At 72.6% G+C, this 57,222-nt stretch carries 45 protein-coding genes, 7 tRNA genes and 4 pseudogenes (2 of these 56 only partly in view); 26 read left to right on the forward strand and 30 right to left on the reverse strand.

What is annotated here, in order from left to right:
- Window positions 1-30: the 5' portion of an FAD-dependent oxidoreductase gene (locus RLT57_RS12555; protein WP_311297479.1), read on the reverse strand. 1,086 nt of this gene lie to the left of the window's left edge; only the first 30 of its 1,116 coding nucleotides appear in the window; it begins with the start codon at window positions 28-30; its stop codon lies beyond the left edge, outside the window.
- Window positions 31-267: 237 nt separating this feature from the next.
- Here RLT57_RS12555 and RLT57_RS12560 point away from each other — a divergent pair, with 237 nt between their 5' ends.
- Complete coding sequence (locus RLT57_RS12560) at window positions 268-705, forward strand: TIGR03618 family F420-dependent PPOX class oxidoreductase (protein ID WP_311297480.1); 438 nt, start codon at window positions 268-270, stop codon at window positions 703-705.
- A gap of 13 nt (window positions 706-718) precedes the next feature.
- Here RLT57_RS12560 and RLT57_RS12565 read toward each other — a convergent pair whose 3' ends face one another.
- Window positions 719-1,717, reverse strand: a complete 999-nt coding sequence (locus RLT57_RS12565; protein WP_311297481.1) for a L,D-transpeptidase — start codon at window positions 1,715-1,717, stop codon at window positions 719-721.
- 250 nt (window positions 1,718-1,967) lie between these two features.
- The gene (locus tag RLT57_RS12570) at window positions 1,968-2,891 is read right to left on the reverse strand and encodes a tetratricopeptide repeat protein (RefSeq protein WP_311297482.1); all 924 of its coding nucleotides are present in this window, start codon (window positions 2,889-2,891) and stop codon (window positions 1,968-1,970) included.
- Here RLT57_RS12570 and RLT57_RS12575 point away from each other — a divergent pair.
- Window positions 2,851-3,060 (forward strand): annotated as a pseudogene (locus tag RLT57_RS12575) (TIGR03767 family metallophosphoesterase); the annotation flags it as partial. The gene RLT57_RS12570 and the pseudogene RLT57_RS12575 overlap by 41 nt on opposite strands.
- A 28-nt stretch (window positions 3,061-3,088) precedes the next feature.
- Here the strand turns inward: RLT57_RS12575 and RLT57_RS12580 are convergent.
- Together RLT57_RS12580 and RLT57_RS12585 are read right to left on the reverse strand one after the other, a co-directional pair.
- Window positions 3,089-3,931, reverse strand: coding sequence for a PhzF family phenazine biosynthesis protein (locus RLT57_RS12580; RefSeq protein ID WP_311297483.1), 843 nt, complete (start codon window positions 3,929-3,931; stop codon window positions 3,089-3,091).
- Window positions 3,932-4,002: 71 nt separating this feature from the next.
- On the reverse strand, window positions 4,003-4,125 hold the full coding sequence (locus RLT57_RS12585; protein ID WP_311297484.1) for a hypothetical protein: 123 nt from the start codon (window positions 4,123-4,125) through the stop codon (window positions 4,003-4,005).
- Window positions 4,126-4,466: 341 nt separating this feature from the next.
- On the opposite strand from RLT57_RS12585, the gene RLT57_RS12590 reads away from it, so the two are divergent.
- The 5 genes from RLT57_RS12590 (at window position 4,467) to RLT57_RS12610 (ending at window position 9,723) form a co-directional block, all read left to right on the forward strand.
- Complete coding sequence (locus RLT57_RS12590) at window positions 4,467-5,030, forward strand: amidohydrolase family protein (RefSeq protein ID WP_399128550.1); 564 nt, start codon at window positions 4,467-4,469, stop codon at window positions 5,028-5,030.
- 236 nt (window positions 5,031-5,266) lie between these two features.
- A tRNA-Asp gene (locus RLT57_RS12595) sits at window positions 5,267-5,341 on the forward strand.
- Between the two features lie 4 nt (window positions 5,342-5,345).
- Window positions 5,346-5,419: transfer RNA gene (locus RLT57_RS12600), tRNA-Phe, on the forward strand.
- A gap of 205 nt (window positions 5,420-5,624) precedes the next feature.
- Entirely contained in the window at window positions 5,625-9,599 is a 3,975-nt protein-coding gene (gene hrpA / locus RLT57_RS12605) for an ATP-dependent RNA helicase HrpA (RefSeq protein ID WP_311297485.1), read from the forward strand.
- A 49-nt stretch (window positions 9,600-9,648) separates the two neighbouring features.
- Window positions 9,649-9,723, forward strand: a tRNA-Asp gene (locus RLT57_RS12610).
- A gap of 847 nt (window positions 9,724-10,570) precedes the next feature.
- On the opposite strand, the gene bldC is transcribed toward RLT57_RS12610, so the two are convergent.
- Both bldC and RLT57_RS12620 read right to left on the reverse strand, forming a co-directional pair.
- Entirely contained in the window at window positions 10,571-10,777 is a 207-nt protein-coding gene (gene bldC, locus RLT57_RS12615; protein WP_033321412.1) for a developmental transcriptional regulator BldC, read from the reverse strand.
- Between the two features lie 494 nt (window positions 10,778-11,271).
- Window positions 11,272-12,117, reverse strand: a complete 846-nt coding sequence (locus tag RLT57_RS12620) for a hypothetical protein (RefSeq protein ID WP_311297487.1) — start codon at window positions 12,115-12,117, stop codon at window positions 11,272-11,274.
- A 232-nt stretch (window positions 12,118-12,349) separates the two neighbouring features.
- Between RLT57_RS12620 and RLT57_RS12625 the strand changes: the two genes are divergently transcribed.
- Both RLT57_RS12625 and RLT57_RS12630 read left to right on the forward strand, forming a co-directional pair.
- Window positions 12,350-13,504 (forward strand): Leu/Phe/Val dehydrogenase, encoded by a 1,155-nt coding sequence (locus RLT57_RS12625; protein ID WP_311297488.1) that lies wholly within the window; start codon window positions 12,350-12,352, stop codon window positions 13,502-13,504.
- A 267-nt stretch (window positions 13,505-13,771) separates the two neighbouring features.
- Window positions 13,772-14,029, forward strand: coding sequence for a DUF3073 domain-containing protein (locus RLT57_RS12630; protein WP_311297489.1), 258 nt, complete (start codon window positions 13,772-13,774; stop codon window positions 14,027-14,029).
- A gap of 77 nt (window positions 14,030-14,106) precedes the next feature.
- On the opposite strand, the gene purM is transcribed toward RLT57_RS12630, so the two are convergent.
- The 4 genes from purM to RLT57_RS12650 all read right to left on the reverse strand — a co-directional run bounded on the left by purM (window position 14,107) and on the right by RLT57_RS12650 (window position 18,124).
- A complete protein-coding gene (gene purM, locus RLT57_RS12635) occupies window positions 14,107-15,174 on the reverse strand; it encodes a phosphoribosylformylglycinamidine cyclo-ligase (RefSeq protein ID WP_311297490.1) in 1,068 nt (355 codons plus the stop codon).
- Window positions 15,175-15,221: 47 nt separating this feature from the next.
- The gene (gene purF, locus RLT57_RS12640) at window positions 15,222-16,739 is read right to left on the reverse strand and encodes an amidophosphoribosyltransferase (protein ID WP_311297491.1); all 1,518 of its coding nucleotides are present in this window, start codon (window positions 16,737-16,739) and stop codon (window positions 15,222-15,224) included.
- 272 nt (window positions 16,740-17,011) lie between these two features.
- Window positions 17,012-17,815: a maleylpyruvate isomerase family mycothiol-dependent enzyme gene (locus tag RLT57_RS12645; protein WP_311297492.1), complete on the reverse strand. Its 804-nt coding sequence runs from the start codon at window positions 17,813-17,815 to the stop codon at window positions 17,012-17,014.
- 105 nt (window positions 17,816-17,920) lie between these two features.
- A complete protein-coding gene (locus RLT57_RS12650) occupies window positions 17,921-18,124 on the reverse strand; it encodes a DUF4177 domain-containing protein (protein ID WP_311297493.1) in 204 nt (67 codons plus the stop codon).
- A gap of 326 nt (window positions 18,125-18,450) precedes the next feature.
- On the opposite strand from RLT57_RS12650, the gene RLT57_RS12655 reads away from it, so the two are divergent.
- Window positions 18,451-19,404, forward strand: coding sequence for an NADP-dependent oxidoreductase (locus RLT57_RS12655; RefSeq protein ID WP_311297494.1), 954 nt, complete (start codon window positions 18,451-18,453; stop codon window positions 19,402-19,404).
- Window positions 19,405-19,573: 169 nt separating this feature from the next.
- On the opposite strand, the gene purL is transcribed toward RLT57_RS12655, so the two are convergent.
- The 3 genes from purL to purS are packed head-to-tail and all read right to left on the reverse strand — an operon-like array spanning window position 19,574 to window position 22,763.
- The gene (purL, locus tag RLT57_RS12660; protein ID WP_311297495.1) at window positions 19,574-21,823 is read right to left on the reverse strand and encodes a phosphoribosylformylglycinamidine synthase subunit PurL; all 2,250 of its coding nucleotides are present in this window, start codon (window positions 21,821-21,823) and stop codon (window positions 19,574-19,576) included.
- Window positions 21,820-22,521, reverse strand: a complete 702-nt coding sequence (purQ, locus tag RLT57_RS12665; RefSeq protein ID WP_311297496.1) for a phosphoribosylformylglycinamidine synthase subunit PurQ — start codon at window positions 22,519-22,521, stop codon at window positions 21,820-21,822. Before purQ ends, purL begins: the two co-directional genes overlap by 4 nt.
- Window positions 22,518-22,763: a phosphoribosylformylglycinamidine synthase subunit PurS gene (gene purS, locus RLT57_RS12670; RefSeq protein WP_311297497.1), complete on the reverse strand. Its 246-nt coding sequence runs from the start codon at window positions 22,761-22,763 to the stop codon at window positions 22,518-22,520. The genes purQ and purS overlap by 4 nt, the downstream gene beginning before the upstream one ends.
- 412 nt (window positions 22,764-23,175) lie before the next feature.
- Here purS and RLT57_RS12675 point away from each other — a divergent pair, with 412 nt between their 5' ends.
- From RLT57_RS12675 to RLT57_RS12690, 4 genes are all read left to right on the forward strand, one after another.
- Entirely contained in the window at window positions 23,176-23,493 is a 318-nt protein-coding gene (locus RLT57_RS12675; RefSeq protein ID WP_311297498.1) for a histone-like nucleoid-structuring protein Lsr2, read from the forward strand.
- A 154-nt stretch (window positions 23,494-23,647) separates the two neighbouring features.
- Window positions 23,648-23,719 (forward strand) — tRNA-Gly (locus RLT57_RS12680).
- A gap of 59 nt (window positions 23,720-23,778) precedes the next feature.
- Window positions 23,779-23,854, forward strand: a tRNA-Gly gene (locus RLT57_RS12685).
- Between the two features lie 292 nt (window positions 23,855-24,146).
- Window positions 24,147-24,222: transfer RNA gene (locus tag RLT57_RS12690), tRNA-Gly, on the forward strand.
- Between the two features lie 67 nt (window positions 24,223-24,289).
- On the opposite strand, the gene RLT57_RS12695 is transcribed toward RLT57_RS12690, so the two are convergent.
- From RLT57_RS12695 to purD, 4 genes are all read right to left on the reverse strand, one after another.
- Window positions 24,290-25,192 (reverse strand): phosphoribosylaminoimidazolesuccinocarboxamide synthase, encoded by a 903-nt coding sequence (locus RLT57_RS12695; RefSeq protein ID WP_311297499.1) that lies wholly within the window; start codon window positions 25,190-25,192, stop codon window positions 24,290-24,292.
- 248 nt (window positions 25,193-25,440) lie between these two features.
- Window positions 25,441-26,934: a N,N-dimethylformamidase beta subunit family domain-containing protein gene (locus RLT57_RS12700; RefSeq protein ID WP_311297500.1), complete on the reverse strand. Its 1,494-nt coding sequence runs from the start codon at window positions 26,932-26,934 to the stop codon at window positions 25,441-25,443.
- 731 nt (window positions 26,935-27,665) lie between these two features.
- The gene (locus tag RLT57_RS12705; RefSeq protein WP_311297501.1) at window positions 27,666-29,291 is read right to left on the reverse strand and encodes a hypothetical protein; all 1,626 of its coding nucleotides are present in this window, start codon (window positions 29,289-29,291) and stop codon (window positions 27,666-27,668) included.
- 1,154 nt (window positions 29,292-30,445) lie between these two features.
- Window positions 30,446-31,747: a phosphoribosylamine--glycine ligase gene (gene purD, locus RLT57_RS12710; protein WP_311297502.1), complete on the reverse strand. Its 1,302-nt coding sequence runs from the start codon at window positions 31,745-31,747 to the stop codon at window positions 30,446-30,448.
- A 221-nt stretch (window positions 31,748-31,968) separates the two neighbouring features.
- Between purD and RLT57_RS12715 the strand changes: the two genes are divergently transcribed.
- Window positions 31,969-32,715 carry an SLATT domain-containing protein gene (locus tag RLT57_RS12715; RefSeq protein WP_311297503.1) on the forward strand — a complete coding sequence of 249 codons (747 nt, stop codon included), beginning with the start codon at window positions 31,969-31,971 and terminating at the stop codon, window positions 32,713-32,715.
- Between the two features lie 1,005 nt (window positions 32,716-33,720).
- Here RLT57_RS12715 and RLT57_RS12720 read toward each other — a convergent pair.
- Window positions 33,721-34,374 carry a hypothetical protein gene (locus RLT57_RS12720; RefSeq protein WP_311297504.1) on the reverse strand — a complete coding sequence of 218 codons (654 nt, stop codon included), beginning with the start codon at window positions 34,372-34,374 and terminating at the stop codon, window positions 33,721-33,723.
- Between the two features lie 53 nt (window positions 34,375-34,427).
- Window positions 34,428-35,114: a GntR family transcriptional regulator gene (locus tag RLT57_RS12725; RefSeq protein ID WP_311297505.1), complete on the reverse strand. Its 687-nt coding sequence runs from the start codon at window positions 35,112-35,114 to the stop codon at window positions 34,428-34,430.
- A gap of 190 nt (window positions 35,115-35,304) precedes the next feature.
- On the opposite strand from RLT57_RS12725, the pseudogene RLT57_RS12730 reads away from it, so the two are divergent.
- Window positions 35,305-35,908 (forward strand): annotated as a pseudogene (locus tag RLT57_RS12730) (protein kinase domain-containing protein); the annotation flags it as partial.
- A 71-nt stretch (window positions 35,909-35,979) separates the two neighbouring features.
- Here the strand turns inward: RLT57_RS12730 and RLT57_RS12735 are convergent.
- On the reverse strand, window positions 35,980-37,263 hold the full coding sequence (locus RLT57_RS12735) for an adenylosuccinate synthase (RefSeq protein WP_311297506.1): 1,284 nt from the start codon (window positions 37,261-37,263) through the stop codon (window positions 35,980-35,982).
- Window positions 37,264-37,457: 194 nt separating this feature from the next.
- On the opposite strand from RLT57_RS12735, the gene RLT57_RS12740 reads away from it, so the two are divergent.
- Window positions 37,458-38,252, forward strand: a complete 795-nt coding sequence (locus RLT57_RS12740) for a diacylglycerol kinase family protein (protein ID WP_311297507.1) — start codon at window positions 37,458-37,460, stop codon at window positions 38,250-38,252.
- 99 nt (window positions 38,253-38,351) lie between these two features.
- On the opposite strand, the gene RLT57_RS12745 is transcribed toward RLT57_RS12740, so the two are convergent.
- The 5 genes from RLT57_RS12745 to RLT57_RS12765 all read right to left on the reverse strand — a co-directional run bounded on the left by RLT57_RS12745 (window position 38,352) and on the right by RLT57_RS12765 (window position 42,209).
- Complete coding sequence (locus RLT57_RS12745) at window positions 38,352-39,590, reverse strand: cytochrome P450 (RefSeq protein WP_311297508.1); 1,239 nt, start codon at window positions 39,588-39,590, stop codon at window positions 38,352-38,354.
- Between the two features lie 179 nt (window positions 39,591-39,769).
- Window positions 39,770-40,606 carry an MBL fold metallo-hydrolase gene (locus RLT57_RS12750; protein ID WP_311297509.1) on the reverse strand — a complete coding sequence of 279 codons (837 nt, stop codon included), beginning with the start codon at window positions 40,604-40,606 and terminating at the stop codon, window positions 39,770-39,772.
- Window positions 40,603-41,499, reverse strand: coding sequence for an NUDIX hydrolase (locus RLT57_RS12755; RefSeq protein WP_311297510.1), 897 nt, complete (start codon window positions 41,497-41,499; stop codon window positions 40,603-40,605). Before RLT57_RS12755 ends, RLT57_RS12750 begins: the two co-directional genes overlap by 4 nt.
- Before the next feature lie 81 nt (window positions 41,500-41,580).
- The gene (locus tag RLT57_RS12760; protein WP_311297511.1) at window positions 41,581-42,048 is read right to left on the reverse strand and encodes a RidA family protein; all 468 of its coding nucleotides are present in this window, start codon (window positions 42,046-42,048) and stop codon (window positions 41,581-41,583) included.
- The gene (locus RLT57_RS12765; RefSeq protein WP_311297512.1) at window positions 42,045-42,209 is read right to left on the reverse strand and encodes a DUF4177 domain-containing protein; all 165 of its coding nucleotides are present in this window, start codon (window positions 42,207-42,209) and stop codon (window positions 42,045-42,047) included. Before RLT57_RS12765 ends, RLT57_RS12760 begins: the two co-directional genes overlap by 4 nt.
- Window positions 42,210-42,336: 127 nt before the next feature.
- Between RLT57_RS12765 and RLT57_RS12770 the strand changes: the two genes are divergently transcribed.
- Together RLT57_RS12770 and RLT57_RS12775 are read left to right on the forward strand one after the other, a co-directional pair.
- Window positions 42,337-43,485: an ArsA-related P-loop ATPase gene (locus tag RLT57_RS12770; RefSeq protein ID WP_311297513.1), complete on the forward strand. Its 1,149-nt coding sequence runs from the start codon at window positions 42,337-42,339 to the stop codon at window positions 43,483-43,485.
- A 2-nt stretch (window positions 43,486-43,487) separates the two neighbouring features.
- Window positions 43,488-44,837, forward strand: a complete 1,350-nt coding sequence (locus RLT57_RS12775) for an ArsA family ATPase (protein WP_311297514.1) — start codon at window positions 43,488-43,490, stop codon at window positions 44,835-44,837.
- A gap of 27 nt (window positions 44,838-44,864) precedes the next feature.
- On the opposite strand, the gene RLT57_RS12780 is transcribed toward RLT57_RS12775, so the two are convergent.
- Window positions 44,865-45,191 carry a WhiB family transcriptional regulator gene (locus RLT57_RS12780; protein ID WP_311297515.1) on the reverse strand — a complete coding sequence of 109 codons (327 nt, stop codon included), beginning with the start codon at window positions 45,189-45,191 and terminating at the stop codon, window positions 44,865-44,867.
- A gap of 382 nt (window positions 45,192-45,573) precedes the next feature.
- Between RLT57_RS12780 and RLT57_RS12785 the strand changes: the two genes are divergently transcribed.
- A complete protein-coding gene (locus RLT57_RS12785; RefSeq protein ID WP_311297516.1) occupies window positions 45,574-47,949 on the forward strand; it encodes a transglycosylase domain-containing protein in 2,376 nt (791 codons plus the stop codon).
- 281 nt (window positions 47,950-48,230) lie between these two features.
- On the opposite strand, the gene RLT57_RS12790 is transcribed toward RLT57_RS12785, so the two are convergent.
- Window positions 48,231-48,692: a GatB/YqeY domain-containing protein gene (locus RLT57_RS12790; RefSeq protein WP_311297517.1), complete on the reverse strand. Its 462-nt coding sequence runs from the start codon at window positions 48,690-48,692 to the stop codon at window positions 48,231-48,233.
- Window positions 48,693-48,977: 285 nt separating this feature from the next.
- Here RLT57_RS12790 and RLT57_RS12795 point away from each other — a divergent pair, with 285 nt between their 5' ends.
- Entirely contained in the window at window positions 48,978-49,901 is a 924-nt protein-coding gene (locus tag RLT57_RS12795) for a metallophosphoesterase (protein ID WP_311297518.1), read from the forward strand.
- A 106-nt stretch (window positions 49,902-50,007) separates the two neighbouring features.
- Window positions 50,008-50,081, forward strand: a tRNA-Pro gene (locus RLT57_RS12800).
- Window positions 50,082-50,115: 34 nt separating this feature from the next.
- Here RLT57_RS12800 and RLT57_RS12805 read toward each other — a convergent pair.
- Both RLT57_RS12805 and RLT57_RS33325 read right to left on the reverse strand, forming a co-directional pair.
- Window positions 50,116-51,713: pseudogene (locus tag RLT57_RS12805) on the reverse strand (LacI family DNA-binding transcriptional regulator).
- Between the two features lie 241 nt (window positions 51,714-51,954).
- Window positions 51,955-52,065 (reverse strand): annotated as a pseudogene (locus RLT57_RS33325) (DNA-binding protein); the annotation flags it as partial.
- A gap of 634 nt (window positions 52,066-52,699) precedes the next feature.
- On the opposite strand from RLT57_RS33325, the gene RLT57_RS12815 reads away from it, so the two are divergent.
- From RLT57_RS12815 to RLT57_RS12830, 4 genes are all read left to right on the forward strand, one after another.
- Complete coding sequence (locus RLT57_RS12815) at window positions 52,700-53,617, forward strand: hypothetical protein (protein ID WP_311297519.1); 918 nt, start codon at window positions 52,700-52,702, stop codon at window positions 53,615-53,617.
- 137 nt (window positions 53,618-53,754) lie between these two features.
- Entirely contained in the window at window positions 53,755-54,621 is an 867-nt protein-coding gene (locus RLT57_RS12820) for a DUF2637 domain-containing protein (RefSeq protein WP_311297520.1), read from the forward strand.
- A gap of 326 nt (window positions 54,622-54,947) precedes the next feature.
- Window positions 54,948-55,841, forward strand: a complete 894-nt coding sequence (locus RLT57_RS12825; RefSeq protein ID WP_311297521.1) for a hypothetical protein — start codon at window positions 54,948-54,950, stop codon at window positions 55,839-55,841.
- A gap of 5 nt (window positions 55,842-55,846) precedes the next feature.
- Window positions 55,847-57,222: the 5' portion of a relaxase/mobilization nuclease domain-containing protein gene (locus RLT57_RS12830; protein WP_311297522.1), read on the forward strand. The gene runs 319 nt beyond the window's last position; the window shows 1,376 of its 1,695 coding nt (coding positions 1-1,376); the start codon lies at window positions 55,847-55,849; its stop codon lies beyond the right edge, outside the window.

Consider the following 57,222-nt stretch of genomic DNA (forward strand, 5'->3'; position numbering starts at 1 on the left):
CCCACCGATGACCACGACGGTACGACCCATGGCTGTCCCCGATTCCGTGTCCTGGCGATGTAGTTCGCCCTGCGAACAATATTAGTTCGGATGACGAACTACAACCCGGCGGGTGTCCGCCGGTCGCCTCTCCGGCGCGGGCCGGCCGCCCGCCGCGGCGGTCCCGGACCGGCGCGCCCGGCGACCCGGCCGCGGGCCGTACCGCCGCCCGGCCCGCGCACCGGCTACCGTGGCGGCCGAGCGTGCCGCCGTCCCACAGGAGCGAAGATGACGACCTTGCAGGAAGCCGTAGCCATCGGGCGGGAACAGCACTATCTGGCCGTGGTCTCCACCCTGCGCGCCGACCACACCATCCAGAACTCCCTGGTCAACGCCGGGATGCTGCCCCACCCGCAGACCGGTGAACCGGTGCTCGCCCTGGTCACGTACGGCAGGGTGAAGCTCGCCAACCTGCGCGCCAGGCCGCGGCTCACCGCGACCTTCCGCAGCGGGTGGGAGTGGGCCTCCGTCGAGGGCCCCGCCGAACTCGCCGGCCCCGACGACCCCCGGCCCTGGCTCGAACCGGCCGCGCTGCCCACCCTGTTGCGGGAGATCTACACCGCGGCGGGCGGACAGCACGAGGACTGGGACGAGTACGACCGGGTGATGGCCGAGCAGCGGCGTACGGCCGTGCTGATCGCTCCCGCCCGGATCTACAGCAACTGACCGCGCCCCGCGGTCAAACGGCGGCCGTCGTGATCTGCCCGGCGCCGCTGTCCTGGAGCCACTGCGGCCAGGACAGGTTGTAGTCGGCGTAGCCGTTGCTGCCGGCCGCCTTGCCGCGCGGGGAGCCGGTGATGGTGACGGGGTCGCCCTGCTTCACGAAGTCGTAGAACCACTTGGCGTCGGCCATCGACAAGTGCACGCAGCCGTGCGAGCCGTAGCTGTGGCCGGGGTACGGGTCGCCGGTCGAGTAGTGGATGTACGTGCCCGAGGTGGTCAGGTGCACGTCCCACGGCAGGGTCAGGTCGTAGTAGTCGGGCGAGCCCTTGTCGCAGCTGATGCCGACACTGCACGAGGTCATCCGGACCTTGGCGGCCTTGTCGATGACGGCCATCGTGCCGTCCCAGGAAGGCCATGTCGGGCTGCCCGCGTCGATCGGGAAGGTCTTGATGACCGTCCCGTTGTGCGAGACCTTCAGGGTGTGCGTCTTGGCGTTCACCATGGTCTCGTTGTCGTCGCCGATGGTGAACGAGTGGTGGTAACTGTGCGTGCCGTAGCGGCCGTTGCCGTTCGGCACACCGGTCATGTCGGCGTCGACCGACACCTTCGTGCCGGGCTTCCAGTACGTCTGCGGCCGGAAGTCGACCCGGGTGCTGCTGAACCAGTGCCAGGCTCCGACGGTCGGCTGCGACGTGCTCACCTTCAAATGGTTCTCGATGCCGGCCCGCGCCGAGGCAGCCACCGGGTCGGTGAACACCACCGAGATCGGCATCGCCACCCCCACCGTCGCCCCGGTCAGCGGCGTGATCGTGTCCAGCAGCATGGCCGGCCGCTTGGGCTTCGGCTTCGTCGGCTTCGGACTGGGTGTCGCACCCACCGTCACCGAGGAACTCTTCCCGTCGGCCACCCGCGCCGACGGATCCGCCTTCTTGTCGTTCCCCCCGCACGCGGTGGTGCCGGCCAGCACCGCACCGGCCAACAGTGCGATGCCTATGCTGGTCCTGACCCGACTCATGCGCGTGCTCCACTCCTGTGCCTTCACCGGACGCCTCCGCATGTACAACGTCTACCCCGACCTCGCCGGTTGCACGTTCTCCGTAAAGCGGAAGCCAAGGCTGCCGCCCCGCACCGCCACCCTCCGTCATCCCCCCAGCTGACAGCCCCGCCCCCACCCCGGACGGTGACCCCTATCACGCACCGGAATTGGTCGGTTACGGCCCTCCGCCCCTTCGCGGCCCCTGCCGGAGCCGGGCGCCAGCCGCGCTCTACGCCCCGCCGGGGGCCGACGGCGGGCGCCGGCGTCCGGTGCGCAACTCGGTCAGCAGCGCTCGGCCCGACAGCGTAAAGGGGTGGTCCGGGCCCAGGCCCTGCTCTCGTCGGGCGACGACAGCGGCCGTCAGGTCGGTCGCGGTCCCACCGTCACCGAGCGCGGCCCGGGTCTGCGCGTACAGCTGCCGTGCCGCGAGAACCGTCGGGTGGTCGGGGCCGAAGCTCCGCTCGTACTCCTCGGCGACCTCGCGGATCTCCTCGTCGGCCGAAGCGAAACGGCCCAGCACGAAGAGCGCGCGGGCGTGGTTGTGCCGGGCGCTGACGGTGACCGGGTGCCGGAGGCCGAGGTACCGCGCGCAGTCCGCCGGCAGCGCCAGCAACGTGGCCTCCTCGGCGGCGATTTCGGCGCCGGTCAGCAGGGTGAGGAGGCCGGCCCGGGAGCGCGGTGTCAGCGGGTGCGCAGGTTTCAGCACCGCTCCCCTGCCGGCCACCGTGACCCGCAGGAGCACGAGGGCTTCCTCCCGCCTGCCGAGGTTGTTCAAAACGGGTTGCAGGCCCTGCGCACTGTCGAGCGTATCCGGATCATCGGCGCCGAAGAGCCGGACCTGTGTGGCGCGGGTACGGCGGAGCAGTTCCCGGGCTTCGGCGTACCCGCCCATCCGGAAGAGCGCCCGGCCGGCCGCCGGATCCGCGGCCGGGCGGGAACCGCGGCCCGGCGGAAAGCCGACTCCGCGCACCGCCCGCACGAGGCACTGACCGTACGCGGCGCCGCCTCGCTGGTGGACCGGGTCAACGCGCTGTCCGGTGGCCCCTACACGGGAGCGCCGTTCCCGCTGGTGACGGCGACCGGCGACAACACCGACAACCACGAGCAGATCGATCACCGACAACGCCGACGGCACCCTGTCCCTCTTCACCACCCCGATCGAGTCCGCGGCCCCCTACACCACCGGCTTCGGCGACACCTCGGACGCCGGACTGGCAGCGCGGTACCGGGAGTTGTCCTACAACGACCCCTACGCCACGCCCGCCGCCAAGCTCGGCGGCAGCGCGGACCACAACAGCGAACTGCTGCTGGCCAAGCCCGGCGTCCGAGCCGCCGACAGCCGGCCGGACGTCATCCGCCGAGCGCGACCGCCGTGCCCAGGACCGCGATCCCGCTGTCCGGGTACGGCGGCACGGTGACCGTGATGACGCTCGGCCGGCCCAGGTCGTCGCCCTGGTGCACGGTCAGCGTCACCGGCGGGACGACCAGGCCCAACTCCCGCAGGTAGCCGCCGAAGGCCGCCGCCGCCGCGCCCGTCGCGGGATCCTCCACGACCCCGCCGGGCGGAAACGGGTTGCGGGCGTGGAAGACCGTCGCCGACTCGCGCCACACCAGGTCGACCGTCGTCCAGTCCAGCCGCGCCATCAACGCGCCGAGTACGTCCATGTCGTAGTCCAGCCGGGCCAGCCGGTCCCGGCTCCCGGCGGCGATCACCGGATGCCACGCCCCCGCGTACGCCGCCCGCGGCGGCAGTGCCGGATCCAGGTCCGCCGCCGACCACCGCAGCGCGCCCAGCAGTTCGGCCAGCTCCGCGGCTCCGATCGGTGCCGACTTCGGCGGTACGCTCACCAGCTCCGCGGCAAGCCGCCCGTCCGGCCCGACCGACGTCCCGACCCGGACCAGCCCGGCCCGGGTGTGGAAGGCCAACTCCCCCGGGCCGAAGCGCTCCGCGTACGCCACCGCCGTCGCGATCGTCGCGTGCCCGCAGAACGGGACCTCCGCCAGCGGGCTGAAGTACCGCACGTCCAGCCCGCCGTCCGTCCTCGGCACCACGAACGCCGTCTCGGAGTAGCCCGCCTCGGCGGCCACCGCGAGCATCGCCGGCTCGTCCGCCCCGGCCGCGTCGAGTACCACGCCGGCCGGGTTCCCCCCGGCCGGGTCGGCGCTGAAGGCCACATACCGCAGAACGTCCATGTCCCAACATTAGCCGTGAAAGCAAGGGCCCCCACACGGCGTTTCGCCGGGCGGGGGCCCTCGGGCAGCGGTCAGCGCCGGGTGCCGGCCGCCCGGACGGGGGCGCCGGAGGGGGCGACGACGGTGACGTTGCCGTCCTGCTCGACGGCCAGGTGGGCGCCGGGGGTGTGACCCTGGTCGCCACCCCGGAGCACCGGCCCTCCCGGCGGCTGACGGTGGAGGTGCCCGGCGGGCTGGTCGCGATGTTCCCGGTAAACGACGACGGCACCCTGGCCTGCGACATCCGGCTCCGGCACGCGGAGACGTTCCGGCCGCGACGGCCGCCGGTGCCGCCGTCCGCCCCGGTGCCGGGACCGGCCCGCCCGCCGCGCCCGCACCCGCACCCGCACCCGCACCCGCACCCGCACCCGCCGGCTTACCGGACGACGCGGGGACCCGCATACCGCTCGTCCCAACGGCAAGCCCCTCCCCGGCCCCCGGGCACAGCCCGAGACCGCACGCGCACGCGGGTCCGGCCGGTGGGACGCCGTCGTTGGTGTTGCGCGATGTGCGGCTGGGGGCCGGCGGGCCCGAGCTGGTCCGGCTGATGGCCCGCGCCGCCGCGCACGGCATCCACCCGGCCGTGCACGCGATCGGCGACCGCGCAGACACCATCGCGCTGGACGCCTTCGACCGGGTCGGCGGTCCCGGCCGGATCGAACACGCCCAACTGGTGGCCCGCCGCGACCTGCGCCGGTTCGCGCGGCCCGGCCTCGTCCTCGGCGTGCAGCCGGCGCACGCGGTGGACGACCGCGACGTCGCCGACCGGCACTGGGCCGGCCGTACCGGGCGGGCCTACGCGTACGCCGAACTGCTGCGGGCCGGAGCCGCCCTGGAGATCGGCTCCGACGCGCCGGTCTCCCCGCTGGACCCGTGGGTCGGGGTCGCCGCGGCCGTGCACCGCACCGGCGCCGACGGACGTCCCAGCTGGCATCCCGAGCAGGCCGTCACGCTGCCGGAGGCGCTCGCCGCCGCGGGCGCGGGGGCGCCGGCTGCCCCGGGTCGGCGACCCGGCGGACCTGATCCTCACCGACCACGACCCGGCAGCCGTCACCCCTGACCTGCTGCGTACCCTCCCGATGGCCGGCACCCTGCTGGCCGGCCGGTGGACCCACCGGGCGCTGTGAGGGCCGTCGGGGAGCCGGTACGCACTCTGATACGCTGATCCAGCGACGTCCGGATGCCTGAGCGTGACCAAGCGGTCACACCGCGGCAGCGGAATACCGGTACGGAGCACGCGAGATCCTGTGCAAGAATTGCCTCGCGCCAAGGCGCGGAGCATGACGCACAAAGCAAGGTCCTGTGGAGCAGTTTGGAGTGCTCGCCACCCTGTCAAGGTGGAGGCCGCGGGTTCAAATCCCGTCAGGACCGCTGCGGCTGGGTAGCTCAGTTGGTACGAGCGACCGCCTGAAAAGCGGTAGGTCGCCGGTTCGACCCCGGCCCCAGCCACCGCACGACGCAGGGCCCGTCCTCGGATGGGCCCTGCGTCGTTTCCGTGCGGTGCCGCCCTGCCTGCGGCCCGCGCCCCGTCGCCCGCCCGTCGCGTCCCACCCGTTCCACCGGCCCCGCACGGCCCGCGAAGTTCCGGCCGCGCGCCGGACCCGGCGGAAATGGTTCGCCGCCGCGCGCCGCCGGATGCGATGCTGGACCGCGTATGTCTACCCAACCCTCCTCCGCCGAGCTGGCCCGACGGCTGCCCGCGCTGACCCTGCGCGACGAGCAGCGCCTCGGCCGCCGTCTCGACGGCGCCCGCCGCATCCGCAAACCCGAGGCACGGGACGCGGTGCTCGCCGAGATCGCCGCCGAGATCGACCGGGGCGAGCTGCGGCTGGCCGCGCGCCGGTCCGCCGTACCCGAGGTGACGTACCCCGAGCAGCTGCCGGTCAGCCAGAAGAAGGACGAGATCGCGGCGGCGATACGCGACCACCAGGTGGTGATCGTCGCGGGCGAGACCGGCTCGGGCAAGACCACCCAGATCCCGAAGATCTGCCTGGAACTGGGCCGGGGCGTGCGCGGCCTGATCGGGCACACCCAGCCGCGCCGGATCGCCGCCCGCACCGTCGCCGAGCGCGTCGCGGAGGAGCTGCGCACCCCGCTGGGCGGCGCCGTCGGCTGGAAGGTCCGCTTCACCGACCAGGTCGGCGACGCCACCCTGGTCAAGCTGATGACCGACGGCATCATGCTCGCCGAGATCCAGACCGACCGCGAGCTGCGCGCGTACGACACGATCATCATCGACGAGGCCCACGAGCGCAGCCTCAACATCGACTTCATCCTGGGCTACCTCGCCCAGCTGCTGCCGCGCCGGCCCGACCTGAAGGTCGTCATCACCTCGGCGACCATCGACCCGCAGCGCTTCTCCCGGCACTTCGGCGACGCGCCGGTCATCGAGGTCAGCGGGCGTACGTACCCGGTCGAGGTGCGCTACCGGCCGCTGCTGGAGGAGGGCGGCGAGGACGCCGACCGGGACCAGATCGGCGCCATCTGCGACGCCGTGGACGAGCTGCAGGCCGAAGGCCCCGGCGACATCCTGGTCTTCCTCTCCGGCGAGCGCGAGATCCGCGACACCGCCGACGCCCTCGACAAGCACCTGACCCGCGGCGGCGGCGCGGTCCGGTCCGGCACCGAGATCCTGCCGCTGTACGCGCGGCTGTCGTCGGCCGAGCAGCACCGCGTCTTCCAGCAGCACTCCGGACGCCGGGTGGTGCTGGCCACCAACGTCGCCGAGACCTCGCTGACCGTCCCCGGCATCCGCTACGTCATCGACCCCGGCACCGCCCGGATCTCCCGCTACAGCCACCGCACCAAGGTGCAGCGGCTGCCCATCGAGCCGGTCAGCCAGGCCAGCGCCAACCAGCGCAAGGGCCGCTGCGGGCGTACCTCCGACGGCATCTGCATCCGGCTCTACGACGAGGAGGACTTCCTCGGCCGGCCGGAGTTCACCGACCCGGAGATCCTGCGCACCAACCTCGCCTCGGTGATCCTGCACATGACGGCGGCCGGCCTCGGCGACATCGCGAAGTTCCCCTTCATCGACCCGCCGGACAGCCGCAACATCAAGGACGGCGTCCAGCTGCTGGAGGAACTCGGCGCGCTCGACCCGCAGCAGAAGGACCCCCGCAAACGGCTGACCGAGATCGGCCGCAAGCTCGCCCAGCTCCCGGTGGACCCCCGGCTGGCCCGGATGGTGCTGGAGGCCGACCGCAACGGCTGCGTCCACGAGGTGATGGTGATCGCGTCCGCGCTGTCCATCCAGGACCCGCGCGAGCGCCCTGCCGACAAACAGGCGCAGGCCGACCAGCAGCACGCCCGCTTCCGCGAGGAGACCAGCGACTTCCTCGCCTTCCTCAATCTGTGGGGCCATATCCGCGAGCAGCAGAAGAGCCTGTCCTCCGCCGCCTTCCGCCGCGTGTGCCGCGGCGAGTACCTGAACTTTCTGCGGATCCGCGAATGGCAGGACATCTACAGCCAGTTGCGCGCCGTCGCCCGCCAGCTCGGCATCGACGTCAAGGAACCGGAGCACACCGACCAGGCCGTCGACCCGCAGCGGGTCCATGCCTCGCTGCTGGCCGGGCTGTTGTCGCATCTCGGCCTGAAGGACACCGACAAGAACGAGTACCTGGGCGCCCGCAGCGCGAAGTTCGCGGTGTTCCCCGGTTCGGCGCTGTTCAAGAAGCCGCCGCGCTGGATCATGTCGGCCGAGCTGGTGGAGACCTCCCGGCTGTGGGCGCGGGTCAACGCCAGGATCGAGCCGGAGTGGGTCGAGCCGCTGGCCCAGCACCTGGTCAAGCGCAGCTACAGCGAGCCGCACTGGGAGAAGGACCAGGCGGCGGTGCTGGCGTACGAGAAGGTCACCCTCTACGGCGTCCCGCTGGTCGCCCGGCGCAAGGTGAACTACGGGCGGATCGACCCCGAGGTCTCCCGGGAGCTGTTCATCCGCAACGCCCTGGTCGAGGGGGACTGGCGGACCCACCACCAGTTCTTCCACGACAACCGCAAACTGCTCGGCGAGGTCGAGGAGCTGGAGCACCGCGCCCGGCGGCGCGACATCCTGGTCGACGACGAGACGCTGTTCGACTTCTACGACTCCCGGCTGCCCGAACACGTGGTGTCCGGGGCCCATTTCGACTCCTGGTGGAAGCAGAAGCGCCGCGAGGAACCGGAGTTGCTCAACTTCGAGCAGTCCATGCTGATCAACGAGAACGCGGAGGCGGTCACCAAGGCCGACTACCCGGACTCCTGGCGGCAGGGCGCGCTCACCTTCAAGGTGACGTACCAGTTCGAGCCCGGCGCCGACGCGGACGGCGTGACCGTGCACATCCCGCTCCAGGTGCTCAACCAGGTCACCGCGGACGGCTTCGACTGGCAGATCCCCGGGCTGCGGGAACAGGTCGTCACCGAGCTGATCCGCTCGCTGCCCAAGCCGATCCGGCGGCACTACGTACCGGCGCCGAACTACGCACGCACGTTCCTCGACCGGGTGGCCGCCGGGCCCGACCCGCTGCCGGCGGTGCTGGCCCGGGAGTTGCAGCGGATGGTCGGTGTACCGGTCGCCGCGGCGGACTTCGACCTCACCAGGGTGCCCGAGCACCTGAAGATCACCTTCCGGGTGACCGACGAGCGCCGCCGCAAGATCGCCGAGGACAAGGACCTGGACGCGCTGCGGCTGCGGCTCAAGCCGAAGACCCGGGAGGCCATCACCCGGGCCTTCGAGCAGGTCTCGGACCCGGCGCTGGCCACCATGGAGCAGCGCACCGGCCTGCGGGACTGGACGGTCGGCGCGCTGCCCAGGACCTTCGAGACGCGCCGCGCCGGGCAGCCGGTGAAGGCGTATCCGGCGCTGGTGGACGAGGGCGACTCGGTGGCGGTCCGGCTGTTCGACACCGAGCCGGAGCAGGCCGAGGCGATGTGGCGCGGCACCCGGCGGCTGATCCTGCTCAACGTGCCGGTGAACCCGGCGAAGTTCGTCGCCGACCGGCTGTCCAACCAGCAGAAGCTGGCGCTGTCCCGCAACCCGCACGGCGGCGTCCAGGCGCTGTTCGAGGACTGCGCGACCGCGGCGGCGGACCGGCTGATCGCCGCGAACGGCGGGCCCGCCTGGGACGAGGCGGCCTACCGCAAGCTGTACGAGGCGGTGCGGGCGGAGCTGGTCGAACTGACCGTGCGCGGCGTGGAGCGGGTCCAGCAGGTGCTGGCCGCCTGGCACTCCTGCGAGCGGCGCCTGAAGGACACCAGGAGCCTGGTGCTGGTCGCCAACCTCCAGGACGTGAAGGAGCAGTTGGCGGGGCTCGTGCACGCCGGTTTCGTCACCGACACGGGGCTGCCGCGGCTGCCGGACCTGATGCGGTATCTCGTCGCGATCGACCGCCGGCTCCAGCAGATGCCGACGGGGGCGGCGCGGGACACCAGCAGGATGGAGAAGGTCCGCGAGATCCAGGCGGAGTACGCCGACCTGCTCGCCGCGCAGCCGCCCGGCCGGCCCCTGCCGCCCGCGGTCCGCGACATCCGCTGGATGATCGAGGAACTGCGGGTCAGCTACTTCGCGCACGCCCTGGGCACGGCGTTCCCCGTCTCCGACAAGCGCGTCTTCAAGTCCCTCGACGACGCGTGGTCCCTCACCCGCCCCTGACAACCGGTTCGACCCCACCCCCTGACCTGCTGTACAGTCTGACTCGCGAGGTCCTGTGGAGCAGTTTGGAGTGCTCGCCACCCTGTCAAGGTGGAGGCCGCGGGTTCAAATCCCGTCAGGACCGCATCGACACATGAGAGGCCCGCCTACGGCACCGTACGCGGGCCTTTCGCATGCCCGCCCCCAGCGGGCCGCGCCACGCGGCGCCGGGGGCCAGCGGACACGGCGACATCCCGTCAGGACCACGACGATACGAGGGGCCCGCGTACCGCACCGTACGCGGGCCCCTCGCACGCCCGCCGGCGTACGACGACGGGCGCCGGCCCCCGCCTCCGGCAGGCCGCGCCACGCGGCGCCGGGGGCGCCCGCCCGCGGCGGCCCGCGCACGCCCCTCGCTCGCGCGAACGCCCCCCAGTGCCGCGGCAGTTGGCGGATCCGGCCGAGCCCGTCCACGAAGTCGGAGGCGGGCTCCTCGCGTTGGCGCCCCGGGCAGGCGGCCCCGGCGGCGGGCTCTTCGGGTCGCGGCCCGCAGGGCACCGCGTGGTCGGGCAAGTACCCTGCGTGGCGCGGGAGTTCACTACCGTACGGGTGGGAAGATCCACAAGCGCGCAGAGATGTGACGGGAGTCACTGAAGGTCCTTCGAAACCGGGGGAATCCGAACCCCTGCGGAAGGGCCGCAATTTAATATGTGCAATGGTACCCAGCGGGGGGACGACTCCGGCGTTGGCGAGCAGCAGCCCCGAAGACCCCACAGACCCCGCCGCCCCCGACCGGACACCGCGCCCGAAGACGCGAAAAAGGGACCGCATCGGACCCGGCGGAGTCCGATGCGGTCCCGGTGGAACCAGTGAAGCCGGTGGAACCGTGAAGCTGTGCGTGCTACCCGTCGGCTCCCTGATGGGGGGCAGACAAGCCGCCGGGCTGGGCGGTCGGACGGGGTGGGGGACCCCGGAACCGCCCGAAAGGGCTGTCAGGCCTCGGTCCGCTGCTGCGGAATGCCCGCCAGCAGTGCGCGGACCTCCGCCTCGCGGTACCGGCGGTGGCCGCCGAGCGTGCGGATGGACGTGAGCTTGCCGGCCTTGGCCCACCGCGTGACCGTCTTGGGGTCGACGCGGAACATGGTCGCGACCTCGGCAGGGGTAAGCAACGGCTCGGCATCAGGGGTGCGAGCGGTCATGAGCGGCCTCCTCGAGAGAACCGAACCAACGCGGTTCTTTCCTCTAAATTCTGCACCTTGACCCGCGTTGCCCGAAATGGCGGACGCGGGCCGAGTCGGTAATAGGACGAACGGCTTGTCCTCGGCACTACAACTACACCATCCGTCCAGCCACGTCGGCCAAACCGATGGATTTGCCCTCTCAGGTGTTCAACCTCGACGGAAGCCGATGGACCATGCCATAACGGACAGTCACCCCAACGTGACGATCAGTCACAGCCCGATCATCTGCAACATCCCCACCTTTGAAACGAGCCCGAGGAGGACCCGATGTCCCATTTTGGCATGACAGATGATGATGCAGGCAAGGGTTAAGTCATGTGCTCTGCGTCACGCTTGGGCCATTCTTGTCCCAAAGGGGCTCCTGGGGAAAGCACGCCCGACCGGCACCTGCACCACAACCGCACCACAACCGCCCTGCGGCCACCCCGCGACGGCACCGTCAGAACCGGGGTTCAGCTGGAGAACTGCAGCTCCCGCACCGCCCGCCACCGCTCGGTGAGCCGCTCGTAGGCCACCCCGGCCGCCGCCGAGTCGCCCTCCCGCAGCGCCGCGAGCCCCTCCGCGACGTCCTCCGCCGAGTGGTCCCCGGCCAGCTGGTCGGGACCCATCAGGTGCACCAGCCCGCCGTAGTCGAGTTCCACCATCGACCGCGGGTGGAACTCCTCCAGCCACCGCCCCACGTCGACCAGCCCGTCGATCAACGGGCCTTCCTCCAAGGCGTCCTTGAGCACCCGCAGCGTCCGCGCCACCCGCCGCCGCGCCTGCACCATCGGCGTCCGGTACCGCATCAGCGGCTCCTTGGACTCGCCCGCGCCGGCCGGCTCGTACTCCCGCTCGTCGTCGCCGACGAGCGCGAACCACCGCACCGGCACATGCCAGGTCGCCGAGCGGATCCACGGCCGCGCGTCCGGATTCCGCCCCCGCCACGCCTCGTGGTCGGCCGCGGCCTGGCTCCGTACGACCGGCGGCAGCATCGCGTCCAGCACCGGGTCCGGCAGCAGCTTCCCCGCGTGCTCCAGCGCCAGCCAGCCGCGCAGCCGGGTGCGCCACGGGCAGATATGGGTCACCCCGTCGATCAGCGCCACGAAGGCGTCCCGGCTCTCCTGCACCCGCACCGCGACCGGCGGCACGGCCACCAGGTCCGCCAGGGACTGCCGCAGTTCGTCCTGTGCGGACCTGGCAGCGCCCGCGGCCGCGTACCGGTACCAGTGGGTGCGTTCGGGCTCAGGGAAGGCCGTCAGGGGCTCATAGACCCGCAGATACGCCGCGTACGGCACCACTACCGGAGAACCGCCCACACCTGCTCCCTCGCCGCCGTACCGACTCCCCGATCGTCCCACGCGGCACGGCACCCGGGAGGTGATCCCGGCCACTGCCACCGCGGCGCCGCCGGACTGCCGCCGACCGACCGCGGGGCCGGGCCCGGCCGGCCCCCGTGATCGGCCCGCCAGGGCCTACGCTGAGGCCATCACACCCTCCGCCACCCGTACGGGGGGCGCGACACCCGTGAACCACTGGGACCACTGGACTATGGGAGTCACCACCGTGACCGACGTACGACAGACCGACCGGCCCGACGAGGACGTCGTGGCCGAAGGTGTCATCGCCAAACTGTTCCGATCGGAACTGGGCGGACACGAGCAGGTCGTTCTCTGCCAGGACCGCGCCTCCGGCCTCAAGGCCGTCATCGCGCTCCACTCCACCGCCCTGGGCCCGGCCCTCGGCGGCACCCGCTTCCACGCCTACGAGTCCGACGAGGCCGCGCTGGCGGACGCGCTCAACCTCGCCCGCGGCATGTCGTACAAGAACGCGCTGGCCGGGCTCGACCACGGCGGTGGCAAGGCCGTGATCATCGGCGACCCCGACGTCCTGAAGTCCGAGGAGCTGCTGCTCGCCTACGGCCGGTTCGTGGCCGCGCTCGGCGGGCGCTACGTCACCGCGTGCGACGTCGGCACCTACGTCGCGGACATGGACGTGGTGGCCCGGGAGAACCGCTGGACCACCGGCCGCTCCCCCGAGCAGGGCGGTGCCGGCGACTCCTCGGTACTGACCGCCTACGGCGTCTTCCAGGGCATGCGCGCCGCCGCGCGGGCCCAGTGGGGCGAGGCGTCGCTGCGCGGCCGGCGGGTCGGCGTCGCGGGCGTCGGCAAGGTCGGCCACCACCTGGTCGAGCACCTGCTGGACGACGGCGCCGAGGTGGTGGTCACCGACGTGCGCGCGCAGGCCGTGGAGCAGGTCACCGCCCGCCACCCGGGCGTCACCGCGGTGGCCGACACCGACACGCTGGTCCGCACCCCGCTCGACGTGTACGCGCCCTGCGCGCTCGGCGGCGCGCTGGACGACGCCACCGTGGCGGCGCTGACCGCGACCGTGGTGTGCGGCGCGGCCAACAACCAGCTCGCCCACCCCGGGGTGGCCAAGGACCTCGCCGACCGCGGCATCCTGTACGCGCCGGACTACGTGGTGAACGCCGGCGGTGTCATCCAGGTCGCCGACGAACTGCACGGGTTCGACTTCGCGCGGGCGAAGGCCAAGGCGGCGAAGATCCACGACACCACCGCGGCGATCTTCGAGCGCGCCGCGGCCGACGGCGTCCCGCCCGCGGTGGCGGCCGACCGGCTCGCCGAGCAGCGGATCGCCGACCGTACACCGGCCGCTCACTGGCTGCGTCCGCGGAGCGCCTGAGAGCCCGCCGCGGCCCCGGCGTGACCGATAGCACGACCCGATAGCAAGTTCGCGCTAGAAGAAGGTAAAATCGGGCCTGACCAGGCAGGACAGGGCGGAGAACGGGGCCTGTTCCGACGCGTGTCGTGCGGGCGGCGTACCGTGTGGCGTCGGAAGCAGGTACCGTTGAGGCCCTACGGACCGGTCTCCCTCCGGGAGACCGCTCCGATTCATGAACGCGTGTCAAGACTCGGGGCCGTTGAGCCCCGCCGTTGAGGGGGTCGAGCCATGGGGCGCGGCCGGGCCAAGGCCAAGCAGACGAAGGTCGCCCGCCAGCTGAAGTACAACAGCGGCGGCACGGATCTCTCACGTCTGGCCGAAGAGCTGGGCGCATCGCCGTCGAGGCCGGTTAATCCGGCGCCTGTCGAGGACGATGACGAAGAGACCGAAGACGACCCGTACGCTCAGTACGCGGATCTCTACAACGACGACGAAGAGGACGAGGACGAGTCCCAGCCGTCACCGTCGCAGCGCCGTCGCGCTTGACGCCGCCGCCGCCGTAACGCTGACCCGGTCCGGGCCCCGCCCGGACCGGGTTTCGTCGGCTCCGTCGAGCAGGTGGGTCAGCTCGCGTAGTCTCCGGTCAGTTCCACGGCCGGGGTGTCGCTGTCGCGCGCCCTGACCCCGCCGGCCACCCACGCCCGGGTGCCCCGGTCGGCCAGCACGCTCAGCGTGACGTCCACCGACTGCGGCGGCACCAGGGCGACCATGCCCACGCCCATGTTCAGGGTCTTCTCCAGCTCCGGGCGGGCTACCCCGCCCAGTTCGCCGACCACTCCGAACACCGGGCCGGGGGCCCAGCTGGAGCGGTCGACCGAGGCGTACAGTCCGGCCGGCAGGACCCGGGCCAGGTTGTTGGCCAGCCCGCCGCCGGTGATGTGCGCGAAGGCGTGCACCTCCGCGGTCCGGGCCAGCGCCAGGCAGTCCAGCGAGTAGATCCTGGTGGGCTCCAGCAGCTCCTCGCCCAGCGTGCGGCCGAACTCCGGCACATCCCGGTCCAGCGCCCAATCGGCCCGGTCGAAGAAGACGTGCCGGACCAGGCTGTACCCGTTCGAGTGAAGTCCGGAGGACTCGACGGCGATCACCACGTCGCCGTCCCGGACCCGGTCCGCGCCCAGCAGGGCGTCGGCCTCCACCACGCCGGTACCGGCGCCCGCCACGTCGAAGTCGTCGGCGCCCAGCAGGCCGGGGTGCTCGGCGGTCTCGCCGCCGACCAGCGCGCAGCCGGCCAGCACACAGCCCTCGGCGATGCCCTTGACGATGGCCGCCACCCGCTCCGGGTGAACCTTGCCGACACAGATGTAGTCGGTCATGAACAGCGGCTCCGCGCCGCACACCACCAGGTCGTCCACGACCATGCCCACCAGGTCGTGGCCGATGGTGTCGTAGACGCCCATCCGGCGGGCGATGTCCACCTTGGTGCCCACCCCGTCGGTGGCCGAGGCCAGCAGCGGGCGCTCGTAGCGCTTGAGGGCGGAGGCGTCGAAGAGCCCGGCGAAGCCGCCGATGCCGCCGACGACCTCGGAGCGGGTGGCCTTGCGCACCCACTCCTTCATCAGGGTGACGGCGCGGTCGCCCGCCTCGATGTCGACGCCGGCGGCGGCGTAACTGGCACCGGTGGTCTCAGACATGGCTGGCACTTTCGTGTCGGATGGGGAACGGCGTACGGGGCCGGGCCTCAGGGCCGGCGCAGAGCGTCCGCGGCGGCCGGGCCCCCGGCCAGCTCGGTCTCCAGGAGCTGCTTGCCCAGCAGCTCGGGGTCGGGCAGGTCCATCGGGTACTCGCCGTCGAAGCAGGCCCGGCACAGGTCGGGCTTGGCGATGGTGGTGGCCTCCACCATGGCGTCCAGGGAGATGTACGCCAGCGAGTCGGCGCCCATGGAGACGCCGATCTCCTCGACGGTCATACCGTTGGCGATCAGCTCGGCGCGGGTGGCGAAGTCGATGCCGAAGAAGCACGGCCACTTCACCGGCGGCGAGGAGATCCGGACGTGCACCTCGGCGGCGCCCGCCTCGCGCAGCATCCGGACCAGGGCCCGCTGGGTGTTGCCGCGGACGATCGAGTCGTCCACCACGATCAGCCGCTTGCCGCGGATGACCTCCTTGAGCGGGTTCAGCTTGAGCCGGATACCGAGCTGCCGGATGGTCTGCGACGGCTGGATGAAGGTCCGGCCGACATAGGAGTTCTTCACCAGACCCGAGCCGTACGGGATGCCGCTGGCCTCGGCGTAGCCGACCGCGGCCGGTGTGCCGGACTCCGGGGTCGGTATCACCAGGTCGGCCTCGACCGGGGCCTCCTTGGCGAGCCTGCGGCCCATCTCGACCCGGGAGAGGTAGACGTTGCGGCCCGCGATGTCGGTGTCGGGGCGGGCCAGGTAGACGTACTCGAAGACGCAGCCCTTGGGCCGGGCCTCGGCGAACCGGGAGGTCCGCAGGCCCTGCTCGTCGATGGCGACCAGCTCGCCGGGCTCTATCTCGCGGACGAAGCTGGCGCCGCAGATGTCCAGCGCGGCGGTCTCGGAGGCGACCACCCAGCCGCGCTCCAGCCGGCCCAGCACCAGCGGGCGGATGCCCTGCGGGTCGCGGGCGGCGTAGAGGGTGTGCTCGTCCATGTAGACCAGGCTGAAGGCGCCCTTGACGCGGGGCAGCACCTTCATGGCGGCGGCCTCGACGGACAGCGGGCTGCCGTCGTCGGCGACCTGCCCGGCCAGCAGGGCCGTCACCAGGTCGGTGTCGTTGGTGGCCGCGACCCTGGTGGCCCGGCCGGGGCCCTGCGGCATGGCGGCGACCATCTCGGCGAGCTCGGTGGTGTTCACCAGGTTGCCGTTGTGGCCGAGGGCGATGGAGCCGTGGGCGGTGGCGCGGAAGGTGGGCTGCGCGTTCTCCCACACCGAGGCGCCGGTGGTGGAGTAGCGGGCGTGCCCGACGGCGATGTGGCCGGTCAGGGAGCCGAGGGAGGTTTCGTCGAAGACCTGGGAAACCAGACCCATGTCCTTGAAGACCAGAATCTGGGAGCCGTTGCTCACTGCGATGCCCGCGGACTCCTGTCCGCGGTGCTGCAGTGCGTACAGCCCGAAATAGGTGAGCTTGGCGACCTCTTCGCCGGGGGCCCAGACACCGAAGACGCCACACGCGTCCTGGGGGCCCTTCTCACCGGGGAGCAGGTCGTGGCTGAGTCGTCCGTCACCACGAGGCACGTTCAGGAGTCTAGGGCAGGAAAGTCCATCGGCCGAACGAGGGACGCTGACCGGGGATCGTTCTATGCGCGTCACCCCTTGGGGCACAAGGCCGTGTGACGTGCGTCCGGGCGGGCGCCCCGGGCGGCCGGGGCGCCGGATCCGCGGTCGCGGCGGCGCTTTCCCCCGCCCGCGGGCGGCGGCCCGAAACCCTGCGTGACCGGTCGACCGCCCGCTGCCCGCTCCGCCGACCGCGCGCCGCCCAGGCCGCCGATCGCCGGCCGCGCGCCGCCTCAGCGCATCACCGGCAGGTACGGCCCGAGGTCCGCGCGTTCGCCGCTCGCCGAGACGCGGGCGGCGGCCAGCGCCTCGCTCCAGGACAGCCGGCCGGTGGCGAGCCGCAGCCAGGTCAGCGGGTCGGTCTCCACCACGTTGGGCGGGGTGCCGCGGGTGTGGCGGGGGCCCTCGACGCACTGGACGGCCGCGTAGGGCGGGATACGGACCTCGACGCTGTTGCCGGGCACCGCGGCCGCCAGGGCGTCCGCCAGCAGCCGTACGGCGGCGGCCAGCGCCCGCCGGTCCAGCGGGACGTCCACGCCGGTCGCGCGGGCCAGGTCGTCACTGTGCACCACCAGCTCGACCAGCCGGGTCACGGTGAAGTCCAGCGCCCGCATGCCGCCGAAGGGGTGGCCGGTGACCCGGTCGGCCCGCAGCGCCTCCCGCTCCTGGGCCGGCAGCAGCGCGGCCTCCTCGTCCAGGGCGGCCACCGGGTCGGCGGTACGCCCGGCCTGCTCCGTGGTGGCGGCGTCCAGCTGGTCGGCGATGCCGGCCGTCGACCGCGCCCACAGGGTGGGCTCGGTCGGCTTGGTGCCGGGGGGCGCGGGCGCCTCGGCGAGCAGCTGCCGCAGCACGCCCACCTGCCGCACGATGTGGACCGCCAGGGTGCGGACGTCCCAGCCGGGCAGCCCGCTGGGCGCCGCCCACTGCTCGGGCGTCAGTTCCCGCACGGCCGCCCGCACGTGCCCGACCTGCGCGAGGAGCGCGGCCCAGGTCCTGGCGGGGTCGTAGGTACGGGGGCGGCGGCTCGCGGCGGGCATGCGGCGAGCGTAGCCCGCGGGCAGACCGGACCGGCGCCGGAGGGCCGGGAGGCTCGGCCCGGCCCCCGCGGGAACGCCGGCCCGAGCCGGGCCGCGGCCGGAAACTCAGCCCTGGCGCGGGCGCTCGAACGTCAGCAGCAGACCCTCGACGGCGCCGGGGCCGATCCGGCCCTTCACGTCGCCGCCGGTGATCTCCTTCAGCGCCCAGCCGTCCTCGGCGTACTTGTTGAGCGTCTTCTCCAGCTTTCCGCTGTCCAGGGCGTCGCCGATCAACGCTTCCCGGAAGGTGACGACCTTGTACTCGTACATGCTCGGGCCCCTCGCCGTTGCTCTCTTCGGTGGTACGCACACAGGTGTGCGGAGGACAGCCAACCATGCCCGCCGACACCCGGCGGGCGCCCCCCGGGTATCGGCGGCGGCCGGCCCCCGGCCGGGCCGCCGCCGGGTCGGGCGGACCGTCGGCTTTCGGCCGTAGGGCGGACCGGCGCCTCGGCCGCGCGCGTCTACACAGGGGTAGGCGGCGGGGCGATTGTGGTCCGCCGGACGGACGGGGAGACTGTCAGACGCCGCTCTCGCAGGCACCACCGTCCGACGTCCTCTTGCGGACCCGTCCCGCACCGAAAGGAACACCGGCCGTGAAGGTTCTGGGAGTAAACGAGTTAACCGGTCCCGACGCGCTCCAGGTCTTCGAGATCCCGACACCGGAGCCGGGCCCCGGGGAGATCCGTATCCGCGTGCACGCCGCCGCGGTCAACCACACCGACGTCTCCTTCATGACCGGCGCCGGCAGCGCCGGACGCGCCCTCGCCGGGCGCCGGCCGCCCCACGTACCCGGCATGGACGCCGCCGGGGTGGTCGACAGGATCGGGCCGGAAACCGACGGACGGCTGTCGGTGGGCGACCGCGTCGTCGCCCTCGTCGTCCCCACCGGCCCGCACGGGGGCGCCTACGCCGAGTACGTCGTGGTACCGGCCGCCTCCGCCGTCCCCGCCCCGGCGAACGTCGACTTCGCCGCCGCCGCCACCCTCCCCCTCAACGGTGTCTCCGCCCAACTGGCCCTGGAGAAACTCGACCTGCCGCCGGGCCGGACGGTGGCCGTCACCGGCGCCGCGGGCGCGGTCGGGGGGTTCACCGTGCAACTCGCCAAGGCCGCGGGACTGCGGGTCGTCGCCGACACCGGCCCTGCGGACAAGGAGCTCATCGAGTCCCTCGGCGCGGACCTCCTGGTCGACCGGGGGCCCGCGGTCGCCGCCACCATCCGGGCAGCGCTGCCCGACGGTGTCGACGGCCTCGTCGACGCGGCCGTGCTGGACGCGGCCGTGCTCCCGGCCATCGCCGACGGCGGCGCGCTCGCCGTGCTCCTCGGCTGGGACGGACCCGTCGAACGCGACATCACCCTGCACAAGGTCATCACCCGCACCGCGAACACCGAGACCGACCGCCTCGACCTGCTCTGCCGGCAGGTGGAGGCCGGCCTGGTCACCCCGCGCGTCGCCCAGGTCTTCCCCGCCGACCAGGCGCGCGCCGCCCACACCCGCTTCGCCGCCGGGGGTCTGCGCGGCCGGCTCGTCCTGGACTTCTCCGCCTGATCCCTCCTGTCCCCCCGGACCCGCCTGATCCGCCAGGCGCGACGACCGGCGCGACGAAGGGCGCCCCCGGAGCTTTCCGGGGGCGCCCTTCGCGTGGTGCCGGGGGCGGCGGGCGCTGCCCGACCGATGCCCCGCCGATGCCGGGGCAGCAGTCGGGGCGGCGGGCGGATCAGGCCAGCAGCGCCGGGATCGTCGCCTCGTGCGCGGCCCGCAGCTCCGTCAGCGGGATGGCGAACTCGCCCTGGACCTCGACCGCCTCGCCGTCGATGACGCCGATCCGCGCCGCCGGGAGGCCGCGCGCGCCGCACATGTCGCTGAAGCGGAGCTCCTCCGAGCGCGGGACGGCCACGACGGCGCGGCCCGCGGACTCCGAGAACAGGAAGGTGAAGGGCTCCACGCCGTCCGGGACGATCAGCCGGACACCGCGCCCGCCGCGCAGGCAGGACTCCGTGACGGCCTGGACGAGGCCGCCGTCGGACAGGTCGTGCGCCGCGTCGACCATGCCGTCGCGGGACGCCGAGACCAGGATCTCGCCGAGCAGCTTCTCCCGCTCCAGGTCCACCGCGGGGGGCAGCCCGCCGAGGTGGTCGTGGACGACCTGCGACCAGGCCGAGCCGCCGAACTCCTCCCGGGTGTCGCCGAGCAGGTAGACCAGGTGGCCCTCGTCCTTGAAGGCCATCGGGGTGCGCCGGGTCACGTCGTCGATCACGCCGAGCACCGCGACGACCGGCGTCGGGTGGATGGCCGCGTCACCGGTCTGGTTGTAGAGCGAGACGTTGCCGCCGGTCACCGGGGTACCCAGGGCCAGGCACCCGTCGGCGAGCCCGCGGGTGGCCTCGGCGAACTGCCACATCACCGCCGGATCCTCGGGGGAGCCGAAGTTGAGGCAGTCCGAGACCGCCAGCGGCTTCGCCCCGGTGGCGGCCACGTTGCGGTACGCCTCGGCCAGCGCCAGCTGCGCGCCGGTGTACGGGTCGAGCTTGGCGAACCGGCCGTTGCCGTCGGTGGCCACCGCGACCCCGAGGTTGGTCTCCTCGTCGATCCGGATCACCCCGGAGTCCTCGGGCTGCGCCAGCACCGTGTTGCCCTGCACGAACCGGTCGTACTGGTCGGTGACCCACGCCTTCGACGCCTGGTTCGGCGACGCGACCACCGCCATGACCTGCGCGCGCAGCTCGGCGCTCGTCCCGGGCCGCGGCAGCCTGCCCGCGTCGTCCGCCTGGAGCGCGTCCTGCCACCCGGGACGGGCGTACGGGCGCTCGTACGTGGGCCCCTCGTGCGCGACCGACCGCGGCGGTACGTCCACGATCTGCTCGCCGTGCCAGAAGATCTCCAGCCGGGTGCCCTCGGTCACCTCGCCGATGACGGTGGCGATGACGTCCCACTTCTCGCAGATCTCCAGGAAGCGGTCCACCTTGCCCGGCTCCACGATGGCGCACATCCGCTCCTGCGACTCGCTCATGAGGATCTCCTCCGGCGAGAGCGTCGCGTCGCGCAGCGGCACGGAGTCCAGCTCCACCCGCATCCCGCCGGAGCCGGCCGAGGCCAGCTCGGAGGTGGCGCAGGACAGGCCCGCGCCGCCGAGGTCCTGGATGCCGGCCACCAGCTTCTCCCGGAAGATCTCCAGGGTGCACTCGATCAGCAGCTTCTCCTGGAAGGGGTCGCCGACCTGGACCGCCGGGCGCCGCGAGGGTCCGGTCGAGTCGAAGGTCTCCGACGCCAGCACGGAGACGCCGCCGATGCCGTCACCGCCGGTCCTGGCCCCGTACAGGATCACCTTGTTACCGGCGCCGGACGCCTTGGCGAGGTGGATGTCCTCGTGCTTCATCACGCCCACGCACAGCGCGTTGACCAGCGGGTTTCCCTGGTAGCAGGGGTCGAAGACGACCTCGCCGCCGATGTTGGGCAGTCCCAGGCAGTTGCCGTAGCCGCCGACGCCCGCGACCACGCCGGGCAGCACCCGCTTGGTGTCGGGGTGGTCGGCCGCACCGAACCGCAGCGGGTCCATCACCGCGACCGGCCGGGCGCCCATCGCCAGGATGTCCCGGACGATGCCGCCGACCCCGGTCGCCGCGCCCTGGTAGGGCTCGATGTACGAGGGGTGGTTGTGCGACTCGATCTTGAAGGTGACCGCGTAGCCCTGGCCGACGTCGACCACGCCGGCGTTCTCACCGATGCCGACCAGCAGCGCGTCGGTCCGCGGGGCCTTCTCGCCGAACTGCCTCAGGTGCACCTTGCTCGACTTGTACGAGCAGTGCTCGGACCACATGACCGAGTACATCGCCAGCTCGGCGCCGGTCGGACGGCGGCCCAGGATCTCCCGGATCCGCAGGTACTCGTCCTCCTTGAGGCCGAGGTCCTTCCAGGGCTGCGCCGCCTCCGGCGTCTGCTCGGCGTTCTTCACCGTGTCCAGCGTCATGCGTCGACCAACTTCTTGAGTACCGAGGTGAAGAAGCCCAGCCCGTCGGTGCGGCCGGTGCCGGTCAGGGTCTCGACGGCGTGCTCGGGGTGCGGCATCAGGCCGACGACGTTCCCGGCCGCGTTGCTGACGCCGGCGATGTCGCGCAGTGAGCCGTTGGGGTTCCCGTAGCCGTCCGCGGCCGGGCCGCCGGCGTAGCGGAAGACCACCCGGCCCTCGGCCTCCAGCTCGTCCAGGGTGCGCTCGTCCGCGGTGTAGCGGCCGTCGATGTTCTTCAGCGGGATGGAGATCTGCTGGCCGGCCGCGTAGTCCGCGGTCCAGGCGGTGGCACTGGTCTCGACCCGCAGTCTCTGGTCGCGGCAGACGAAGTGCAGCTCGTTGTTGCGGAGCATCGCGCCCGGCAGCAGATGGGCTTCGGTCAGGACCTGGAAACCGTTGCAGATACCCAGAACCGGCATTCCGGCCTTGGCCTGTCCGATGATCGTTTCCATGACCGGCGAGAAACGGGAGATGGCCCCGGCCCGCAGATAGTCGCCGTAACTGAAGCCGCCGGGCAGAACCACCGCGTCGACCTGCTTGAGGTCCTTGTCGCGGTGCCACAGCGGCACGGCTTCGGCGCCGGCCACCCGTACCGCCCGCTGGGTGTCACGGTCGTCCAACGTACCCGGGAATGTGACCACACCAATGCGCGCAGTCACGACTCCACCTTTACATTGAAGTCCTCGATCACGGTGTTGGCGAGAAAGGTTTCCGCCATCTCCCGAATGCGGGCCAGCGCGGCGTCGTCAACCGGACCGTCGACCTCCAGTTCAAAGCGCTTTCCCTGACGTACGTCGGCGATCCCGTCGAAGCCCAGCCGCGGCAGCGCGCGCTGGACCGCCTGGCCCTGGGGGTCGAGGATCTCCGGCTTGAGCATGACGTCGACTACGACGCGTGCCACTGGCACTCCCGGTGGTGTGGTGCGTGAGGTTCTGCCAGCCTACCCGCTAGCGGAATCTACGCGAGTAGATATCCCTGGACACCCCACCCATCCCACCAGGATCACAGGATCACGTTTATGTATCGGCTGACGAAATGCATGGGAAAGTCGGGGCCGAAAACATAGGGTCCCGGTTGCGAGAAGGCTTGCGGTGGTCCCGCGCGGGGAATTAACTGCGACATCGGGTATCCCCGTAGCAACATTTCGTGACCCCCCGCACGTGTGACATCGCACATCGCATCGCACAGAATGAAACTTGTCGACACCGACTGGTCGGCTCGCCCGCGGCCGTGCGGTACGGCCCGCGGCGCCCGCCGCGCCCGCCCCGCCGCCGCGCCCCCCGGGCCGATGGCGTAAGAAAGGACCCATCCCTATGGCGCAACGCGTACTGGTCACACTTGCCGACGACCTGGACGGCGGCGAAGCCGCGGAAACCATCGCATTCGGCGTCGACGGGCAGTGGTACGAGATCGACCTCTCGTCCAAGAACGCGGACAGGTTGCGCAAGGACCTCGCCCCCTACGTGGAGGCCGGCCGCCGGCGCACCCTTTCCGGCCGTGCCTACAAGCGCACCCCCATCGCCCCGACGCCCGCCACCGTGCGCGCCTGGGCTCAGTCGAACGGCTTCGAGGTCCCGGCCCGCGGCCGTATCCCCAAGAAGGTCTACGAGGCGTTCAACAGGGCGAGCTGACCGGTGGGTTGACCGGCCGGCCCGCCGGGCGGTCAACCCATCCGACAGGCAGCGCGGCGGCCCCGCGGCGGATTGGACAGCTCCCCCCTTCCTCCCGCTAGAGTGGGGACCACGCCGAGGGCAGGGCCGAAAAGGCCAGGTCAGCGGAGGTCATGCGGGCGTAGCTCAGTAGTAGAGCGCCCCCCTTCCAGGGGGGAGGCGCAGTGTGCAATTCCTGTCGCCCGCTCTGATCACTCTCTCTCGGTTCACCGGTCTCCGGTGGACCGGGTAGAGTGGTCGAGTCCTGCGGACGTGGCTCAGTTGGTAGAGCATCACCTTGCCAAGGTGAGGGTCGCGAGTTCGAATCTCGTCGTCCGCTCCACGCAGGCTGAGGACCCCGGTCGATCCGACCGGGGTCCTCGGCGTGTCCGCTCCCGAGCCCGCTTCCCCCGGGTCCGCGCGGCCGGGCGGCTTCCGCCGGGTGCCGCATCCGGCCAGCGCGGTTTCCGCCGGGGTGAGTCCGGTCGTCCCCGACCTCGCCCGGACGCGGTGTCGGACCCCGTGTCCGACCCCTCTCCTGCGCCTCTCCGGCGCATCTCCGGCGCCTGCGGCCCCGGCCCGGAGAACCGGTTTCGGCCGCGCCCGCCGGATCATGTACAGTGTCTGCACGCCCTGCGGACGTGGCTCAGTTGGTAGAGCATCACCTTGCCAAGGTGAGGGTCGCGAGTTCGAATCTCGTCGTCCGCTCCACGCAGGCTGAAGGCCCCGGTCGATCCGACCGGGGCCTTCGGCGTACCCAGCACGCGTACCGGGCCGGTCAGTTCCAGCTGCCGCCGGTCAGGCGCTCGTACGCCTCCACGTAGCGGGCCCGGGACTGCTCGACGATCTCGGGAGGGAGCGGCGGCGGGGGCTGCTCGGACGCGCGGTCCCAGCCGGAGGCGTCGGAGGTGAGCCAGTCGCGGATGAACTGCTTGTCGAACGACGTCTGCGGGCGGCCCGGCTGCCACTGGTCGGCCGGCCAGTAGCGGGAGGAGTCGGGCGTGAGGACCTCGTCGGCGATGACCAGATTCCGCTGGTCGTCGTAGCCGAACTCGAACTTGGTGTCGGCCAGGATCAGTCCGCGGCTTCGGGCGATGTCCCGGGCCCGGGTGTAGACCGCGAGGGTGGCCTGACGCAGCCGGGCGGCGGTCTCCACACCGATCTGATGGGCCACCTCCTCGTACGACACGTTCTCGTCGTGCTCACCGACCGGCGCCTTGGTGGCCGGGGTGAAGATCGGCCCCGGCAGCTCGGAGCCGTCCACCAGGCCCTCGGGCAGGCCGAGTCCGCACACCGTGCGGTCCTTCTCGTACTCGGTCAGACCGGAGCCGGTCAGATAGCCGCGCGCCACGCACTCCACCGGGACCATCCGCAGCGAGCGGCACACCATGGTGCGGCCCGCCCACTCGGCGGGCGCGCCCTCGGGCACGTCGGTGGAGATCACATGACCGGGCACCAGGTCCTTGAGCAGATCGAACCACCACAGGGACAACTGGGTGAGGATGCGGCCCTTGTCCGGGATCTCGGTGGGCAGCACCCAGTCGTACGCGGAGGTGCGGTCGCTGGCCACCATCACCAACTCGCCGGCCGCGTTCTGGTAGAGGTCGCGCACCTTGCCGGTGTGCAGATGGACGAGGCCCGGCACGTGGCGGGGTTCGGGTTTGTCGACGAATCCGGACATGGGTGGTCCTCCCCACTCGGTGGTTCAGCCACCGATTCTCCCGTACGGCGACGGCAGCGACGCGCAAGGGGCGGGCCCGCGGGTCGGGGGAGGCGGCGGGGGGCCTGAGGGATCCGGTGGGGGCGGCGTTGGCCGGCGGAGGCGGCGGCAGCCGGCGGGCCGGAGCCGGAGCCGCAACGGGTCCGGGTCGCGGCCCGCCGGCCGGGCGGCGGGGGCTTCGCCTCGCGGCGGAGGCACCGGCCGGCCGCTCAGTCCCGTTTGCAGATCCGGTCCAGGAGATTGGCCGTGGCGCGCTGGATACGGGGGTCCACATGGCCCGGCCGGTCCAGCGCGGGCGACCACGCGAAGGTGCCGGACGCGAAGACGTACGCGCCGCTGGGCGCCCGGTACAGCGAGGTCTCCTGGTGGCAGCGGCGGCCGTCGGCGGACTCGTACGGCGAATGGGCCAGCAAAATCCGCTCGGTGGACTCCGGCAGCGGGATACGCGGGAAGTAGCGGTCGGCCTCGCCCGCCACCAGACCCGGGATCTCGTCCCCCTCGCCTGCGCCGGTCGCCTCCCACAGCCAGTGGTCGGCGTTGCGCACCACCAGCGGGGAGGGCTGCGGCACCCGGCCGGCGTACTGCACACCCATCAGCAGCTGCTCAGGCTCCCCCTGGTCGCGCCACAGCGCGCTGCGGGTGCCCCTGCCGTCGCCGCGGTGCTTGCGGCAGGTCAGCAGCCGGTCCTGGTCGCCGGACGGAGAGGAGGTCAGTTCCACCTGCCAGTACATGGTGTTGGCCGACAGGAACACCAGCGAGGTGCCGGCCGCGCGGGCGGTCTCGGCGGCGCGGCGCATCGGTATCGACCAGTACTCGTCGTGGCCGGGGAAGACCAGGCCCCGGTAGCGGGTGGGGTCCACCCGCCCGGCGTGCAGATCACGGGCGTCGGCGTACGCCAGGTCGTATCCGTAGCGCTCGGCGAACCGCACGAAGTCGTAGGCGTGGCCGATGTGCAACGGCAGGCCCGCGCCGGCGTACGGGCGGTCGAAGGAGACCGTGGTGGCCGCCTCCTCCTCGCCGAGCAGCCGCCCCTCACCGTCCCACGCGTGGTACAGGCTGGCGCCGGTGTGGCCGTCCTCGGGATAGAGGTTGTACGCCTGCCAGGTGACGTCCGGCAGCAGCAGGAGCAGGTCGGCGGGGCGGGCGTCGGCGTCCTTGACGGTGAACGGGATGTGGCTGCGGTAGCCGTCGCCGGTGGTCAGGACGGCCACGTACGCACCGGTCTTCCAGTACGGCGGGATCTGGAGCCGCCAGGACTGCCACCAGTGGTGGCAGGAGACCGTCCGGCACGCCGTGAGCGGCGCGGGCTGCACGATGCCGGACAGCCGGGGGCTCGTGGTGACCTGGGCGGCGCCGTCGCCGCCGTAGTGGCCGATCCGGTAGACGTCCACGGTGAACTCCTGCGGCGGGTCCACGGTGATCCGGAAGTCGATCGCGCCACCGGGCGAGGCGGCGCCTTCGGCGGCGAACCCCTTGATCTGCCGGCGCACGTCGTCCGCCGTGCGCGGCCCCGGCGGATGGGGCCGCCGCGGCGGCTTCCCGCTGCTCACGGCCAGGTCCACGTACCAGGGCACCACCTGCCCGTCCCCGTCCAGATACTGCGGCTCACCCCGCAGCCACGGCAGCGGCCCCTGTCCGAACGGATCCGACACGCCGTGCGCGAGCGCACCCGACTCCCACCGGCGAATCCGTCCCACGCCCATCCCCGCCCTCCTCTCCCCCACGTGCCCCTCTGCCCTCGGCCCCGACCCGCCCTCGGCCCTGCCGCTGCGGAGCAACGGTGCCGCAGTCTCTTCTCAGCACATCACAGATTGCGCCACAACGGTTACGGTTCGTGGCCTTTTTTTCCGATGACCCCCCAAACGGGGCGGAGGTTCCGACGGCGGTGACCCCCGACGGCTCGCCGTGTAGCCGGTGAGCCGCACGGCCCCCCGGGGCACCGACGTGCCCGACGGCACGCCCCTGTAGCCGGTGAGCCGAAGGGCGCGCCGGTGTCGAAAGGGAGAGCGCGCGCAGTGAGCGAGGTACGAGCGAGTGAGCACGGTCGACCGTCGACACCGGACCCAAGCGCCCGGAGGCGAACCGGCGGCAAAAAAAGGGATTGGGCGGTGCCGTAACGCCGTACGGCACCCACCTTGGGGCACCCCCACCCCGCCGGGCACCCACCCCAAGGCACCCCAACACCTCTGGGCACCCACCCCACGCCACCCTCACGCTCGACAGCTCCGCCCCCACGTCCACCTCACGTGGTGCGTCGGGCCGTGTAGCCGGCGAGCCGAAGGGCGCGCCGGTGTCGAAAGGGAGAGCGCGCGGAACGAGCGCGGAACGAGCGCGGAACGAGCGCGGAACGAGCGCGGAACGAGCGAGTGAGCACCGTCGACCGTCGGCACCGGACCGGCGCGCCCGGAGGCGAACCGGCGGCAAAAAAGGGGCGTCAGCCGCAGCGGAGGAGGTGGGTGGGGTGGATGCCGGTGGTGGTGAGCCAGGTGAGGAGGGGGGCCGGGTCGGCGGTTTCGACGAGGTGGTGGATGGGGGCGGCCAGGTCGGTGCGGCGGGAGCCGCCGAGGTGGAGGGTGGGGCCGTCGAGCCAGTCGAGGCCCGCGGTGGCGCCGACGGTGTCGACCGCGGCGCAGCAGACGACGGCGGTGACGTGGTCGGTGAGCAGCTCGCGGCCGGTGCGGGGCGGCAGCAGCGGGCAGACCGCGACCTCGCCGCCGGGCACCGCCAGCGTGGTGGGGCGGCCGGCGGCCGCCGCCGCCCGCGCCTCCGCCTCCGCTTCGGCGCTGAGCCGCGCCGCCAGCTCCTCGGCGGCGCCGGACGCCAACCGGTCGATGACGTCCGCGAGGGTCACGCCCGCCGCCCCCTCGGCATCGGCCGCCCGCCCGCCGACCAGTACGCGACCCCGGACCGGTGCGGGCCGCGCGTCGTCCAGCAGCCGTATGAGCCGGCCGGCCTCCGCCCGCCAGATGCCCGCGACGACCTCCTCCGGGTACCGCGCCCAGCTCACCGGCGCCCAACCGGGCCCCGGCCGCGCCGGACCGCCGTGGAAGATGCGCGCGGCCAGCAGGGACACCGCCTCGTCCACCACCCCCGGCTCCTCCAGCAGATCGCAGGCGGGTTGTTCGCCGAGCCGGGTCTCGAAGCCTTCCGCGAGCCGGTCCCGCCGGGACAGCTCGGTGAGCGCGGCGACCACCCCCGCGTCCAGCCGGGACGGCCAACGGCCCATCCGCCAGGCGGGCAGCGCGACCCGGGTGAGCAGGCGGTCCCAGCCCGCGTAGGCGAGCCCGACCTGTTCCTGGGCGACGGTCCGCAGCCCGTAGTCCACCGCGAGCGCCCGTTCCGAGGCGGACGCGGCGACCCCGCGCTCCATCTCGGCCGCGTGCGTACGGCAGCCGTGCAGCAGCAGCCGCACCACCCGGCCGAGGGCGCCGAACACCGGCCGCAGCGGCAGCGCGCCGCGCGCGCCGTCGGCGGCGACTCCGGCCGCCGCGTCGAGGCCGCGCAGGAAGCGCCGCGCGGCGGCTATCTCCGGGTCGGCGGCGGGACCCGTGCCGGCCACCACCGGGGCCAGCAGCGCCCGCAGCTCGGCGACCCGCATCCACCACACGAACGGCGAGCCGACCACCAGCACCGGCGCGGTCCACCCGCCGCCGGGTGCCGGCGCCGCGCCCCGGCGTTCCTCCAGCCAGCTGTCGCAGTCCGGGGTCAGCGCTATCGCCGACGGCACCGGCACCGCCAGCCGCTCCGCGAGATCCCGCACCATCCGGTAGAGATCCGGCGCGGCCTTCTCGGCGACCGGGACCGTAGGGCTGACCGCCGGCCTGGCCCGTACGATCACCGCGCCCACCGCGGCGGCCACCGCCAGCACGACCAGCGCGGCGCCCGTCACCGCCCAGCACACGTCGTCCCACGCCGGGCCGAGCCGCCCGGTCCCCCTGCCGACGTGCAGCACCACCGCGGCAGCGGCCGGCAGCAACGCGGCGGAAAGAGCGGTCGAGCGGACCCGCAGCACGGCGAGCGCACGGGCCCGCGCGATGCCCTCACCTGCTTCTCCGGCCATCAGCGACTCACCCCCTGCGCTAGCGGCGACCGCCCTCGCGACGGCCTCTCCCCACTGTCGCACCGCCCGCCGACATCGCAATGCCGTACGGCTGATTGCCGCAATGTCCCGCGGTGCGCCCTTCCGGCACCATAGTTGGGGCACTGCTGAGGAGTCAGCCATATGGGCTAGGCATCACTCCATGGAGTGGCTTTGGGCAGAGAAGTGTTAGCCCCTCTTTGCCGCCGCTTCGGTGCCCCGGGGTGGACGCCAACCAGGGTGAGGGTTCGGTGGGGTGGGGTGGGTGCCGGCGGGTTGGGGTGCTGTCGGGTGGGTGCCGTAGGGGGGTGCGGTGCCCGTGGGGGTGCCTACAGGTGGGTGCCCGGCGGGGTGAGGGTGCCCCGGGGTGGGTGCCGTGGGGGTGGGGGTGCCCTTTGGTGGGTGCCGTGGGGTGTTGGGGCGCCGTCTGTCCCCCTTTTTTTGCCGCCGGTTCGCCTCCGGGCGCTTGGGTCCGGTGTCGACGGTCGACCGTGCTCACTCGCTCGTACCTCGCTCACTGCGCGCGCTCTCCCTTTCGACACCGGCGCGCCCTTCGGCTCACCGGCTACACGGCGAGCCGTTGGCGGACCGGTAGACGTGGGGGCGGGCCGTCGGGCGTGTCGGTGCCCCGGGGTGGGTGCCGTACGGCGTCAGGTGAACGGACCGGCGAACCCTACGGCGCCACGCTGGGCAACCCAGCCCCCCGGGCCCGCGCCCCCTTGGGTGCCCCGACGCCGTACGGCACCCACCAAAGGGGCACCCTCACCCCGCCGGGCACCCACCCTCGGCCACCGATCCGCCCGACGGTCCACCGGTAGCCGGCGAGCCAAAGGGCGCGCCGGTGTCGAAAGAGACGAACGACAAGCGAGGAACGAGCGCAGGAGAGAGGACCGTCGACACCGGACCCAAGCGCCCGGAGGCGAGAAGGCGGCAAAAAAAGAGGAAAGGACGGCGCCACAACGCCCAACAGCACCCACCCCACGGCACCCCCAACCCCACCGGGCACCCACCACGGGCACCCTCACGCCCAACAGCACCCACCCCACGGGCACCCCTTGGGCGCCCCGGCTCCCTTGGGCGCCCCGGCTCCCTTGGGCGCCCCGACGCCGGTGCGCCCCCGGCCGCCTTCGCGCTTGTCAGGTTGCCGGTGTGTCGGCGGGAGCGGCCGCGGCGGAGGCGATGTCGGTGCGGTGGTGGGCGCCGTCGAGGGTGATGCGGTCGATCGCGCGGTAGGCGCGCTCGCGGGCCTTGGTGAGGGTGCGGCCGGTGGCGGTGATGGACAGTACCCGGCCGCCCGCGGAGAGGATCCGGCCGTCCGGGTCCCGGCGGGTGCCGGCGTGCAGGACGTAGGCGTGCTCGTCCTTCTCCGCGACGTCGGCCAGACCGGTGATGGGGTCGCCGGTGCGCGGGGTGCCGGGGTAGTTGTGGGACGCGATGACGACGGTGACCGCCGCGTCGTCGCTCCACCGCAGGGCGGGGAAGACGGCCAGCTGTCCGGTCGCGGCGGCCCGCAGCAGCGCGGCCAGCGGCGTACGGAGCCGGGCCAGGACCACCTGCGTCTCGGGGTCGCCGAAGCGGGCGTTGAACTCGATGACCCGCACGCCGCGGGAGGTGATCGCCAGGCCCGCGTAGAGCAGCCCGGCGAAGGGCGTACCGCGCCGCCGGAGCTCGTCCACGGTGGGCTGGAGCACGGTCCGCTCGACCTCGGCGACCAGGTCGGGGGCGGCCCACGGCAGCGGCGAGTACGCGCCCATGCCGCCGGTGTTGGGGCCCTGGTCGCCGTCCAGCGCACGCTTGAAGTCCTGGGCGGGCTGGAGCGGCACGACGCTCTCGCCGTCGGTCACCGCGAACAGCGACACCTCGGGGCCGTCGAGGAACTCCTCGATGACCACCCGCCCCCGGGTACCGGCGCCCCCGGGCGCCGCCTCGACGCAGGCCAGCGCGTGCGCGCGGGCGGCGGCGAGGTCGCCGGTGACGACGACGCCCTTGCCGGCCGCGAGCCCGTCGTCCTTGACGACATAGGGCGCCCCGAAGGCGTCCAGCGCGGCGTCGACCTCCTCAGGCGTCACGCAGACGTACGAACGGGCGGTGGGCACTCCGGCCGCGGCCATCACCTCCTTGGCGAACGCCTTGGAGCCCTCCAGCGCGGCGGCCTCCCGGCCGGGCCCGAAGCAGTCGATGCCGCGGGCCCGTACGGCGTCGGCGACGCCCGCCACCAGCGGCGCCTCCGGTCCTACGATCACCAGGTCCGCGCCCAGGGACGCGGCGAGTCCGGCGACGGCGGGGCCGTCCAGGACGTCGACCGGGTGCAGCTCGGCCACGTCCGCGATGCCGGCGTTGCCGGGGGCGCAGTGCAGCGAGGTGACCTCGGGGTCGAGGGACAGGGAACGGCACAGGGCGTGTTCGCGGGCGCCGCCGCCGATGACAAGGACCTTCACGCGCACCAGGGTAGTGGGCGGCAGGCGGGCAGGTCCGACGCGGGGAGCCGGGGCCGCGCTCACTCTTTCAGGCGACCGGAGGTTCGGTCTATACCTGATCACACGGCGCGTCCGGGTGGGAATCCGTCGATCTACCCCCCACGCTCAGCCGTTCGGCGGTAAGAAGGGAACTTCGCACCGCGCGGTGCACAGGTCGACGAAGGCAGTGCGAGGAGCGTGCAGTGAGCCAGCCGGACATGTTTCCCGAGGAGGAGCCTCGGGAGGAGCCACAGCGGCGGGCGCTGCGTCACCGGCACGAGGATCTGCGGGCTCTGCCGTTCCCGCTGGGCGACTGGGGCGAGCCGGCCGAGCGGCTGGAGGAGCTGTACCGGTGGGCGGAGACGGGCGCGCTGCAGACCGCCGACTGGTATCTGCACGACCGGCTGCGTAAGCGGCACGGCGCCCGGACCCTGCGGATCGCGGCGTCGGTACTGGCCGCGGTGGGCATGGCGCTGCCCCTGATCGAACTCACCGGCGCGGCGGGCTCGGTCTCGACCTGGGGGTTCCTGGCGCTGCTCGGGGCGGGCGTGTGCGTCGGCTTCGACCGGGTGCTGGGGCTGACCGCGGGCTGGATGCGGGACGTGGCCACCGCCCAGGCGGTCCAGCGGCGGCTGGACACCCTGCGGTTCGACTGGGCGTCGGAGAGCGTCCGCGAGGTGCTCGGGCCCACCGAGGGCACCGCGGCGGAGGCGGCCGAGCGCTGCCTGGTGATCCTGCGTCGCTTTTGCGACGACGTCGCCGACCTCGTACGGATGGAGACCTCCGACTGGATGGTGGACTTCGGCACGGGCACCGCCGGCGGCCCCCTCCGCACCCAGTCCACGGCCTGGTGGCCCACCCGCACCGACCCCTCCTCCCCCTCCCGCCTCCCCCACCCCCCGACCCGCCCCACCATGCCCCGCCAACGCCCCCCGGAAGGCCCGCGCTAGCACGTCTCCCCGTCACCCGGGGGGGTGGAAGCGGGGGTGCTTGGGTGGGGGTCCGGGAGCCCGTGGGGGGGTGCCGTACGGCGTTGGGGCGCCGTCCTTTCCCCTTTTTTTGCCGCCTTCTCGCCTCCGGGCGCTTCGATCCGGTGTCGACGGTCCACGGGGGTGCCGTCGGGGGCAGCGGCACCGTGGGGTGGGTGCCCGCCCGTGGTGGGTGCCCGGTGGGGTTGGGGTGCCCGTGGGGGGGTGCCGTACGGCGTTGTGGCGCCGTCCTTTCCTCTTTTTTTGCCGCCTTCTCGCCTCCGGGCGCTTGGGTCCGGTGTCGACGGTCCTCGTCGTACGGTCGCTCCTTCGTCGCTTCCTTCTCCTCGTCTCTTTCGACACCGGCGCGCCCTTTGGCTCGCCGGCTACCGGTGGACCGTCGGGCGGATCGGTGCCCGAGGGTGGGTGCCCGGCAGCGTGAGGGTGCCCCTTTGGTGGGTGCCGTCGGGCGTCGGGGCACCCAAGGGGGCGCGGGCCCGGGGGGCTGGGTTGCCTTGCGTGGCGCCGTAGGGTTCGCCGGTCCGTTCACCTGACGCCGTACGGCACCCACCCTCGGGCACCGATCCGCCCGACGGTCCACCGGTAGCCGGTGAGCCGAAGGGCGCGCCGGTGTCGAAAGGGAGAGCGCGCGCAGTGAGCGAGGTACGAGCGAGTGAGCACGGTCGACCGTCGACACCGGATCCAAGCGCCCGGAGGCGAGAAGGCGGCAAAAAAAGGGGGACAGACGGCGCCCCAACACCCCACGGCACCCACCCCACGGCACCCACCAAAGGGCACCCCCACCTCGCCGGGCACCCACCCACCCCGGGGCACCCCCACCCCGCCGGGCACCCACTCCACGGCACCGACACCTCCGCCGGCACCCCACTGGGGCACCCCACCCCGCCGGCACCCACCCCACCGCACCGACACCCCCGACCGCACCCCCCAAGGGCATCCCCACGCCCCCAGCCACCCCTTACTACTTCAGCTGAACACGATCATCGACCCCTGCCCCAGCGACCGGGTCGCCGCCGCGTGGAGGCCGAGCCAGACGTGGTGTTCGCGGGCGAAGGGGCCGTCGGCGGGGGTGGGGGGGAGGCGGGCCGGTTCTTCGAGGGTGGTGTGGCGGTCGGGTGGGGCGGGGGCGGCCGGGGGGTTGGCGGGGTCGATGCCGATCGACGGGGCCACGAAGGTCAGCTCGCGCAGCAGCCCGTGGCTGGAGCCGAGCGGGCCGCCGTTCTCCAGGAGTTCGTCGTTGACGACCGGGTGCGGGAAGTCGAGCGGGACGTAGGCGCCCGCGTGGTCGTAGTGCCAGACGAGGTGCGAGCTCTGGGCGGTCGGCTCGAACATCTCCAGCAGCTGCTCGTAGTCGCTGCCCAGCGCGTCGACCGGGGTGACCTCCAGCCCCTGGAGGCTGAGCAGGTAGGCGCGGCGCAGGAAGTGCAGCGCGTCGTAGTCGAAGCAGGCGACCGGGCCGACGTCCCCGGACAGGCCGGGCATGTAGGTGTAGACGGGGACGGGCGGCTGCCCCGCGTCGCTCAACGCCTTGTCGTAACGGGCCAGTTCCTCGGAGAACGGGTTTTCCGGGCTGTGGCAGAGCACGTCCACGAGCGGCACCAGCCACAAGTCGCAGGCCACGAACACTCCATCCGGTCGGGGGCGTACAGCCTAATTCGACCGTGGCGGTCACGTCAGGAGCGTGTGGGCGCGAGCTTCTCGATCAGCGTACGGGTGTGCGCGTTGTACTCCAGGGTCAGTGCCCGCGCTGTGTCGGTGTCGCGGTCGGCCACCGCCTCGACGAGCTCCACGTGGCCGGCCCAGCACACCCCGGCGAGGTCCGGCAGCGCCCGCAGGTGCGGGACCGCGTAGATCCAGGTCTGGGTGCGGACCCGGTCCAGGAACTCGTTGATGTGCGGGTTGCCGCCCATGGCGCTGAGTTCCCGCCAGAACCGCAGGTCGCAGCCGATCAGTACGTCGATGACCCCGGATCGGGCGGCTCGGGCGGCGGCTTCGGCGCGGCGGCGTACGGAGGCGACGGCGTCGGCCGGCAGGTCGCCGATGCCGTGCTCGGCGATGACCCGGAAGAACGCCTCGACCACGAAGACCCGGGCCTCGGTGAGCGAGCGGAAGTCGGCCGCGGTGAACCGCCGTACCTGGAAGCCGCGGTGCTGTTCGACCGCCAGCAGCCCTTGGGCGGCGAGGTCCACCAGCGCCTCGCGTACGGGGGTGGCGGACACCCCGTAGGTCTCGGCGATCTCCTTGACGGTGAAGTGCCGGCCGGCCTGGAGGCGGCCGGTGAGCACCTCTTCCCGCAGGGCGTCGGCGATCTGCTGACGCAGGCTGCTGCGCCGCACCTGCGCTCCGCCGCCCTGCGGCATGCCTGTCTCCTCCCGGCCGGTCGGCGCGCGTACGCCGGGTCGTACAAACGTCTGGCCCCGCACACCATAGGCGAGCGGGGACGGGGCCGGGTTCCGGATTCGACCGCCCCTGACCGGTTGGCGCCCGTACGCCTATCCTTCGCGGTACGAGTTCGCCCCAGGAGCGAGCGGGTGCCGGGCGGGACACGCGATGGACGAGCTGAGAGCAAACGATCCCCGCTGGATCGGCGCCTACCGCCTGCTCGGCCGGCTCGGCACCGGCGCCATGGGCCGGGCCACCTCGCCCGCTCCGAGCGCGGCCGTACGGTCGCGGTGACGGCCGTACGGCCGCGGTGAAGCTGGTACGGCCCGAACTCGGCGTCCACGACGAGTTTTGCGGCCGCTTCCGGCGCGAGGTGCTGGCCGCGCGGCGGGTCGGCGGGACGTGGACGGCGCCGGTGCTGGACGCCGGCACGAGGCCGAGGTGCCGTGGGTCGCGACCGGTTACGTGGCCGGTTCGTCGTTGCGGCAGATCGTCACCCAGGGGTACGGGCCGCTGCCGGAGCGCCTCGGCGCGGGTGCTGGCGTCGGGGCTGGCCGACGCCCTGGAGGACGTCCACCGGGCGGACCTGGTGCACCGCGATCTCAGACCGTCCAAGGTGATGGTCGCCATCGACGGCCCCCGGGCGATCGACTTCCGCATTACCCGCGCCCTGGAGACCGTCGCGGACGGGAAGCTGACGCACACGGGCGCGACGGTCGGCTCCCCCGCCTTCACGCCGGGAGATGTGCCGTACCGGGATGCGACGCCCGCCGCCGCGGACCTCGCGGGCGGACGACCCCGCGGCGGACGACCCCGCCCACCGGTCGGCGGGCGGGGCGGGCCTCAGACGAAGGAGTTGATCTCGATCGTCTCGGTACGGCCCGGACCGACGCCGATCGCCGAGATGGGCGCCCCGGACATCTCCTCCAGCGCCTTCACGTACGCCCGCGCGTTCTTCGGCAGGTCGGCGAAGGTCTTCGCCTTGGTGATGTCCTCCGACCAGCCGGGCAGGAACTCGTAGATCGGCTTGGCGTGGTGGAAGTCGCTCTGGCTGTAGGGCAGCTCGTCGACCCGCCGGCCGTCGATCTCGTAGGCGACGCAGACCGGGACGCGCTCCCAGCCGGTGAGGATGTCCAGCTTGGTGAGGAAGAAGTCGGTCAGCCCGTTCACCCGGGTGGCGTAGCGGGCGATGACCGCGTCGAACCAGCCGCAGCGCCGGTCGCGCCCGGTGGTGACCCCGTACTCGTGGCCGATCGTGCGCAGCTTGTCGCCGTCCTCGTCGAGGAGTTCGGTCGGGAACGGTCCGGCGCCCACCCTCGTTGTGTAGGCCTTGAGGATGCCGATCACCCGGGTGACCTTGGTGGGGCCGATGCCGCTGCCGGTGCAGGCGCCGCCCGACGTGGGGTTGGACGAGGTGACGAAGGGGTAGGTGCCGTGGTCGACGTCGAGAAGCGTGCCCTGGCCGCCTTCCATGAGCACGACCTTGCCGGCGTCGAGCGCGTTGTTGAGGACCAGCGCGGTGTCGGCGACGAAGGGCTTGATCCGCTCCGCGTAGCCGAGGTACTCCTCGACGATCTGCTCGCTGCTGATCGCCCGCCGGTTGAAGATCTTCACCAGGATCTGGTTCTTGTCCTGGAGCGCCGCGTCGACCTTCTGCAAGAGGATCGATTCGTCGAAGAGGTCCTGCACCCGGATGCCGACCCGGTTGATCTTGTCGGCGTAGGCCGGCCCGATGCCGCGCCCGGTGGTGCCGATCCGGCGCTTGCCCAGGAAGCGCTCGGTCACCTTGTCCAGGGTCTGGTGGTAGGGCGTGATCAGATGGGCGTTACCGCTGATCAACAGCTTGGAGGTGTCGATGCCGCGTTCGTTCAGCCCGCTCAGCTCGGAGAGCAGGACCGCCGGGTCGACGACCACGCCGTTGCCGATGACCGGCACACAGCCCGGTGACAGGATTCCGGACGGGAGGAGATGCAGTGCGTACTTCTGGTCGCCGACCACGACCGTGTGGCCGGCGTTGTTGCCGCCCTGGTAGCGGACCACGTAGTCCACTGAGCCGCCGAGCAGGTCGGTGGCCTTCCCCTTGCCCTCGTCACCCCACTGAGCACCGAGCAGCACAAGTGCGGGCACAGGCGTACACCCCTTCCGGGCGGGGCATGTCCAACGTGCAGAGAGCCGTCGAACCTGCCTCGGAATAGACGAAGCCCCTGACGCAAAGGCGCAAGGGGCTCTTGCACCGGGATTTTACCTGAGGAAGGACCAAGGTGTCGGCCGAGTCTTCTGGGCATCCTCCCCCAGACTCCTTCCGGGGGTATCCCCTGCTCGTGGTCGTCGACCCGGCGGCGCGCGCCACCGACGGCGAGTCCGTGCGGATCGCCAAGGACGTGCTGTTCGCGGGCGGGGTCTCGGTGAAGATCGTCTTCCCCGAGTCCGCCGAGGAGGTGGAACGGGTGCTGGCGCACCGCGGCAAACGCCACCCGGTGGTGCTCGGCGACGACGCCGCGCTGCTGCGGACGGTCCGGCTGCTGCACCGGGACCGCACCTTGAAGGAGGTGCCGGTGTCGGTGGTGCCGATCGGGCCGCGCTCGGCGCTGGCCCGCGCGCTCGGGGTGCCGGACCAGGTGCCGGCCGCGGCGCGCGCGGTGCTGGACGGCATCGAGCGCGACCTCGACCTGCTGGTGGACGACAGCGGCGGCATCGTGCTGGGCGCGCTGAGCATCCCGTGCGGGCTGCCGTCGGCGCACACCGCGGCGCACTGGTGGACGCCGGTGGAGAAGACCGCCCGCTCACTGGTACGCACCCTGACCGCGCCGATCCCGGTCAACGGCCATCAGCCGCCGCGGATGCAGCGGCTGCGGGTGGAGGCCGACGGGGTGCTGCTGGCGGACCTGGACCAGCCGGTGCACGAGGTGTCGGTCCGGTGCGCGCCGACGGGCCTGGCCGAGATCTCGGTCCGCCGTACGCACGACGCGCCGGCCCAGGTGAGCACCCGGGCGCGTACCATCACCGTCTCCGGCCAGGACTTCCGCTACCGCGCGGACTCCGCGATCGCCGGGCCGGTACGCACCCGGACGTGGACGGTGGAGCCGGCCGCGTGGCGGCTGACGGTGCCGCGCTGAGGGCGGGGCGCCCGGCCATCCGCTGAACGGCCCGCCGGCCGCGTCGGCCGCGCCCCGCCCGGCCCCCGGACCAGCAGACCGCCGGCCCCGCCCCGCCTCTCACCAGCCGACCAGCAGCTCCGACACGCCGCGGATCACGTACCCCGGCCGCCAGCGCGGCTCGGCGAGCAGCTTCGCGTCCGGGGCCTGGCGCAGGAAGGCGCCGAACGACGCGCCGAGCTCCAGCCGGGCCAGCGGGGCGCCGAGGCAGTAGTGGATGCCGGCGCCGAAGGTGAGGTGGCGGTTGCCGTCGGCGGGGCGGGTGATGTCGAAGCGGCCGGGCGCCGCGAAGCGGGCCGGGTCGCGGTTGGCGGAGCCGAAGAGCAGCGCGACCTCGGAGCCGCGCGGGACAGCCGTGCCGCCGACCTCGATGTCGTCCAGCACCCAGCGCTCGAACATCTGCAGCGGCGTGTCGTAGCGCAGCAGCTCCTCCACCGCGTCCCGCAGCCGCTGCGGCTCCGCGCGCAGCAGCCGCAACTGCTCCGGGTGGTGGAAGAGGGTCAGCCAGCCGACGGTGGTGGTGTTGACGGTGGCCTCGTGGCCGGCGTTGAGCAGCAGGACGACGGTGGAGACCATCTCCTGCTCGCTGAGGACGTCCCCGTCGTCCTGTACGGCGATGAGCGCGCTGATCAGATCGGTACCGGGGTCGGTGCGGCGGGCGGCGATCAGCTCGCGCAGATACCCGGAGAACTCCTCGCTGGCACGGACGGCCGCGGCGGCGGCCTCGGCGGTGGGGTTCAGCTCGAACATCCCGGTGATGGCCGCAGACCAGGGCCGCAGCAGCGGGCGGTCGGCGGGCGGGATGCCCAGCATCTCGGCGATCACCGCGACCGGCAGCGGTTCGGCGACCCTGGCCAGCAGGTCGCCGCCGCCGTCGGCGCGGAAGGCGGTGACGAGTTCGCCGGCCAGCCGCTCGACAGTGGGCGCAAGGGCCTCGACCGTCCGCGGGGTGAACGCCTTGGCGACCAGCCGCCGCACCCGGGAGTGCGCGGGGGCCTCCAGGTCGAGCAGACCGTTGCCGTTGAGTGTGGTGAAGGGCTCGTGGCCGGCCGGCGGGGCCTGGCGGCCGAACTCCTCGTGCGTGAAGCGGTGCAGGTAGGTGCGGCCGAGACGGCGGTCGCGCAGCAGCGCGCTGACGTCGTCGTAGTGCGGGATCAGCCACTGGCCGGTCGGCTCGAAGAAGTGCGCCCGGCCGGCTGCCCGCAGCTCCTCGTACGCCGGATAGGGGTCGGCGACGAAGGCGGCGGACCAGGGGTCGAAGCGAGCGGAGGCGGTGGGCGCGGCGGAGGCGCCGGGCACGGCGGAGGCGGTGGATGCGCCGGGCGCGGCGGGCACAGTGGAGTCGGCGGGCTCGGCGGGCGCAGTGGGTGGGCTCGGCGGGGGCACGGCGGACGGGCCGGGCTCCGCCGACCGGGCACGGCCGGCCGGCGGGGCGGGCGGGCCGGGCGGCCGGCTCGGTGCGGGGTCCTGGGCGGGTGTCATGGCGTCTCGATCAGTCCGTGGTCGCGCAGGTACTCCAACTGGGCCAGGACCGACAGCTCAGCGGCGGGCCACAGCGTACGGTCCACGTCCGCGTAGACGTGGGCGACGACGTCGGCGGCGCTCCGCAGACCCGCCTCGACGGCGGTCTCGACCTGCGCCAGGCGGTGCGCGCGGTGGGCGAGGTAGAACTCGACGGCGCCACGGGCGTCGGCGAGGACCGGGCCGTGGCCGGGCAGGATCGTGTCCACGCCGCCGTCGGTGGTGAGCGCCTGGAGGCGCCGCAGCGAGTCCAGGTAGTCGCCGAACCGGCCCTCGGGGTGCGCGACGACCGTGGTGCCGCGGCCCAGCACGGTGTCGCCGGTCAGCACGGCCCGGTCGGCGGGCAGGTGGAAGGAGAGCGAGTCGGCGGTGTGGCCGGGGGTGGCGACCACCCTCAGTTCCAGGCCGCCGGTGGTGACGGTGTCCCCCGCCGTCAGCCCCTCGTCGCCGAGCCGCAGCGCCGGGTCCAGCGCGCGGACGGCGGTCCGGGTCAGCTCGCCGAAGCGCGCGGCGCCCTCGGCGTGGTCGGGGTGGCCGTGGGTGAGCAGCGTGAGGGCGATCCGCTTGCCGGACCGCTCGGCGACGGCGATCACGTTCGCCAGGTGGGCCTCGTCCAGCGGGCCGGGGTCGATGACGACGGCGAGCGGGGAGTCCGGCTCGGAGACGATCCAGGTGTTGGTGCCGTCGAGCGTCATCGGCGACGGGTTCGGGGCGAGTACGCAGTGCGCGCGGGCGGTGGCCGGGCCGCCGATGACGGTCTGCGGCTGCCCGGGCGGCGGGGTCGGGGCGGTCATCGGGCCTCCCGTCGGGGCGAGTCCGGCCCGGCCGGGATGGCCTGGGTGAACTCGTCGTGGCCGGGCCAGCTCAACACGACGGTGCCGTTCCCGTCCAGAGCGGCCCGGGCCAGCACCGGGGTGAGGTCGCGCCCGCCGACGGCGGCGAGGGCGTCGGCGGCGGAGTCGTACGGCAGCAGGGCGCGCAGCGTGGTGATGGTCGGCGGCAGCATGGCCAGCTCACCGCGGTCGTGGCCGGCGACGGCGTCGGCCGGACGCAGCCAGACGGTGCGGTCGGCCTCGCCGGAGACGTCCCGGGTGCGCTGCCCGGCGGGGAGCAGGGCGAGGAAGAACCAGGTGTCGTAGCGGCGCTCCTCGAACTCCGGGGTGATCCAGCGGGCCCAGGGGGCGAGCAGGTCGGAGCGCAGCACCAGTGCGCGGCGGGCCAGGAAGTCGGCGAAGGCCAGCTCGTGCCGGACCAGTGCGGCGCGGTCGGCCTCCCAGTCGTCGGCGGTGGTGTCGGCGACGACCGTGGCGGAGTCGGGGCCGGCCAGCAGCACGCCGGACTCCTCGAAGGTCTCGCGTACGGCCGCGCACACCACGGCCTGCGCCTGCGCCCGCGGTACGCCCAGGGCCGCCGCCCACACCTCGAGGTCGGGCCCGGCCCAGCCGACGGGCCGCCGGTCGCGCGGGTCGACCCCGCCGCCCGGGTACGCGTACGCCCCCGCGGCGAAGGCCATCCCCGAGTGGCGGCGCAGCATGTGCACGGCCGGGCCGCCGCCTCCCGGGGTGTCCCGCAGCAGCAGCACGGTGGCCGCGGGGCGCGGCGCCACCACGTCCAGCTCCCCCCGGGCGTACGCCCGGATCCGCTCGGGCCACCCCGCGGGCAGCGCGCCCCCGCTCATCGGACTCATGGCCGGACTGTACGTGGCCGCCCGGCGCGGCGGCCACGGCCGGGGGAGGCGGACCCGCGGCTTTCCGCCTCCCCCGCGCGGTCAGTCCGTCAGCTCGACCTGCATCTCCAGCTCCACCGGGGCGTCCCGCGGGAGGGCCGTGACGCCGACCGCGCTGCGGGCGTGCGCGCCCCGGTCGCCGAAGATGTCGCCGAGCAGCTCGCTGGCACCGTCGACGACGGCGGGCTGGCCGGTGAAGTCGGGGGTGGAGGCCACGTAGCCGACCACCTTGACGATGCGGGCGACCCGGTCGAGGTCGCCGACGACGGACTGCACCGCGGCCAGCGCGTTGAGCGCGCAGACGCGGGCGAGTTCCTTGCCCTCCTCGGGGCTGACCTCCGCGCCGACCTTGCCGGTGGCGGGCAGCTTGCCGTGGACCATGGGGACCTGGCCGGAGGTGAAGACGTACGACCCGGACCGTACGGCCGGCTGGTACGAGGCCAGCGGCGGCACCACTTCCGGCAGGGTGATGCCCAGGGCGGCGAGCCGTGCCGCGACCACGCCGCTCATGCCTGCTTCTCCCGCTTGAGGTACGCCACCAGCTGCTCGGAGTTGTTCGGACCCGGCACGACCTGCACCAGTTCCCAGCCGTCCTCGCCCCAGGTGTCGAGGATCTGCTTCGTCGCGTGCACCAGAAGCGGCACAGTCGCGTATTCCCAGTTCTTCGCCATACGGCGACTGTAGTGCCTGCCCGATCACCCCCGTCCGCACCCGTCCGCACCCTGTGGACAACCGCCGGACCGCCCGACCGGACGGGCGGCGGAGTGCCCGGGGCGCCGAGTGGTTAGGCTCGGAAGGGTGAGCCCTCAACAGCCATCCGCCGTCAGGCTCCACATCGTGACGGGCAAGGGCGGCACGGGTAAGACCACGGTCGCCGCCGCCCTCGCGCTCGCCCTCGCGGCCGAGGGCCGCCGGGTGCTGCTGGCCGAGGTCGAGGAGCGGCAGGGCATCGCCCAGCTCTTCGAGACCGACGCGCTCCCGTACGCCGAGCGCCGGATCGCCTCGGCCTCCGGCGGCGGCGAGGTGCACGCCCTGGCCATCGACGCCGAGCAGGCGATGCTGGACTACCTGGACATGTTCTACAAGCTCGGCCGGGCCGGCCGCGCCCTGAAGAAGTTCGGCGCGATCGACTTCGCCACCACCGTCGCCCCCGGCCTGCGCGATGTGCTGCTCACCGGCAAGGTGTGCGAGGCGGTCCGGCGCAAGGACAAGGCCGGCTGGCCGGTGTACGACGCGGTGGTGCTGGACGCCCCGCCGACCGGCCGCATCACCCGCTTCCTGAACGTCAACGACGAGGTCGCGGGCCTGGCCAGGGTCGGCCCCATCCACAACCAGGCGCAGGCCGTGATGCGGGTGCTGAAGTCGCCGCAGACCGCGATCCACCTGGTGACGCTGCTGGAGGAGATGCCGGTCCAGGAGACGGTGGACGGCGTGGCGGAGCTGCGGGCGGCCGGGCTGCCGGTGGGCGCGGTGATCGTCAACATGGTGCGGCCGGTGCTGCTCGCCGACGCCGAGCTGGCCGAGCTCTGCGGCCGGCCGGAGGGCGCCGGAGGCGCCGGGACCGGCAGCGGCAGCGGCAGCGGCGGGAAGGCGGTCGGCGGGAACGGCAACGGCGGCAAGGCGGGCAGTGCCGCCAAGCGCCGTACCGCCGTCGCCAAGGCGCTCTCCCAGGCCGGGCTCGGCGGCGCCCGCCGCGGCGGGATGGCCGAACGCCTCGTCGACCCGCTGCTCGCCCAGGCCCGCGAGCACACCGAGCGCGTGGTGCTGGAGCGCGAGCAGCGCGCCGAGATCGCCGGCCTCGGCCTGCCGGTGCGGGAGCTGGAGCTGTTCGGCGAGGGCATGGACCTCGGCGGCCTCTACCGGCTCGCGGAGAGCCTGCGCAAGCAGGCGTCGGTGTTCACCCGGCCGCCGGGCACCGCGGACCCCGACCTGGACGGCGAGAACTGATCGTGAGCCTGGAGAGCCCCGTGCTGGAGATCGATCCGCTGCTCGACGACCCCAAGACCCGCATCATCGTGTGCTGCGGCTCCGGCGGCGTCGGCAAGACCACCACTGCCGCGGCCCTGGGGCTACGGGCCGCCGAGCGCGGCCGTACCGCCGTGGTGCTGACCATCGACCCGGCCCGGCGGCTCGCCCAGTCCATGGGGCTCACCGAACTCGACAACACCCCGCGCGAGGTGGCCGGAATCGACCGGTCGGCCGGCGGCTCGCTGCACGCGATGATGCTGGACATGAAACGGACGTTCGACGAAGTCGTGGTCCAGCACTCCGACCCCGAACGGGCCAGGGCCATCCTGGGGAACCCCTTCTACCAGTCGCTGTCGGCCGGTTTCGCCGGCACCCAGGAGTACATGGCGATGGAGAAGCTGGGCCAGCTGCGGGCCCAGGACGCGTGGGACCTGATCATCGTGGACACCCCGCCGAGCCGCAGCGCCCTGGACTTCCTGGACGCGCCCAAGCGGCTGGGCTCCTTCCTGGACGGCAGGTTCATCAAGCTGCTCATGGCGCCGGCGAAGGTGGGCGGCCGGGCCGGGGTGAAGGTGCTCAACATCGGCATGTCGATGATGACCGGCACCCTGAGCAAGGTGGTGGGCGCCGGGCTGCTGCGGGACGTGCAGACCTTCGTGGCCGCCATGGACACCATGTTCGGCGGTTTCCGCACCCGGGCCGACGCCACGTTCCGGCTGCTCCAGGCGCCGGGCACCGCCTTCCTGGTGGTCGCGGCGCCGGAGCGGGACGCGCTGCGCGAGGCCGCGTACTTCGTGGAGCGGCTGGCCGCCGAGGACATGCCGCTGGCCGGGCTGGTACTCAACCGGGTGCACGGCAGCGGCGCCGACCGGCTCACCGCGGAGCGGGCGCTGGCCGCGGCCGAGGCGCTGGAGGACGCGGTGGCGGAGGCCGCCGAGGACAGCGCCCAAGGCGACGGGCACGCCCCTCAGGACGGCGCGCGGGCCACCGGGGACGGCGCGCAGGCCGCGGAAAAACCTGCCGGCGGCGGCATTGTCGATCTATCCGCCGGGAAGGCTGTGGCAGGCCCCGCCGACGGTGCCCGGCACTCCCAGGACCGTACGGAAGGAGACCCGCAGGTCCGTACCGAACGGCTCGTCGCCGGACTGCTGCGGTTGCACGCCGAACGCATGCAGGTGGTCGCGCGTGAACGACGCACGCGGGACCGCTTCGTGTCCGTGCATCCCGAGGTCCCGATGGTGGACGTGACGGCGCTGCCCGGCGACGTACACGACCTCGAAGGGCTGCGAGCGATCGGCCTGCGGCTGGCCGGGCGGCCGGCCGCGGCCTGACCGTGGCGCCTTGCGCGGACCGGCCGGTCAGCCGGCCGCCGCGTACTCGTCGTCGATCGGCAGCAGCCCCGTGCTGCGCTCGTACTCGGTGCGCGCCGTCTCCAGCAGCCTCCGCCAGGAGGTCACCATCGGACGGCGGCGCAGGAGCGCTCTGCGTTCACGCTCCGTCATCCCCCCCCACACACCGAACTCCACCCGGTTGTCGAGCGCGTCGGCCAGGCACTCGGTCCGCACCGGGCACCCGGTGCACACCGCCTTGGCCCTGTTCTGGGCCGCGCCCTGGACGAAGAGCTCGTCCGGATCTGTCGTCCTGCACGCGGCTAGCGTGCTCCAGTCGGTTACCCAGCTGCTCATGCTGGCGCCGTCCTCTCCCGAATCGAGGCTCCCCCACGGCGGCAAACGGCATATTCACCGCTGCCAGTTGGGACGTTACGGAAGGTAGGCGCGACGCAACAGCCCTTTCAGGCCCAATCTTGCATGGTCCGAATGGACTACGGGTACGCGGCAGATCACCCACGGGAGTGACTCTTGCAGAATCGGGCATACCAGGACGAATGGGAGTAGTTCGTCCATCTCGGAGCTCAAAGATCCCGGCATATGCCGAATTTCGGACAGCTCTCATCACTCACAGGAGTGACAACAGGAGACAGGGGCGCGCACGACGATCGCGCCTGTCTGTTACAGAGTAACGAACAGATGGGCGCACGTCCGGGAAATCGCAACGTAGGCTGCCCTCATGGCTCACAAGCGTTCGGGCGGGGGGCTGTCGACGGCCCAGCAAGCCGCCAAGTTCCTCGGTGTCAGTGTGCTCGCCGGCGTCGTCCTGGCAGGGATCACCCTGCCGGCCGCCGGTGCCCTCGGCCTGTCCGCAAAGGGCACCGCCGCGGGCTTCGACGATCTGCCGGGTGAGCTCAAGCAACCCCCGCTGAGCCAGGCGTCGAAGATCCTCGACGCCAAAGGCGGCCTGATCGCCACCGTCTACTCCCGTGACCGTACGGTCGTCCCGATCACCCGGATGAGCCCGAACATCCTCCAGGCCATCGTGGACATCGAGGACGCCCGGTACTACGAACACGGCGCGCTCGACGTCAAGGGCATCCTGCGCGCGATGAGCAACAACGCCTCCGACGGCAACACCCAGGGCGCCTCCACGCTCACCCAGCAGTACGTGAAGAACGTCTTCGTGGAGGAGGCCGGCGACGACCCGGACAAGGTCGCCCAGGCCACCCAGCAGACCGTCGGCCGCAAGATCAAGGAAATGAAGTACGCGATCCAGGTCGAGAAGGAACTCGGCAAGAAGAAGATCCTGGAGAACTACCTCAACATCACCTTCTTCGGCGAGCAGGCGTACGGCATCGAGGCCGCCTCCGAGCGCTACTTCAGCACCCACGCCAAGGACCTCACCCTGGACCAGGCGGCCCTGCTCGCGGGCCTGGTCCAGTCGCCCAGCCGCTACGACCCGGTCAACGACGAGCAGGAAGCGCTCACCCGGCGCAACACCGTGCTGGCGCGGATGGCCCAGCTGAAGGACATCACCGCGGCGCAGGCCGCCGCCGCCCAGAAGGCGCCGCTCGGCCTCAAGGTCAGCACTCCCAAGAACGGCTGCATCACCGCCGTCAACGGCGCCGGCTTCTTCTGCGACTACGTGCGGGAGACGTTCCTGCAGAACGCGGCCTTCGGCAAGACGAAGGAGGCGCGCGCCAAGCTCTGGAACACCGGCGGCCTGACCATCCAGACCACCCTCGACCCCAAGGCGCAGCGCTCGCTGCTCAAGGGCATCAACAAGCACGTCTACAAGAGCGACGCGATCGCCTCGGCGATGACCATGGTCCAGCCGGGCACCGGCAAGGTCGTCGCCATGGGGCAGAGCAAGCCGTACGGCTTCGGCAAGAACGAGACGCAGATCAACTACTCGGTCAACGCCGACATGGGCGGCGGCGGCGGTTTCGCCAACGGCTCGACGTTCAAGCCGATCACCGCCGCGGCGGCACTGGAGGCCGGCTACAAGCCGACCCAGCAGTACCCGGCGCCCTACCAGATGCCGTACCCGGACGTCACCACCTGCGGCGGTGAGACCATCCACAGCACGGCGGGCACCCAGAACGAGATGAAGTCCGAGGTCGGGCCGTTCCGGATGCCCGAGGCGCTCAAGCGGTCGATCAACACCTACTTCGTGGCCCTTGAGCACGACACCGGGCTCTGCCCGATCCTGAACGTGGCCGCCAAGCTGGGCATCTCCCGCGCCGACGGCAAGCAGATGGTCCAGGGTGCGTCCCTGACGCTGGGCACCAACGAGCTGTCGCCGCTGACCGTGTCCGCCGCCTACGCCGCCTTCGCCAACCGCGGCGTCTACTGCACGCCGATCGTGATCGACTCGGTGGTCACCTCGCAGGGCAAGCACCTGGCGGTCCCGAAGTCGCTCTGCTCGCGGGCGATGTCCCAGAACACCGCGGACACCCTGAACACCATGCTCGAAGGCGTCGTCGACGACGGTACGGGCACAGCCGCCAACCTTGAGGGCCGGCCGACGGCCGGCAAGACCGGTACCACCGACGACCGCCTGGACGCCTGGTTCGCGGGCTACACGCCGAACCTGGCCGCCGCGGTGTGGATGGGCGACCCGAACGGCGCCGGCAAGGGCGGCAAGCGGTTGTCGATGGTCGACCTCACCATCGGCCCGCGCTGGTACGACAAGGTGGAGGGCGCCACCGGACCGGCGCCGATCTGGAAGGACGCGGTCAGCGGCGCCCTCAAGGGACAGCCGGTGAAGGACTTCACCACCGTCGTGCTGAACATCCCGGACAAGGCCGAGGAGAACAGGACGCCCCCGCCCACCGACCCGTCCCACCCCGGGGACGACGGCGGCAAGAACGGCGGCCGCACCGGCGGCCCGGTCGGCCAGCCCGGCGGCGTGACGACGATGGGCACGACGACCGGGGCGATCGGCGGCGTGAACGCGGGAGCCGCGGGCGGTACGGCCGGCGGCGTGACCGTCGGCCCCGGCGCCAACCCGGCGGACGGCACCACCCAGGGCCCCGGCGGCGGCCCTGGCGGCGTGAGCTTCCCCCCGATCATCGGCCCTTCCGGGACGGACGCGGAGGCGGGGCAGTAGGGGGCGGCGCCTGGGACGCCGTGGGGAGCAGGTGGGCGCCTTAGGGGGCGGAGAGGGAGCAGGTGGGCGGCCTACGGCAGCTGACCGGAAGGGGTCGGCGCCTTAGGACGCCGGGGGAAACAGGTCGGCGCCTTAGGACGCCGGGCTCAGCAGGCGGCAAGCGGTAAGAAGTAGGCGGTAAGGGGCACCCGACCCTGGTGGGTGCCCCTTACGCATGCGCGGGACGAGCTTGGCGCGGGCCCGGTGCGCGGGCGGCCAGGGGGCTGCCGGCGGTCCGGAGGTCAGCCCGCGAGCTGGCGCTTGACCTCGGCGGCGACCCGGCCGCCCTCCGCGAGGCCCGCGACCTTCGGCCCCACGACCTTCATCACCGCGCCCATCGCCCGCGGCCCCGCCGCACCGGTCTCCGCGATGGCACCGCGGACGATCTCCGCCAGCTCCTCCTCGCCGAGCTGCTTCGGCAGGTACTCCGCCAGCACCTCGCCCTCGGCCTTCTCCCGCTCCGCCGACTCCGCCCGACCGCCCTGCGCGAACGCCTCCGCCGCCTCCCGCCGCTTCTTCGCCTCCCGGCCGATCACCTTCAGCACCTCGTCGTCGGACAGCTGCCGGGCGGTCGCACCGGCCACCTCCTCCTTGGTGATGGCGGTGAGCGTAAGGCGCAGGGTGGCCAGGCGCAGTTCGTCCCGGTCCTTCATCGCCGCGTTGAGGTCGTGCTGCAGTCGCTGCTTGAGGCTGGTCGTGGTCATGCCCTGGATTTTCGCACCCCGGGGTCACCGGTGCGCCGCATTAAGCGGTCCGCGGGGGCCGGGCACCCGGCCGCCGTAGGTCCGACCACGCGCGGTGCCCGGCCGTGCCCGTACGTACCCGCGTCCGTACGTATCGCTCGGCGCCGCACGTTCGTACCCCCTTCCGCACCCGCGCCGCGGCCCCGCGTCCGTACGCTCGTCCGCGGCCCGGCCGCCCAGCACCCGTGCCGCCCGCACCGAGCACCGCGTGCGCCCGGGGCCCTCGGACTCTGACACGATGGACGTATGCGCGCGCGATACGGAATCCCCCTGGGTGTGACGGCAGCCGGCGCGGCCTGCGTGGCGTACGCGGCCGGTTTCGAGGCGCGGTCCTTCCGCCTGCGCCGTGTGGAGGTCCCGGTGCTGCCCCCGGGGATGCGGCCGATCCGCATTCTCCAGCTCTCCGACATCCACATGGTGTCCGGCCAGAAGAAGAAGCGCCGCTGGATCCAGTCGCTGGCCGGCCTGCGCCCCGACCTGGTGGTCAACACCGGCGACAACCTCTCCGACCCCACCGCGGTCCCCGAAGTCCTCGACGCGCTGGGGCCGTTGATGCGGTTCCCGGGCACGTACGTATTCGGCTCGAACGACTACTACGGCCCCAGCTTCCGCAACCCGGCCCGCTACCTCGTCGAGAAGGCCCGCGGCCAGCACGGTCTGAACGGCAAGAACAAACACGCCCACGGCATCGTCCGCAACCCCTGGGGCGACCTCCGCGACGCCTTCGACGCGGCCGGCTGGGTCGGCCTCAGCAACTCCCGCGGCCGCGTCAAGCTCGACCACGGCCCCGTCCTGGGCCTGACCGGCCTGGACGACCCGCACATCAAACGCGACCGCTACGCGGCCGTGGCGGGCGGCCCCGACCCGGACACCGACTTCAACCTGGCCCTCGTCCACGCCCCCTACCTGCGCGTCCTCGACGCCTTCGCGGCCGACCGCTACCCCCTCATCCTGGCCGGCCACACCCACGGCGGCCAGGTGTGCATCCCCTTCTACGGCGCCCTGGTCACCAACTGCGACCTCGACACCGACCGCGTCAAGGGCCTCTCCACCCACACCGCCACCGGCTCCACCTCCTACCTCCACGTCTCCGCCGGCTGCGGCGCCAACCGCTTCACCCCCATCCGCATCGCCTGCCCCCCGGAGGCCACCCTCCTCACCCTCACCTAGCCCCTTCCACGCGGACCCCCGCGTCCCCGCGGCCCCACCGCCTCCACCCCCGCCAAACCGGATTTCGCCTCCGGCCCCGGGTCCGCTAAAGTAAACCTCGTTGCACCGGGGTGTGGCGCAGCTTGGTAGCGCGCTTCGTTCGGGACGAAGAGGCCGTGGGTTCAAATCCCGCCACCCCGACTGGTGAAACTGCAGGTGAGGGGCGGTCTTCCGATCAGGGAGACCGCCCCTCACGGCGTTCCGCGGGGGTCTTGGGAGAAGATCTTGGTCGGGGGCTCTCTTCTTCCGCCTTCTGGCCTGGTCTTTCTCCCGATCTGAGGAGCACGTCGAGCGCCGCGACCGGGGAGCCGGGGCTCATCTGGCGCCGGGTTTCCAGGGCCTCTTCCCACTGCTCGGTGAGCGCGTCCATGAGCCGGGCGCGCATGCGCGGGGTGACGTGGGAGTAGCGGGCCTGAACGGAGCCATCCTCGTGGCCGAGGCGCTCGTCCGTGAGCTTCGGGGGCGTCCCGACCTCTTCCATGATCGTCCGGTGGGTGTGCCGGAGGCCGTGGAGCGTAAGACCCGGGGCGATCGGCACCCAGCAGGCCTGGGCGCGCTGGGCGGCGCCCCTTCCTCGGGCGGGGATGCCGGGCCAGGGTTCGGCGAGCAGCGGCACGGGATGGGCGTCGCGGGGGGCTCGGGTCGGGTACGAGCCGGTGGTCGCCGGATAGAAGAGCCACGAGGCGAAGCCGCTGCGCCGCCAGTGGGGGGCGAGTTCGCCTGAGCTGGCGTTGCGGACGTACCCCAGCTCGGCGATGGCGGCCTCCACCCGGAGCCGCCAGTCCTCCGAAACGCTGTCGGGCCAGTTGAGGACATTGGAGACGGTCCCGGAGGAGACTCCCGCCCTGCGGGCGACGTCGACGTCTTCGCGCCGGGTCGGCGGGCGGCCCCGTTGGCGGCGCTGTAGCCGTTGAAGGCATACCGCAGTCCGTGACAGGGGCAGGGCTCCGGTCGCTTGGTGGCGACGTGCCGTGAGAGCAGCCGGGACAGGAAGTCCGGGGTGTTGATGGTCCGGTAGGAGTCGTCCTTGGGCGGGCACCGATGGAACTCGCCCCCGTCCAGCTCGTAGAGCTGCCACTCGACACGGAGTGAGCCGGGCCGGATGAACTGCGTCTCCAGACCCATGAGTTCGCCCCACCGGACACCGGTGTAGCCCTTGGTGACGAGGGCGACGAACTCGTCGTCCCGCCCGGTCAGCAGCGCAGCGCGCTCGGCGATGAGCAGGATGCCGAGCGCGTCGGTGATCACCTTCTCCGGTCCGTGGTTGCGGGAGCGCCCGGCCCGCTTGCCGCGTCCCCTGCGCCGGGCGGCGGGGTTCGTCTCGCGCAGTCCGTCGTCCACGGCGTCACCGAGGATCAGGTGCAGGGTGCTGCGCCAGGTCTTCAAGGTGGCGGCCGCATATCCGCGCCCTCGCTCCTGCCATTCCCACTGCTCGACGTGGTGCCGGTTGACCTCGCCCACCTCCAGGTCGCTGAAGTACGGCAGCAGGTGCTCCCCGATGTGCCGCCGGTAGTTCTGCATGGTGGAGAGGGCCAGGTCCTGCAAGGTGAACCAGCGGTTGGCGTACTCCCCGAAGGTGATCCGCGCCGCAGCGGGGTCGTGCCACCGTCCGCCGCGTACTTTCGCCTCCTCCTCGTTGGCGGCCTGCTCGGCGGCCCGCTTCGTCCGGAAGCGCAGCAGCTCGCCGTTGCCGTCGGCGAGGGTGCGGTACTTGCCGGGTGCGATCTTGTAGCGGGCGCGCCAGTAGTCGCCGCGCTTCTCGCCGTATCCCATGTCTGGCTCCTTCCGGGGTGGTGGTCTGGGGTCCTGCGGGTGACCGCCGCCGTCGCGGCGGCCGGGCGTTGAGCCGAGGCTCGGCGGGAATGGGCGCGGCGCGGGCCGGTCGGTACGCCGACCTGGCGGAGGGCAGGGTGCCGGCGCCGGGCGGGGCAAGTGGCCGTTCCTCGAAGATGCGGATGATCTCCGCGAGGTGGTCGGCGGTGAAGCGGTAGCTGCCGCCGAGCCTTGTGAACGGAATCCGGCGCCGCCGGGCCTGCTCTTTGACCCACCACTCCGAGCAGCCGAGGACATCGGCGATCTGGGCGGGCCGGTAGAGCACGGGCAGCGGGGAAGCGGGAGGGGACATGGCGGAACCTCGGGACGAGGGAAGGGCAGTAACAGAGCGCGCGATGGCTGCGGTTGCGCAGCGGGGACATTGCTCAGACACTTGGCGCGGACGGGCGCAAGGTCAGCAGGCGGTTCTCCAGTGCCGGTTGAGGTCCCGACACGGCACGACTGGCAAACGCATGGCCCCTCCTTCGTCGGCGTTGCGGGGGCGGTCGGTCAGCTGGCCGAGGTGCTGTTGTACCTCGCCGTCGCCGCCGTGGGGAAGCATGTTCGGCGACGAACTTCCCTGGTCGGCAGGTCGTCGCGGGACGTTAGCACGGAATCCCGGACAGCGACTTCGGTCCGTACGACCGCGCAGCCGCCGAGCGAGCGGGCACGAGCGCCGCGAGGCCGAACCGGAAAAAGGGTGTACCGTCCGCTCCCACTGCCGGGTCGAACCGGCCCGCCGACAGAGGGAGGACACCATGCACACGCTTCACGCTCGCGCCGGCCTCCTCGCTCTCAGGAGGAACGTTCCGCCAGACCGGAAGGCGCCCAAGAGCAGTCGATCTTGGGCGAATCGCGTGGTACGTTCTGTCACCGACGAACTTAATAGGGTGACCCCGGCAGCGCGCCAACGCTCCGGGGTCCGGCACAAGGAGTCCAAGCTCCCCATGCAGATTCATCGTAGCCGCCATGCGCGCGGCTTCACGGTCCTGCCCAACGCGTTGTTGCAGGACCGGCGGCTGTCCTACACCGCCCGCGGCCTGCTGGCTGACCTCCTCTCCCGGCCCGACGGCTGGCGCGAGGACGGCCGCCACATGGCCGACACCAGCCCGCAGGGCCGCCTCACCGTGGCGAAGGCCCTGCGCGAACTGACCGCCGCCGGTTACTACCGCGTCGAGCGGGTGCGCCGCCCGGACGGCACTTTCGTCAGCGAAAGTCATGTGTACGACACCCCGCACACCGCGTACGCGACCGCCCAGATGGTGCCGAGTGCCGTACTCCCGGGCTCCGGTCGATTGGCCGCCGATGACCGTGGCGCCCACCCCGTAAAGGACCGTGGGAAAGAACCCACCCTCCCCGCCCGGCGGGTGGCCTTGGGCGGGCGGCGGGAGACCCCGCCCGCACCCCCGAGCCCGGCACTCGCCGAGGCGGCAGCGGTGCTCCACACGGTGATCTCAGCGGAGCCCCGCCTACGCCTCGGCGCGGCAGAGGCGATGACGCTCGCACCGCTGGTGGGGCTCTGGCTGGAGCGTGGCCTGGGTCCGCGTGATCTCGGCTTCGCACTGCTGGGCGGCCTGCCCGAACGCGTCCACAGCGCGTCTGCGCTCCTGCGCGACCGTCTGACCCGCAAGCTGCCCCCGGCCGTCGAACCGGCCGCCGTATCGTCGCGGCCCCGCCGGTACGAGTGCTCGGCATGTGCGCGCCCGACGCAGCACGAGGGCACCTGCCGCACCTGCGCAGGCGCGGACGCCGTGCCGCCCGACGCCGTCGATGAGCGTGCTCGTACCGCTACCCGGGGCCGCGCCCTGGTCCGCGCCGCCCTCAGCGACCGCCACCCGGGCCCGCTGGCCGGCGCGAGAGCCTGACCTCGTCTCTCGCGGCTGCCGCCGCTCCGCGCCCGTCCCTGCTCTGACGCGCGCCCCTCCCCCGACCCACCGGGTGATGCCGCCCGCCCGCGCTGACGCGCGCGCCGCGCCGCCCACCGCCACGCCTGGAGCTCCGCATGCCCACGTCCACCCCGTCCCAGCCCGAGCGCCCCGCTCCGATACCGGACCGGACCCACCCCCGGTCGCTCCCCTTCGACCGCCTCGTGATCCTGCTGCTCGGCGCCTGCGGATGCATCCTCTCCTTCGACTCGCTGCGCCAGGTCGCCCTGGCCACCCACGTCCGCCCCGACCTGAGCTACCTCTTCCCCATCGTGATCGACGGCTTCATCGCGTACGGCGTCCGCGCGATCCTGCTGCTCCGCGACGCTCCCCGCAGCGCCCGCCTCTACGCCTGGACCCTCTTCGGCGCCGCCACCGCCGCCAGCCTGTGGGCCAACTCCCTGCACTCAGTACGCCTCAACTCCCCCGGCACCCACGTCCTCGTCCTCGGCAACCACACCGTCGCCGTCCTCTCGACGATCGCCCCGATGGCCCTCGGCGGCGCGACCCACCTCCACATCCTGGTCACCCGCCACGGCCGCACGCAGCAGCCGGAATCGGCAACGGCCGGAACGCCGAGCGTGGCACCGCCCGTTCCGGACGGCATTCCGGCCGCCGAACGGACAACTTCTCGCCCGGCCGTACCTCCGGCGGCCCCGGTCGCCGAAACCTTCGGCCGGAAAGCGCCCACAAGCCGTACCGGGCCAAGCCGTTCAGGCGCGCGGACCAGCACCGGCCGCCCCGGCCGCCGAGCCGACGCCTCCATCGACGAGCTGGCCGCCGTCATCGCCCACGCCCACCCGGATTCCGGCCAGGTGAGCCGCGCCGCCGCCCGCGAGGCGATCCAGGCAGCCGGACTGTCCGCCGGCAACGACCGCATCGCCCAAGCCCTCGCCCAGCTCGCGCAGGACCAACCCGCATCGCCGCAGCTCCCCACGGGCTGAGCCGACGAAGGGGACGGGAGCGCTCGTAGAGCCAGTGCGACCGGCCCTCCGAACGCCCCCGTCGCCGCACCTATCAACTTCCGGAGCCGCCCACAGCCACGGAGTCCGCCATGTCGAACCCCACCAGCAGCCATAGTCCAGCCGCCTCCTCACACCTCGGCCCCGACAGTGCACCCACGTCCCCTGACAGCCGCAACAGCCCGCCGTGCGGCGGAGCAAGTTGTCCCGGGATGAGTCATCCCGGGGTTCAGCCCGCCCCAGGGGTGGCGGACAGCTCCGACGCCGTCCCCAGGGGGCGGTCAGCGTCGGCGGCTCTCGGCCCGGGGGTGCCGAACGGGACGTACGACGACGCTGCCCGCACAGAATCCGACCTGCCCGACGCCCCGACCAGCACCGTCGCCCACGCAGTAGCACAGCACCACCGACGACGTCTCGCCGTACCGCGCCGCAACCGCGTCAACCCATGCTTCAGCGACGCCGAATGGAGCGAGATCACCGAGGCCGCCAGGCAGTGCAGCCTCACTCCCGGCGGCTTCACGGCGGCCGCAACAGTCGCGTACTCCCGGACCGAGCGACGTACCAGCATCGACGAGGAACGCCGACGCCTCGAAAACCTGATCAACGCCAACAACGCCCTCGCCGCCATCGGCGGCCGACTCAACGGCTTCGCCCACCACCTCAATTCCGGCGGCACGCCGAACGCCGAACCGGCTGGCCTCCTCCTGGCACACGTCTCCTACGCCGTACAGCGCGCCGATACGGCCGTGCTGACCGTTCCCCACGCCGAATCCGCACCGCCGAACCGCTCCCGCGCAGCAAATCCACCCCCGGCCGCCGAAATCACCCGCCACCACCGCCTACGGATGACCGCTCCCCGCCGTAACCGCACGCACCCCTGCTTCAGCGACAGCGAATGGGCCGACCTCATCGCCGCAGCGCGCGTCTGCCACCTGAAGCCAGGCGGATACGCCGCCGTCCCCGCGCTCCTCGCCGCGCGGACCGCCGATCCCAGGGCGGCCATCGCCGACACCCGCCGCCAGCTCGAAGAACTCATGGAGTCCAATCGCCAGTTCGCCGCCGTCGGCAACAACCTCAACCAGGTCCTGGCCCACCTCCGCCCGAGCGACGCTCTCCACGCCTTGGCCCAACGCACCCTGCGGCTCATCCACATGGCCTTGGACGACGTGGATACGGCCGCCCTCCAGATCGCCTGGCGGTAGCCGCCGTGATACCCAAGATCACCGAAGGCGCCGGCGGCACGTACGGCCTGATCACGTACCTCTACGGACCCGGCAAGGCCAACGAACACACCGACCAGCACATGGTCGCCTCCTGGAACGACTTCGCCCCCGACCCCGGCCCCACGGCCAGCCGCGAGGCGATCACGAAACTCGCCCGCCAACTCGACCTCCCGGTCAAGTCCCTCCCCCGCGAGCAGCGCCCGAAGACGACGATCTGGCACTGCTCCGTCCGCACCGCCGCCGATGACCGTCCCCTGACCGACGACGAATGGGCCGCCGTCGCCCGCCGCGTCGTGCACGCCGCCGGCATCGCTCCCGAAGGCGATCCGAAGGCCTGCCGGTGGGTCGCCGTACGCCATGCGCCCGACCACATCCACATCGCCGCCACCCTTGTCCGCGAGGACGGCCGCACCGCGCGCCGCAACTTCGACAAGCGAGCCGTCCAGGCCGAAGCCCGAGCCATCGAGTACGACTACGGCCTGCGCGAACTCCACCCGGGCGACGGCACAGCAGCGAAGCGCGCCACCAGTGCAGAATGCCGCAAGACCGACCGCCGCGGCCTGGACCGCCCGGCCCGAGACCAACTCCGCGACGCCGTCCGCCGCGCCCTGGCAGGCGCGGCGACCGAGGAGGAGTTCTTCCACCGCCTCACCGCACAGGGCGTCCGGATCACCAAGCGTGCGGCCCCCTCCGGCGACGTCACCGGCTTCACCGTCGCACTGCCCGGCGACCGCAACCGCGACCAGCAACCCATCTGGTTTTCCGGCTCAAAGCTCGCCCCCGACCTCTCCCTCCCCCGCATCCGGCAGCGCCTGGCCGCCGACGCCGTGCCGCCCTCCGAAGGAACCACCGAACCAGCCCGAGCCCGTCGCGCCGCAACCACAGCCGCAGCGGACGCCCTCCGGTCACTGGACCAGGACGACAGCGGAGAAGCCGCCGACCAGCTCGTCGGCGTGGGCGAAGTCCTCGACGCCCTCGCGCAGACAAGCCCTGCCAACACCCGCGCCGAACTCCAAGCGGCGGCGCGCAGCTTCGAACGAGCTACCCGCTCCCACATCCAGGCCGGCAACTCCCACAACCAAGCTCTCCGCAGGGCCGCCCGAGATCTCGTCCAGTCCGGCCCAGCCCTCGGCAAGGGCGAAGACGGCGCGGCAACGGCCATGCTCCTCAGCATCCTGATCACGGCCGCCGTGATGGCGGCCCACTGGCACGCCGCCCGCGGCCACGCCCAACAAGCAGCCGCCTCCCGCCAGACCGCCACCCACCTCCGCGCGGCCTACCAGGCAGCAGCTACCGCACCCCTCACCACGATGCGCGCCACCGGCCAGTCCCTCCCCGCCCCGGCCCAGCACCACGCGGC

This window comes from Streptomyces sp. ITFR-21 (assembly GCF_031844685.1).
Lineage (GTDB): Bacteria > Actinomycetota > Actinomycetes > Streptomycetales > Streptomycetaceae > Actinacidiphila.

Bases quoted from the DNA above. Each gene is read 5' to 3' on its own strand.
- RLT57_RS12560 (WP_311297480.1), top strand. From the start codon at position 268: ATGACGACCTTGCAGGAAGCCGTAGCCATCGGGCGGGAACAGCACTAT.
- RLT57_RS12565 (WP_311297481.1), bottom strand. From the start codon at position 1,717: ATGAGTCGGGTCAGGACCAGCATAGGCATCGCACTGTTGGCCGGTGCG.
- RLT57_RS12580 (WP_311297483.1), bottom strand. From the start codon at position 3,931: ATGGACGTTCTGCGGTATGTGGCCTTCAGCGCCGACCCGGCCGGGGGG.
- hrpA (WP_311297485.1), top strand. From the start codon at position 5,625: ATGTCTACCCAACCCTCCTCCGCCGAGCTGGCCCGACGGCTGCCCGCG.
- bldC (WP_033321412.1), bottom strand. From the start codon at position 10,777: ATGACCGCTCGCACCCCTGATGCCGAGCCGTTGCTTACCCCTGCCGAG.
- RLT57_RS12625 (WP_311297488.1), top strand. From the start codon at position 12,350: ATGGGAGTCACCACCGTGACCGACGTACGACAGACCGACCGGCCCGAC.
- RLT57_RS12630 (WP_311297489.1), top strand. From the start codon at position 13,772: ATGGGGCGCGGCCGGGCCAAGGCCAAGCAGACGAAGGTCGCCCGCCAG.
- purM (WP_311297490.1), bottom strand. From the start codon at position 15,174: ATGTCTGAGACCACCGGTGCCAGTTACGCCGCCGCCGGCGTCGACATC.
- RLT57_RS12645 (WP_311297492.1), bottom strand. From the start codon at position 17,815: ATGCCCGCCGCGAGCCGCCGCCCCCGTACCTACGACCCCGCCAGGACC.
- RLT57_RS12650 (WP_311297493.1), bottom strand. From the start codon at position 18,124: ATGTACGAGTACAAGGTCGTCACCTTCCGGGAAGCGTTGATCGGCGAC.
- purL (WP_311297495.1), bottom strand. From the start codon at position 21,823: ATGACGCTGGACACGGTGAAGAACGCCGAGCAGACGCCGGAGGCGGCG.
- RLT57_RS12675 (WP_311297498.1), top strand. From the start codon at position 23,176: ATGGCGCAACGCGTACTGGTCACACTTGCCGACGACCTGGACGGCGGC.
- RLT57_RS12695 (WP_311297499.1), bottom strand. From the start codon at position 25,192: ATGTCCGGATTCGTCGACAAACCCGAACCCCGCCACGTGCCGGGCCTC.
- RLT57_RS12700 (WP_311297500.1), bottom strand. From the start codon at position 26,934: ATGGGCGTGGGACGGATTCGCCGGTGGGAGTCGGGTGCGCTCGCGCAC.
- RLT57_RS12705 (WP_311297501.1), bottom strand. From the start codon at position 29,291: ATGGCCGGAGAAGCAGGTGAGGGCATCGCGCGGGCCCGTGCGCTCGCC.
- RLT57_RS12725 (WP_311297505.1), bottom strand. From the start codon at position 35,114: ATGCCGCAGGGCGGCGGAGCGCAGGTGCGGCGCAGCAGCCTGCGTCAG.
- RLT57_RS12750 (WP_311297509.1), bottom strand. From the start codon at position 40,606: ATGACCGCCCCGACCCCGCCGCCCGGGCAGCCGCAGACCGTCATCGGC.
- RLT57_RS12755 (WP_311297510.1), bottom strand. From the start codon at position 41,499: ATGAGTCCGATGAGCGGGGGCGCGCTGCCCGCGGGGTGGCCCGAGCGG.
- RLT57_RS12760 (WP_311297511.1), bottom strand. From the start codon at position 42,048: ATGAGCGGCGTGGTCGCGGCACGGCTCGCCGCCCTGGGCATCACCCTG.
- RLT57_RS12765 (WP_311297512.1), bottom strand. From the start codon at position 42,209: ATGGCGAAGAACTGGGAATACGCGACTGTGCCGCTTCTGGTGCACGCG.
- RLT57_RS12780 (WP_311297515.1), bottom strand. From the start codon at position 45,191: ATGAGCAGCTGGGTAACCGACTGGAGCACGCTAGCCGCGTGCAGGACG.
- RLT57_RS12785 (WP_311297516.1), top strand. From the start codon at position 45,574: ATGGCTCACAAGCGTTCGGGCGGGGGGCTGTCGACGGCCCAGCAAGCC.
- RLT57_RS12790 (WP_311297517.1), bottom strand. From the start codon at position 48,692: ATGACCACGACCAGCCTCAAGCAGCGACTGCAGCACGACCTCAACGCG.
- RLT57_RS12795 (WP_311297518.1), top strand. From the start codon at position 48,978: ATGCGCGCGCGATACGGAATCCCCCTGGGTGTGACGGCAGCCGGCGCG.
- RLT57_RS12815 (WP_311297519.1), top strand. From the start codon at position 52,700: ATGCAGATTCATCGTAGCCGCCATGCGCGCGGCTTCACGGTCCTGCCC.
- RLT57_RS12820 (WP_311297520.1), top strand. From the start codon at position 53,755: ATGCCCACGTCCACCCCGTCCCAGCCCGAGCGCCCCGCTCCGATACCG.